The organism is Pseudomonas fluorescens (genome assembly GCF_902497855.1).
In the GTDB taxonomy this organism is placed as follows: Bacteria; Pseudomonadota; Gammaproteobacteria; order Pseudomonadales; family Pseudomonadaceae; genus Aquipseudomonas; species Aquipseudomonas fluorescens_BI.
Genome location: NZ_CABVHU010000002.1, coordinates 403,701 through 459,414 on the forward strand (window position 1 = coordinate 403,701; position 55,714 = coordinate 459,414).

A 55,714-nucleotide genomic window follows, 5' to 3' on the forward strand; every position below is an offset into this window, starting at 1 on the left:
AGACGTCAAGAGTCTGCAAGAGCTCAAGGGCAAGGCCGTGGCGGTGAACGAAGGTTCGACCTCGCAGTTCTGGTTGTCTTATCTGTTGAAAAAACACGGCATGACCATGGGCGACATCACCGTGCAGAACATGACGGCTGACGATGCCGCCACCGCTTTCATCGCCGGTCGCGTACCCGCCGCCGTGACTTGGGAGCCCCATCTGTCGATGGTGCGCAGCAAGCAACAAGGCAAAGTGCTGATCGACAGCAGCAGCACCCCGGGGGTGATCGTCGACGTGGTCGCGCTCAACTGCACGGTCATCGAAAAGCAGCCCGAAGACGTCAAGGCCTTGGTGGCCGGCCTGTACAAGGCGGTCCAGTACGCCAAGGATCATCCGCAGGAAGCCTACAAAATCATGGCCAAGGGCGTCGGCGGTTACCTGGCCGACCCGAAGGAACTGGAAGCCGCCGCACAGGGCGTGCGCTTCTACGATCAGGCCATGAGCGAAAAACTCCTCGGCTCGCCGGGCAACCCGGGTGACAGCGCAGCATTGATCAAGCTGGCCAACGAGACCGCCAGTGAATTGCAGGGCAAGCCCTACAACGTCAGCCATGACGACCTGATCGACAACCGCTTCGTCAGCCCGCTCTAGGAGGTTCGCATGTTCAAGCGTAATTCATGGCTGAGCCGCTGCATCACGCCCAAGACCGGCCTGCCGGTGCGGGTCATCTGGAGCGCGAGCGGGCTGGCCTGGGTGTTGTTGATCGGCCTGTGGGCCGGGTTGTCCTACGGTGGCGTGGTACCGGGCATGTTCCTGCCGACACCGGGTGCGGTGGTCGAGGCCGCCGTGCGCCTGAGTCGCGATGGCACCCTTGGCCAGCATGTGTGGGCCAGCCTGGAAGTGGTGATGGTCGGTTTCATCGTCTCGTCCCTGGTCGCAGTGCCGCTGGGGTTGCTGATGGGCAGCTTCCGCATCGTCCAGGCCTTTCTTGAGCCGATGGTCAATTTCATCCGCTACCTGCCGGTGACCTCGTTCGTGCCGCTGTTCATTCTGTGGATTGGCATCGGCCTGGAGCAGCGGGTCTCGGTGATCATCTTCGGCGTGTTTTTCCAACAACTGGTGATGATCGCGGATGTGTCCAAAGGCATCTCCAAAGACCTGATCAACGCCTCCTATACCTTGGGATCGAACCGCCGCGATGCGGTGCTGCATGTCATCGCCCCGGCGTCGTTGCCGGGTGTGCTCGACACCTTGCGCGTGACCATGGGCTGGGCCTGGACCTATCTGGTGGTTGCCGAGCTGGTCGCGGCGTCCAGCGGCCTGGGCTACCTGAGCCTCAAAGCCATGCGCGGCTTCCAGGTGGATGTGATTTTCCTGGCCATCGCGATCATCGGCCTGCTGGGCCTGGTCACCGATCAACTGTTCCGTTTCCTACGTCTGAGGATCACCGCATGGGCTCAGTAAGCGCCGTCACCCCACGTTTCGTCACGCCCCTGGCAACGCCGGTGCACGTCGCGCCTCGGTTGCAGGTGGACAAGGTCAGCCTGCGTTACCAGAAGCCGGACGGCGCAATCTTCACCGCGCTGGAGCAGGTGTCGTTCGAGGTCCCGGATCAACAATTCGCGGTGTTGGTAGGGCCTTCGGGCTGCGGCAAGTCGAGTCTGCTGTACCTCACCGCCGGGCTGAATGAACCCACCGAAGGCGAGATCTACGTCGGTGGCCAGCAAGTCCAGGGCCCCGGTGCGGATCGCGGCATGGTGTTCCAGAGCTACACGCTGTTTCCGTGGCTGACGGTGCGGCAGAACGTCGAGTTCGGCCTCAAGCGTCGTGGCATGGCGGCGGCCCGGCGCAAGGAAATCGTCGACTACTACGTCAATGAAGTCGGCCTGGCCGGCTTCGCCGACAACTACGCCAAGCAGCTTTCCGGCGGCATGATGCAGCGCGTTGCCATTGCTCGCGCACTGGCCAACGACCCGCAAATCCTGCTCATGGATGAACCGTTCGGCGCCCTCGACAGCCAGACTCGCCTGCAGATGCAGCAGCTGTTGTTGCGGGTCTGGGGCAACAGCAAGAAGACCGTGCTGTTCGTGACACACGATATCGACGAGGCGATCCTGCTGGGCGACCGGGTCTACGTCATGGGCGCCAGGCCGGGGCGGATCAAGCAGATCCTGGACGTGCCGATCGAGCGCCCACGGACCCTGGACATGGTCATGGAGCGCTCGTTCATCGAGATGAAGCGCAAGATTTTCGGGCTGCTGCATGATGACTTGGAGCAACATTGACTTAACCGCGACCCCTGTAGGAGCTGGCTTGCCAGCGAAGGCGGCTGCACATTCAACATTAATGTTGCCTGACACACCGCCTTCGCGAGCAGGCTCGCTCCCACAGGTTTTGCATTCAGCCCCGGTCAGGGCGCAACCGGCAGCAGAAACCGCGCAATCACCGGCAAATGATCGGAAATGCGCAACGTATCGTCCTGCCGCACCATCGCCTCGACCCGTTTGATCCGCGGGCTGTAGAACAGGTAATCGACCGTGCGGTCCGGGCCGTTCAAGCCCGGATCATTCGGATAATGGGTCAGCCAGCGCGCCCGCTCGACACCGCTGGCTTCGTTGTTGGTCGGGATCATCGGGTACTTGTCCCACAACAGATGCAGCGCGCTGTCGGCGGAGTAGGCCGTGCGTTGCGCGTCGGGCAGGCGTCGATATTGCCCCAGCGGCAACAGGTCGAAGTCGCCGCCGATCAGCCACGGCGTACCGCGGCTTTCGAGCTTGTCGAGGACTTTGGCCACGGCGCTGACCTGGACTTGCAGCGTATCGTCCAGAGGGATGGCGCGATCCAGATGGGTATTGAGCACGGCGACCTGAGCGCCGTCGCTCAACGGCAGGTATGTGACCAACAAGGCATTTTTCGGTTTGAACTGGCGGCTGACCAGGTTGGCCGGCGCCACTGGCAATTGCAGGCGTTCGGCGTGCCCGATCCGGTAGCGGCTGAGGGTCGCCAGTTGCCGGCCGACGCTGCCGAAGATGTGCGGTTCAGGCACGAAGTCGGCCTTCCAGTCGAAGGCGTGCGTGCTGCACGGATACAAATCGGTGAGCCGTTCCTGGAGCAGTTTGAGCTGGTTCTGGTACTCGGTGGCCTTGGCGCCGTCGTCGAGCTCTTGCAACAGCACGATGTCCGGCTGCTCGTCGCGGATCACACGCGCCACTTCATCCAGACTGAAGGCCATGTCTTCGGCGGTGGGGCTTTCGTCGTCGCCGGCGGCCAGGTCATTCCAGAACACATAGCGCTTGCCCGCCAGAAACTGCACGTTCCAGGTCATCACCTTCAACGCCTGGCCGGGGACCAGGGTGGGCGCCTGGGCGCTGCAACTGACCGGCAGCGCTTCCCTGGCTTCGGGGCGCCAGGTCAGGCTGTAGATCAGCACGCCCATCAGGCAGGCGATCAACAGGGCCAGCAGGGTGTAGCGCAGTAGACGGGTCATGGCTCGGCTTATCGCGTTACAAAAGTTGCCCCGAGCATAACCGAGAGCCGAGCCCAAGCCCATGGGGTAGAGCGGTCAGAGTGGCCGGTCGGTTTCCTCGGGCACGACGCTGATCAGCATGAACAAGCGGAACAGCACCACGCTGGTAAACAGTTGCAAAAAGCTGTGGGCACTGTCGATCAGCACGGCAACCACCGGGTTCTGCGGTTCCGGATACGCCTGCAGGGTCACGCCCTTGAGCAACCACAACGGGGCCATCACACACAGAATGCACACCAGGATGCGCAGGAAGTTGCCGCGGGTCAGGCGCAGGCTTTCCTTCATCGCCGCCAGCGGGGCCATGCCGCGCAATACCAGCAGGTATTCGCCGAACGCCAGCGTCACCATCAGCCAGATGCCCGGCAGGAAATACAGCGACAGGCCGATCAGTATCAGCAGGGTATTGAGCGCGGTGAGCAGGGCGAAACGCGGCCACAAGCTCGCGGACATGGCCAGCAGGTCACGGTTGCGCGGTGACTCGCCACGGCTGCGGGCATCGAGAAACAGAATCAGCGCGGCGGTGTACAGCGGATAGACCAGCAAGCCGACCATCACGCTGATGCCGGGGAAACCGTCCGGCTCGGTGGAGCGGTCGACCACTTGTTGCAGCAGCGCTTCGAAAATCACCAGCGGCAGGCACAGTCGAACGATCTGGCCCAGATTGCGCTTGAAGAAATACAGGGAGTCACGCAGTACATCTAACGGATTCATCAGTCGGTATCGCAGGTTGAAAGCAGTGCTCCACTTTAACCGATGAAGCCCTTCGGGGCGCAAACGTAAACGTTCGGTAAAGGTCATTGAAACATCCTGTATCAGCCTCCATTACGGAGGGGCACCTTTTCCGTAGTGGAAAAGGGCGACGATATTCCCGGCAATCTACGAGGTCGCCATGAACAGCGAAGAACAAACCCTGATCGATGGACTGTTTTCCCGGCTGCAACAGGCCGAATCGGACTCAGCCCCGCGCGACGCCCAGGCCGAGGCGCGGATCAAGGAACACCTGACTCGCCAGCCAGCGGCAGGCTATTTCATGACCCAGGCGATTCTGGTGCAAGAGGCAGCCATCAAGAGCCTCGACGACCAGAACAAGCAGCTCGCCCGACAAGTCCAGCAATTGCAGGCTGAACTGCAATCGGCCAATACCCGCACGGCAGCTCCGGCACCGGCCAGTGGCGGCTTTTTGTCGAGTATCTTCGGCGGCGGCCCCCGTGCTCCGCAGCCCGCACCGACTCAAAGTGCCCCAGTATCGAGCGGGGGCGGCTGGCGTGAACCGGCGCGGCCGTCGTTCAACTCGCAGCCGCCCCAGCAAAACTTCGGCGCGGCACCCCCTCAGCAGAACTACGCGCCGCAGCAACAGGCCGGCAGCGGTTTTCTCGGCGGGGCACTGAAAACGGCGGCTGGCGTGGCGGGTGGCGTGATGCTGGCTCAAGGCATCAGCAGCCTGTTCCATCACAATCAGCAGCCGGAAGTGGTTGAGGTCATCAAGGAAGAACCGGCTCAGGTCAACGATCAGGGCGACAGCGGCAATGGCTGGGGCGACGACCAGCGGGTGGCTGACAACAACGCCAACGATCAGGGCGGCTTTACCGATGCCGACTATAGCGATGACAGTTCATCGTTCTTCGGCGGCGACGACGATTCCTTCGTCTGACACGTGATCTTGTAGGAGCGAGGCTTGCCCGCGAAGGCGTCCTGACAGGCAACACTGAAGTGAAGAACAAATTTTGCTGTCAGATGTGATCGGCGCCACAGGGCCGATTATTCGCGGAACACTCCTCCAGGCTGGCATACTGGGCCACTTTTCGGGCCTGGTGCCTGATCCTGTCCGCGCGCCAGCGCTCCAACGAGGATGCACGGTGAAAAAGATCGCAGTATTCGCCGATGTCCAGAACCTCTATTACACCGTGCGTCAGGCCTATGGTTGCCACTTCAACTATGCCGCGCTGTGGGCTGACATCAGCAAGCAGGGGGAGATCGTCGAGGCCTATGCCTACGCGATCGATCGTGGCGACAGCAAACAGCAACAGTTCCAGCAGATCCTGCGCAACCTCGGTTTCACCGTGAAGCTCAAGCCCTACATCCAGCGTAGCGACGGCTCGGCCAAGGGCGACTGGGACGTGGGCATCACCCTCGATATCATGGACGCCGCCGATCATGTCGACGAAGTGGTGCTGGCCTCCGGTGACGGTGATTTCGACATGCTGCTGGAGCGCATCATCGCCAAGCACGGGGTGCAAGCGGTGGCCTACGGCGTGCCGGGCCTGACGGCCAACTCGCTGATCCGAGCCGCCAGCCGCTACGTGCCGATCGAAGGCGCGTTGTTGCTCAAGAATTGATTTTTACGGAGTAGAAACAGGTTTGGAACGCATAGCAGTCATCGACTTTGAAACCACCGGGATCTCTCCGAGCAGCAGCTGCCGGGCCACGGAAATCGCCGTGGTGATTCTTGAACAGGGGCGCATCGTCGAGCGTTACCAGAGCCTGATGAACGCCGGCGTGCGCGTACCGGCCTTCATCGAACAACTCACCGGCATCAGCAATGCCATGTTGCGCACCGCGCCCTCGGCCGAACAGGTGATGAACGAGGTCAATGAGTTCGTCGGCATCACTCCGCTGCTGGCCCACAACGCCGGGTTCGACCAGAAGTTCTGGGACTTCGAGCTGGGGCGGATCAAACGTACGCGTTTGCAGAACTTTGCCTGCTCGCTGCTCCTCGCCCGCCGCCTGATGCCCGCCGCACCGAACCACAAACTCGGCACCCTCACCACCTTCGCCAAACTGCCCCACACCGGCCAGGCTCACCGGGCCATGGCCGATGCCGAAATGGCGGCCAACCTGACGGCGCACCTGGCGCAGGAGTTGCGGCACAAGCACGGGTTGCGCGAGTTGTCCCATGATCTGCTGGTCAGTTTGCAGAAAGTGCCGGCGGCGAAGATCAACGAGCATCTCAAGCGCCATCGCGGATTTTGAATCGCACATAAATCCTGTAGGAGCCGGCTTGCTGGCGATTGCGGTTCATCATTCAACAGTGATGTCGACTGATACGCCGCTTTCGCCGGCAAGCCGGCTCCTACAGGGTCGGTGTCCGATTTTATTCTTGTGTTTAATCCCGTCTTCCGACTGACGAATGCTCCTACCGAACATTAAGTAATGTCTGTCTTGCCCGCCATCTGCGGCATCGATAACCTCTGGGACGTCACTGACAATCTCAGCGACCGGGCCTGCAAGCTCGTCGAGGTTTGGTAGATAACTACAGTCGCACCTATAATCGCGTCGCTTTACTTGGCGACCATCGATTTATGGTGGCTGTGTACGGGGTGACCTTCGGGTCTGCCGGGGTTATCTATCGACTCGGTCTTGCAGACTCGTACACAGCTGCCACCCATCACCTGCAAGTGATGCTGGCATCTCCAACTTTTCGATGGATTATTCGCCATGATCAAAGTTACCCCCAATCCCCCCGAAGACTCTGCGCAATCAGCTGCGTACGAAGCTCACTACCTTCCCAAAACATTCATCCGTCACCACATTCAGCTACGTGCGCTTTTATTGCACGCGGAACCCTGGTTCTGCGCCCGCGATATCGGCCGGTTGATGGGTGTGGATATAAACGGCAGACAAGCGCTCAAGCTCGATGCGGATCAGCGGCGGATGATGCGTCTGTCGGGAAACGATGACTTGCAAGAGACCTTGATGCTCAGTGAGTCAGGCGTGTACGCAATGTTGGTGTATCACTACTGCCCGGAAAACCGCCATTTGCGGCGTTGGCTGACCCACCATGTGGTGCCGATGTTGCGGGAGGAGGGGCCCGTTTCGACGCAAGCGCCGCATATGCGGGCGATGGAGTGGGCCGGTGGGACGCTGAGGCTGCTGCATTGGCGCAAAGAGCCTTGGGTTCGCCTGCGCGATATGCCGGGTTTGTTGTCAGTAGGTTACAGCGGCGTTTGATAGATCGCTTCGCCAGCAAGCCGGCTCCTACAGGGATTGTGGGGTTCCTGTAGGAGCCGGCTTGCTGGCGATTGCGGTTCATCATTCAACAGTGATGTCGACTGATACGCCGCTTTCGCCGGCAAGCCGGCTCCTACAGGGGCCGTGTCGTATCAAATTTTTCCATTCCCTTCCAGTTGCCCCAACGGCACCCGCTTCTCTATCGCGCTCGACAACACGATCGACGTCTTGCTGAACCCGAACTTGGCAATCTTGTTGATCAGATCCTCCAGCTCCGGCATCGAGCCCACGGCCGCCTGCATGATCACGCACGGATCGCCCGTCACCCGGTGGCACTCCGTCAGTTGCGGGATTTTGATCAGGTCGTCGTAGGCCTTCTGGTTGCCGTGCTGGTTCAGACGCAGTTCGATCACGCACTGGATCGGCAATCCCAGCTTGGCCATGTCGACTTTCGCCTGATAACCGGTGATCACCCCGCAGGCTTCGAGTTTGGCCACGCGTTCGGCCACGGCCGGGGCCGACAGGTTGACCTTGCGCGCCAGGTCGGCGTAGGACGCTCGACCGTTTTCCAACAGGGCGCCGAGGAGCATGCGGTCGTATTTATCCATCGTCTTGTACCTGAAAATTGCCCGACTTTCGAAAGCACGGTTTATAGCGCTGATCTCCGTGTTTTGAAAAGTGTACCGGCGCTATAAACAGGTTTTGTAACTTATTTTCTGCTGTTGGCCTTTCTAGAATAGCTGTTCACCTGTCTTGCCTGCGAGCCGCCCAATGCCTGGCCTACGTCGTTTTCCCTTACCGCTGATCGCCGCCTTTTTTGCGTTGTACGTGATTTGGGGCTCGACGTACCTGGTGATTCGCATCGGCGTGGAGTACTGGCCGCCGTTGCTGCTTGCCGGTATTCGCTTTGTGATCGCCGGTTCGCTGATGTACGCCTTCCTGCGTTGGCGCGGGGCGCCGGCACCGACCTGGGCGCAGTGGAAAGCGGCGGGGATCATCGGGATTTTGCTGCTGACCTGCGGCAACGGCGGGGTCAGTGTGGCGGAACACACGGGTGTGGCCTCCGGGGTGGCCGCGCTGGCGGTGGCGACGGTGCCATTGTTTACCTTGCTCTGCGGCTATTTCTGGGGCGCCCGTAATACTCGTCTCGAATGGGCCGGGATTGCGCTCGGCCTCATCGGTATTGCCATGCTCAACCTCGGCTCGAACCTGCAATCCAGCCCGCTGGGCGCCACCTTGCTGATCTTCGCGGCCGCGTCCTGGGCCTTCGGTTCGGTGTGGAGCAAACACTTGCCATTACCCCAGGGCGCAATGGCCAGTGCCGTGGAAATGCTGGTCGGCGGCGTGGCGCTGCTGATCGGCAGCGCACTGAGCGGTGAGCATCTGGAAGCCATGCCGCCGATCGAAGGTTGGGCGGCCCTGGCCTATCTGACCTTCTTCGGTTCGATCATCGCCTTCAACGCCTACATGTACCTGTTGAAAAACGTACGTCCGGCGGCGGCCACCAGTTATGCCTACGTCAACCCGGCGGTGGCGGTGTTGCTGGGGATCGTGTTCGTCGGCGAAACCATCGGTATCGAAGAAGCGTTGGCCATGTTGGTGATCATCAGTGCCGTGGTGTTGATCGGTTTGCCGCAGTGGCGCCGGGCTCCGGTAAAGCCCGCTGCCGTGGTGCAGACAGAATCGAGCGTGAATTAGGGTAAACTGCGCGCCATTGCACACTTGTTTGCACACCCGCGCTGATTTTTCCTACGGTAATCCCATGACTTTCGCCTCCCTTGGCCTGATCGAACCCTTGCTGCGCTCTCTCGAGACGCTCGGCTACCAGACTCCGACGCCGGTTCAGGCGCAAGCCATTCCGGCGGTGCTGGCCGGTCGCGACCTGATGGCCGCCGCCCAGACCGGCACTGGCAAGACCGCCGGTTTCGCGTTGCCGCTCCTGCAATTGCTGGCCATGGAAGGGCCGAAAGTCACCGCCAATTCGGTGCGTGCCCTGATCCTGGTGCCCACTCGCGAACTGGCCGAACAGGTTCACGAGGCTGTGCGTCAATACGCCGAGAACCTGCCGCTGAGCACCTATGCGGTGTACGGCGGCGTCAGCATCAACCCGCAAATGATGAAGCTGCGCAAAGGCGTCGACCTGTTGGTGGCGACTCCGGGGCGCTTGCTTGACCTGTTCCGGCAGAACGCGCTGAAGTTCAACCAGCTGCAAACCCTGGTGCTGGACGAAGCCGATCGCATGCTCGACCTGGGCTTTTCCGAGGAGCTGGGGAATATTTACCGGGTGCTGCCGAAGAAACGTCAGACGCTGTTGTTCTCCGCGACTTTCTCCGACGCCATCCGCCTGCTGGCCGGGCAAATGCTCAACGACCCGCTGAGCATCGAAGTCAGCCCGCGCAACGTGGCTGCCAACACTGTTAAACAGTGGGTGGTCACGGTGGACAAGAAGCGCAAGCCGGAGCTGTTCGTGCACTTGATGCGCAAGAACAAGTGGAAGCAGGTGCTGGTATTCGCCAAGACCCGTAACGGCGTGGACGCCTTGGTGGAAAAACTCCAGGGCCTGGGCATCAATGCCGATGGCATCCATGGCGACAAACCTCAAGCAACCCGCCAGCGCGCACTGGACCGTTTCAAACTCAGCGAAGTGCAGATTCTTGTAGCGACCGACGTCGCGGCCCGTGGCCTGGATATCGAAGACTTGCCGTTGGTGGTCAATTTCGACCTACCGATCGTGGCCGAAGACTATATCCACCGGATCGGCCGCACTGGCCGCGCGGGTGCCACCGGGGAGGCGATTTCCCTGGTGTGTGCCGATGAAGTGAACCTGCTGTCGGCCATCGAGACCTTGACCCGTCAGACGCTGACTCGCCAGATGGAACAGGATTTCGAACCCGAGCACCGGGTGCCGGATACCGATGCCAGCGGTCAGGTGGTCAAGAAGCCGAAAAAACCGAAAAAGCCGAAGACCTCGGGTGGCGGCAAGCGCAACTTGGGTAAATGGGTCGAGAGCGGTGACGCGTCGGCGCCGGAACCTTCGATCAAACCTGTGCGAAAAGTGCCGGTGTTCAATACTGGGCCGCGCAAGCGTAAGCCTTGATCGCGTAAAGATCGTTCCCACGCTCTGCGTGGGAATGCCTTTTCGGACGCTCTGCGTTCGGCTTTGGAGGGACGCGGAGCGTCCCAGGCTGCATTCCCACGCAGAGCGTGGGAACGATCAACCGGCTTGCCGGCGAAGGACGCGCCTCGGTCTTCAGCTCTTATGTTTCAACCACTCCACCATCCCCAACCCAGCCGCCCGCCCACTGGCGAAACACGCGGTCAGCAGATAGCCGCCCGTCGGCGCTTCCCAATCCAGCATTTCCCCGGCGCAGAACACGCCAGGCAGCTGCTTGAGCATCAGACGTTCATCCATCGATTCGAACATTACCCCACCGGCGCTGCTGATGGCCTCGTCCAATGGACGGGTTTTCACCAAGGTCAGTGGCAATGCCTTGATCGCTCTGGCCAGCATTGCCGGATCAGCGAAGCACTCGGCTGCCGTCACCTCTCGCAACAACGCCGCTTTCACCCCATCGAGCCCGAGTTGACTGTGCAGGTGTTTGGCCATTGAGCGCGAACCCCGTGGTTTGCTCAGCGCCGCTTCAATCTTATCCACAGGCTTGCCCGGCAGCAGGTCGAGATGAACAGTCGCCGAACCATGCAGGTTGATCGCTTCGCGGATCGGCGCTGACAGGGCATAGATCAGGCTGCCTTCAATACCCGTCGCGGTAATCACGCATTCCCCGAGCCTCGGGACGTCGTCATTAAGCCCGATAGCGATATTTTTCAGCGGCGCGCCGGCGAATTTTCCGACCATCAACTCGCTCCAGGCCTGCACTTCAAAGCCGCAATTGCTCGGTTGCAACCGCGCCAGTTCCACGCCGTGCTGTTCCAGTGGCAACATCCAGGCACCGTCCGAACCGAGGCGCGACCAGCTGCCGCCGCCCAGGGCCAGCAACGTGGCGTCTGGTTGAAGGTTTTTTTCACCGTCGGGGCAGGACACTTTCAGACTGCCATCGCTGTTCCAGCCGAGCCAGCGATGGCGGGTGTGGATAACTACTCCAGCGTCTCGCAGACGTTTGAGCCAGGCGCGTAACAGCGGCGCGGCTTTCATGTCTGTGGGAAAAACCCGGCCCGAGCTGCCGACAAAGGTTTCAATGCCCAGCTCATGAATCCATTGGCACAGCGCGTCGGCGCCAAATGAGCGCAATAGCGGTGCAATCTGCGGCGCCCGTTCGGCATAGCGTGAAAGAAATGCCGGGTAGGCTTCGGAGTGGGTAATGTTCATGCCGCCGACACCGGCCAGTAGGAATTTTCGCCCGACCGAAGGCATGCCGTCGTACAGGTCGACCTTGATCCCCGCCTGGCTCAACACTTCAGCCGCCATCAGGCCGGTGGGGCCGCCGCCGATGATGGCGACGTGAGGGGGGAGGGGAGTCGAGGGCTGAGTCATGGAATGCACTGCGGTTCGGCGGAATGAAGCCGGGCATTCTACCAGCACAGATCCCTGTGGGAGCGAGCCTGCTCGCGAAAGCGGTGGATCAGTCGACATCGGCTTTGGATCTGAAGGCCTCTTCGCGAGCAGGCTCGCTCCCACAGGGTCGGTGTGTCGATTCAAACCCTGATCAAAATACAACCACTGCTCTGAAGCCTATACCCCACCTGGCCTGCAGCCCCTTTCACTCAGGTTATCCACAGGCGGCTCCACAGCCATTGTGGGTAAAGACCCACACCTCAATGACAACCTGATGACTGCCAGACCCTTTGGGCGCTGTGATGCAGGATCCCATGACGCCGTGCCAAAGCCTTGCGGTCCTTGCTGTAGCCGCCACCAATCACCCCGACCACTGGAATATCCCGCCCAAGGCAATGCCGCATCACGCTTTCATCGCGAGCGGCGACGCCTTCGTCCGTCAGTTTCAGGTAGCCGAGTGCGTCATCCTTGTGCACATCGACGCCGGCGTCATACAGCACCAGATCAGGCCGGTAGAGCGGCAGCAAATAGTTGAGCGCATCGTCCACGACCTTCAGGTAATCCACATCGCCCATACCCATCGGCAGGGGAATGTCCCAGTCGCTTTCGGCCTTGCGTGCAGGAAAGTTCTTTTCGCAGTGCAGGGAAACAGTGATGGCCTCTGGGGTGTTGTGCAGGATTCGTGCAGTCCCGTCGCCCTGATGCACATCACAGTCGAAGATCAGCACCCGATTCACGCGGCCACTTTCCAGCAGGAAATGGCTGATCACCGCCAGGTCATTGAAGATGCAGAAGCCGGCGGGATGGTCGTAGTGCGCATGGTGGGTGCCGCCCGCCAGATGACAGGCCAAGCCATGTTCCAGCGCCTGCTCGGCCGCCAGCAGGGAGCCGCCAACCGCCCGCACCGTGCGCCGGGCCAGGGCTTCGCTCCAGGGCAGGCCGAGACGCCGCTGGTCTTCGCGGGACAACTCGCCGCCCATGTAGCGTTCGATATACGCAGGGTCATGAGCGAGGGCGAGAATCTCTGGCGGGCAAAGCTGCGGGCGCAGCAGGTCGGTGTCCCGGGTCAGTCCGCTGTCCACCAGGTGATCGCGCAGCAGGCGAAACTTGTCCATGGGGAAGCGGTGATCCGCCGGGAACTCGGGGCTGTAGTCTTCGTGGTAGATCAACGGCAGGGGCATGACTGAGTTATCTGGGAAGGCATGTAGGAATGAATGAAGGATCCTACCAGCGATGTAGACTTGCGGCATGGGAAAGGGAGATGCGATGGAGTCGATACTGCAACTCGAGAGCGCGCGACTGTTGTTGCGGCAATGGCGTGACGAAGATTTGCCAGCGTTTGCGGCGTTGTGCGCCGATCCGCAGGTGATGCGCTATTTTCCGGCGCCCTTGAGTCGACTGCAAAGTGCTGCGCTGATCGGACGGATTCGGGGGCACTTTGCCGAGCATGGTTTCGGTCTCTGGGCGCTGGAGCGCAAGGACACAGGCGCCTTTATCGGGTTTACCGGCTTGGGGGTGGTCGGCTTCGACGCGCCATTTACCCCGTCCACCGAAATCGGCTGGCGCCTGGCCCGGGAGCATTGGGGCCTGGGCTACGCCAGTGAAGCGGCGTGGACCGCTCTGCGCTGCGGCTTTGACCGATTGGCGCTGGATGAAGTCGTGTCCTTCACCACTGATACCAATATGCCTTCGCAAAAGGTCATGCAGGCTATCGGCATGCACCATGATTCAGCCGATGATTTCGAGCATCCGAAACTCGCATGCGATCATCCCCTGCGTCACCATGTTCTTTATCGCATCAGCCGTGAGCAATGGCTGCAAACCTTGCATGGATAAGCTGGCACGGACGTTTACAATGGCCTGATAGGCCCTGGCCGGAAATTGAATCGACCGCCGCAGCCAAGACTGCGCGGCATTGCGTTATGTGAGGAGCGTCTGAATGAGCCAAGTGTTGGATGATCTGGTCGACTTGCTGACCCTGGAGCCGATCGAAGAAAACCTGTTTCGTGGTCGCAGCCAGGACCTGGGTTTTCGCCAGCTGTTCGGTGGCCAGGTGCTCGGCCAGTCCCTGTCGGCGGCCAGCCAGACCGTCGAAGAAGCGCGCCATGTGCATTCGATGCACGGTTATTTCCTGCGCCCGGGCGATGCCGGGTTGCCGGTGGTCTATCAGGTTGACCGGGTGCGTGACGGCGGCAGCTTCAGCACGCGGCGGGTGACGGCGATCCAGAAGGGCAACCCGATTTTCACCTGCAGCGCTTCGTTTCAGTACGACGAAGAAGGTTTCCAGCACCAGAGCGAGATGCCGACAGTGGTCGGTCCGGAAAACCTGCCGTCGGAACTGGAACTCACCCAGCAGCGCGCGCACCTGATCCCTGAACACATGCGCGAAAAATTGCTGTGCCCGAAACCGATCGAGTTCCGGCCGGTGACCGAGGAAGATCCCTACAACCCGCATCCGTCCGATCCGGTCAAGTACGTCTGGTTTCGCGCCGACGGTGCCTTGGCCGATTCCCCGGCGCTGCACAAATACCTGCTGGCCTACGCCTCGGACTTCGGGCTGTTGACCACCTCGATGCTGCCCCATGGCAAGTCGGTCTGGCACAAGGACATGCAGGTGGCCAGCCTCGATCACGCCCTGTGGTTCCATGCCGATCTGCGCGCCGATGACTGGTTGCTGTACGCGATGGACAGCCCGTGGGCCGGCAATTCCCGTGGCTTCTCCCGCGGCAGCGTGTTCAATCGCGCCGGGCAACTGGTGGCCTCGGTCACCCAGGAAGGCCTGATCCGTCACCGCAAGGATTGGGCATGAGCCTGGCCGACGTACGACACTGGGTGTTCGACATGGACGGCACCCTGACGGTGGCTGTGCATGACTTTGCGGCGATCCGCGTGGCGTTGGCGATCCCCGCAGAGGACGACATCCTGACTCACCTCGCCGCGCTGCCAGCCGATGAAGCCGCGGTCAAGCATGCCTGGTTGCTGGAACACGAGCGCGACCTGGCGCTGGGTTCGACAGCGGCGCCGGGTGCGGTGGCGCTGGTGCGGGAGCTGGCCGGACGGGGTTATCGCCTGGGCATTCTCACGCGCAATGCCCGTGAGCTGGCGCACGTCACGCTGGAGGCGATCGGCCTGGCCGACTGCTTCGCGGTGGAGGATGTGCTGGGCCGCGATGAAGCGCCGCCCAAACCTCATCCGGGCGGATTGCTGAAACTGGCCGAGGCCTGGAACGTACCGGCGAGCGAGATGGTGATGGTCGGTGATTACCGCTTCGATCTGGATTGCGGTCGCGCGGCCGGGGCGCGGACGGTGCTGGTGAATCTGCCGGATAATCCGTGGCCGGAGTTGACTGATTGGCATGCGGCGGATTGCGTGGTGTTGCGGGAAATGTTGTTCGCATGAGGGACCCTTCGCGAGCAGGCTCGCTCCCACAGGGGAATTGCGTCGTGCACAAATCAACTGTGGGAGCGAGCCTGCTCGCGAAGGCGTAGGTTCAGGCCCCATAAAAACTCACTGACCGAACAACGCTTTTTGCCCCTCCGGCGAATTGAACATCCCATCCCCATCATGCCCGACCCCAGGCACTTCGATCAGCTGCTGACTCATCCCCTGAGGATACAGCCGCTTCAGATAATCAAAATAATTGCGCCCTCGGGCCAATCGATTCGCCCCCTGGGCTTTTGCCTCACACCGTTTATCCAGCGCCGGCTGATTCGGGTCGGTGTCCTGCTGCCCCAGTAGATAAACGATGTCACGCTTGGCGTAGTTTTCCTTCAGCTGCGCGGGTGTTTGGCCCTCGGCATAGGCGGGTAGATCCGCCAGCCCGTACTTCCAACGATTGAAATCCGGACAGCCGGCGTGACTGAATGCCACGGGTCGACGCTCATCGAAGTACGCATAAGAAGACGGATTGGCGACCACGTAACGCACCTGCACGCCGGCCGCCTTGAGCTCGGGCTGATCGTGACCCAGCAACGCATAGCGCTGCACCACCTGGGCGCCACCGGAGTGACCGGCGATGATGACCTGCTTCACATCGGGAAACTGTCGGCGATCGCCGATTCGGGCTAGGACTTCGTCGAGTGCAGCGTAAGAACTCAGGGTAAACGGCGCGGTGGATAAGCCGCCAGCCATCCAGTCATTGCCTTGCCAGCGCAATACGCTGTCAGCCACCGGGTGGAGCGCAATGTCGGACTCATTGAGAAACTGCGGAGCAATCACCAGGGTAGTCGCGCTTTGTCCTGCCCGTTCAACCGCGCGTTCTGCACTCTGGCGATAGGTTTCGGCATTGCGCAGGCGGCCATGGATGATGATCAGCACCCGTTCGATTTTCGTCGGCGCCGGGCCGATGCCCACTGCGATCTCACCCGAGGTCAACAGCAGGCGACCGGGACTGAGTTCCTTGACCGCTTGCTCGGCAGCCTGGGTGCTTGCGCAGGTGAACAGCAGAGCCAGCAGCCACGTTTTCATCACAGGTTTTTCGCCGCAAAGGTATCGCACTGGCCGACCTGGCCCTGTGCGAATCCGGTTTTGAACCAGCGCACCCTTTGCGCCGACGTGCCATGGGTAAACGAATCCGGCACCACGCGCCCCTGGCCTTGCTGTTGCAGACGGTCGTCGCCAATGGCGTTGGCGGCGTTCAAGGCTTCTTCGATGTCCCCAGGTTCCAGCCAGTTCAGGCGTTGTTGGGCATTATGGGCCCAGACCCCGGCCAGGCAATCGGCCTGGAGTTCCTGGCGCACCAGCAAGCCACCGTCGCCTTCCATTTGCCGACCTTGTTGGCGAGCGGTCTGAATTTTCGCCGATACGCCAAGCAAGGTCTGCACGTGGTGTCCGACTTCGTGAGCGATCACGTAGGCCTGCGCGAAATCCCCCGCCGCGGAAAAGCGTTGCGACATCTCCTGGAAGAAACCCATGTCCAGGTACACCTTCTGATCCGCCGGGCAATAAAACGGACCGGTCGCCGAAGTCGCCAGGCCGCATGCCGAGTTGACGCGGTTGCTGAACAGCACCAGTGTCGGGTCCTGGTATTGACGGTCGGCCTGCTGGAAAATCTGCCGCCAGGTGTCTTCGGTATCGCCCAGGATCGAGCGCACGAATTCGGCCCCTTCATCATTGGCCGGCGGCGCCTTGCGGGTTTGCGTCGGCGCCGGCGCCGATTGCTCGCTCATCTGCCCGGTGAGCTGCCCGAGGATCTGCATGGGGTCCTGGCCAGTGAGCCAGCCGATCCCGACGATCAGCACGATCGCCGTCAGGCTCAGGCCCTTGCCGCCACCGAAGCGCATCCCGCCACCGCCACCGCCGGCATCATCGCCCCGGGCATCGACCACGTTGTCGCTGCGTCGGCCTTTTTTCCATAGCATGGGGGATCCCTCTGTACTTGCCTGATGAAGAAGCGTGGTGGTGAGTGTTGCTGCTGAGTGAAAGCGGCGCCAGTCCGGTCGTCAGACAGCCTTGAGCGGCGCCGGTTCGATGCATGCGGTGACATTGACCGCTGCGGTGACGGATGGGTTAAAGGTCCTTGGCGGCGAAGGTGTCGCAAGCGTCGGTCCGGCCTGTGGCGAAACCGGCTCTGAACCAGTTCGCGCGCTGCTGCGAAGTGCCGTGACTGAATGTCTCTGGCCGGACTGTATCGTTTTGGGAGCGTTGCAGGCTGTCGTCACCGAAGGCGGCCGCGGCCTGCAAGGCGGCCTCGATATCGCCCGGTTCCAGCCAATCCAGGCGTTGTTGCGCATGGTACGCCCAGACGCCTGCCAGGCAATCGGCCTGCAACTCCGCACGCACCTCCAGGCCGCCATCGCCGGTGACGGGCTGCTGGTCCCGCAAGGCGTTCTCGAAGGGTTCGGAAAGTCCCAGCTCGAGTTGCACGTGATGGCTGACCTCGTGAGCGATGATGTAAGCCCGCGCGAAGTTACCGACCACTGAAAACTGCTGCTCCAGCATGGCGAAAAACGCCAGATCGAGGTACAGCTGCCGGTTGCCCGGGCAGTAGAACGGGCCACTGGCGGAGCTGGCGTAGCCGCATCCCGAGACCACCCCGTTGTCGAACAGCGTCATCGTCGGTTCCGGGTACTGCCGCCCGGTTTGCGCAAAAAGTTGTTTCCAGGTGTCTTCGGTGTCGCCCAGTATTGACTGAACAAACTTCAGTTGCAGGTCTTCGCTGTCGACCGAAAGGGCAGCGTCGGGCGGGTTCAGGGTGGTCGAGGAGGTGAGGGGAGCCTCGTCCGGTGTCGTACCCAGTGCCGAATACAATCCTGCGCTTGCCAGTGCGACGACGGCCAGTCCGGCGCCGAGCGTTTTCCCTGTGAGTGTGCGGGCATCCTTGCCCTTGCGAGTGTCGTTCACGTTGTCGCTGCATCTTGCCTTGTTCCATAACATGGTTGCGGTCTCTCATGGGTGGTGGGGCGTGTATCGCCGAATCCATGAATAACCGCACTGGCAAAGATATGCGGGTGAAAAGTGTAAGGGTTGGTAAGACCGTAGTCGTCGCGACGGTGTCACGGGTCGAAAGTGGCCATTTCGCGGTTACCGGTCGAAGGCATCCCACGCTGGCGCAAAGTCCGGGCTGACCTGGCGTTCGCGCTTGGACAGGCCGGCGATCAACGCTAGATCCTGATCATCCAGATTGACTTCGAGCGCTGCCAGGTTGGCCAATTGATTGGCCTTGCTGCTGGCTTTTGGAATAGCGGCCACGTTCGATTGATCAAGCAGCCATTTGAGCGCCACCTGAGTCGGCAGCACCCCGTGCTTGGCGGCGATCTGCTGGATCTGCGCAATCTGCGACACCTTGTTGCGTGCCAGTGGGCTGTAGGCCGTCAGCGCCAGGTCATGTTGGCGGGCGTAGTCCAGCAGAGCGTTTTGGCCGAGCAGTACGTGATATTCGACCTGGATGGCTGACAGCGGTGCGCCCAGTTCTTCGACAACTTTGCGCAGCAGCGGCAGCGGAAAATTCGCCACGCCGATGTTACGCGCCAGCCCTTGCTCCTTGAACGACACCAGGGTCTCGATCGTACGTGGCAGGTCCCAGTGGGTGGTCGGCCAGTGGATCATGAACAGGTCGACGTAATCGCTGCGCAAGGCCTTGAGACTTCGGTCCATGGAATGGCGCATGGCGTCCGGATGCAGCTGGTCCCACCAGACTTTGGTGGTGACGTGGATCTGATCGCGAGGCGTAGGACCGTTCACCAACGCTTGACCGACAGCGTCTTCATTGTTGTAGGCCGCAGCTGTGTCGATATGCCGATAACCCAAGGCAAGGGCCTGTTCCACGGCGTTGGTACATTCCTGGCCAAGCATCGGCCAGGTCCCCAGGCCGAGTTTTGGCATGTTCAAACCCTGGGCGTTAACGATGTGCTGCATGGTCGATCTCCTGTTCGTCAGCTGTAATGCCTGCGATATGTCGTGCGGCGATGTAGCCGAACGTCAGCGCCGGGCCGAGATTGATGCCGCCGGCGGGGTAGTGCCCGCCCATGATGCTGGCCATATCGCCGCCCGCGGCGTATAGCCCGGTGATGGGCCGTCCGGATGAATCGAGGACCTGGGCGTGTGCGTTGACCTTCAGGCCGGCGAAGGTGCCGAAGCAGCCGGGCTGGACCTTCACGGCATAGAACGGGCCTTGTTCGATCGGTGCGAGGCAGGGGTTGGGTCGCTGCAACACATCCCCCTGTTTGCGGTTGTAGGGTGTCGAACCGCGACCGAACGAGGGATCCTCACCGTTGCGCGCGTGGTGGTTGTATTGCGCCACGGTGCTGCACAGGCCGTTCGAGTCGATGCCGCAGGCCCGCGCCAATTCCTCCACGGTCTTGCCGGTTTTCAGATAGCCGCTGCGGATAAAGGGTGACAGAGGCACTGGAAATGGCCGGGAAATTCCGAGGCCATAGCGCCGCTGAAAACCATGGCTGCAGATCAACCAGGAGGCGACTTCCTCGCCCTGCGGTGCGGCGGCGACCATGGCCGTCACGTAGTCGTAGTAGCCGTTGGCTTCGTTGACGAAGCGCTGGCCGTTGCTCAATACCCCGATGATCCCCGGTTTACTGCGCTCGATGATGTGCGGGAAGTGGCCGATGCTGCCGTCTTTGTGCGGTACTTGCGAAACCGGTGCCCAGGCCACGGGCGATGCCATGTCGGTGTTGACCCGGGCGCCGGCGCTTTCGCCCAGGCGCAGACCATCGCCACTGACGCTCAAGGGCGGCAATGCCCAATGTTCATGACCTGTGGGTGTGCGAGGGAACAATGCCTTGCGCCGCTCGATGTCATTGGCGAAACCGCCGGCGGCGAGCACCACCGCCTTGCGCGCATGGATACGGATCTCGCCCCTGGCGGTGCTGATCATCGCGCCCCGCACCTGGTCGCCCTCTTGAAGCAACTCGGTGACCGGCGCCGACTCCCAGAGCAATACGCCGAGGTCTTCGGCGGACTTTGCCAGCCGCGCCACCAGCGCCACGCCGTTGACCAGTTGCATCGCCCGGCCATGAACGGCGAGGTCGAGCAGGTGACGGGTAAAGCGCCGGGTCACATGCCAGGCTGCCGACAGCGAGCGGGTGAGGTTGAGAAACGCGCCAAGGTCCGCGCCCGCCATGATCGGCATGCCCATGAACGAAGTTTCGCGCATGGTTTTGCGCAGACGCTTGAGCAGCTTGCCGACTTTTCGTCCGTCATAAGGCGCGGCGATCACCGAGCGCCCACCGGTGCCCGCTCCCGGGGTGTCGCCATGGATGTCGGCAATCGCGTTGCCGTCGGCAAATTGCAGTGAGGTGTGCTGTTCGAAGAACGCGACCATGCGCGGGCCGGCCTCGAGGAACGCATTTATCATCGCCGGTTCGTAACGCTCGCCCAGTTCATGTTTGAGGTATGTGCGCGGTTGCTCGACGTCTTCGACGATACCCGCGCGACGGGCCAGGGGGTTGCATGGCACCCACGCCCAACCACCGGACCAGGCCGTGGCGCCGCCGAACACCGGGTCCTTCTCGACCACGATCACCTTGAGGCCATGCCACGCGGCTGTGACTGCCGCCGATAACCCGGCCGCCCCGGAGCCGACGATCAACACGTCACAGTCGATGTCAGGAGCGTTGTGTGGTTCGACAGGCATTGTCTGAAACTCCAGCGGTGTATATTTTTTAGAATTTGATTCCAGAAAATATAGGAGCATGAACGAACTCTGCAACGGTTCATGGGGTAATGTGGGCGGTTATCGGACAGTCGGTTCCAGATTTCGCGTTAGGCCGTTTGTCTTCTAGAATCGGGCAAATTTTGCGTGGAACCTCCCATGGCCGGCAGTCAGATCGAACGTGTCTTCAGCGTGCTGGAAAGCTTGACCAGTGACCCTCGCGGCCTGCCCATGCAGGCGCTGGCGGAACAACTGGATATCCCCAAAAGTGCGACCCATCGCCTGCTCGCCGAACTGATTCGGCTGGGCTACGTGCGGCAGAACCCGGAAAACCTGCGCTATCACCTGTCTACCAAGCTGGTGGCCATGGGGTTTCGCTATCTGTCGAGCAGCGGCGCCGATATCGTGCAGCCGGTGCTTGATCGCCTGGCTCAGGAAACCGGTGAGCTAGTGCGCCTTGGGGTCATCGAAGGTGATCGACAGACCTGGATTGCAAAATCCCAGGGCGCCCGTTCCGGTCTGCGCTACGACCCGGATATGGGCCGTGATGCGCCTTTGTTCTATACCGCGTCGGGGCATGCATGGCTGGCGTGCATGAGCGATGCCGAAGCCTTGTCGCTGGTGGAGCGCCAGGGCAGTGAGCGTCCGAAAGACCCTGGGCCGAATGCGCCGCGTTCCAACATCGAGTTGCTGGAACGCCTGCGGCTGGCGCGGGAGCAGGGCTATGCCTGGGTCGAGGAGAGTTCGGCGGTGGGTACTTCGGCGATTGCGGCCGTGGTGCGCCACCCGGGGGATGCCCGGGTAATCGGGGTCCTCAGTATCGCCGGCCCGAGCGCGCGGATGCCGGGGGCGCGGTTGCATGAGTTGGCGCCGTTGTTGTTGAAATACACTGAGGAGTTGTCGGCGGCGAGTCAGGCTTCGGAGTTGTTCAATTAATCCAGGCGCCAAAAATCCCTTGTGGGAGCGACGGTGATCTTTGCTCGCCCGGAAAGATGTGCGTTGTTCGCACACTTTTGGGGTTCATCTGTGTAAGAATCTGGAACCAGGTTCTAAATTGTTGAAAGTCATTCCTTCCAACAATAAGCACAAGAGGACCCTCCCTTGAACTCCCCCCTTCGCATTGCCCTGATCGGCGCTGGCAATATGGGCCAGCAGCATTACCATCATCTGAAAACCCTGACGCAAGCGATCTTGTGTGCGGTGGCCGATCCCGGGCCGCAGGCAGCGGCTATTGCCACGCAATGGGGCGTGGCGCATTTCGCCGAGCACTGTCAAATGCTCAAGCAAGTGAAGCCGGACGCAGTGATCGTCGCCAACCCGAATGCCCTGCACGTCAGCACCGCTCTGGATTGCCTCGCGGCTGGCGTGCCGGTGCTGCTGGAAAAACCGGTGGGCGTGCACATGGACGAAGTTCGCCAGCTGGTGAACGCTTCGAAAGCCACGGGCGTGCCGGTCCTGGTGGGGCATCATCGCCGTCACAATCCACTGATCGTCCGTGCTCATGAACTGATCCAGAGTGGCGCCTTGGGTCGATTGACCACGGTCACGGCGCTCTGGCAGTTGCGCAAGCCCGACAGTTATTTCGAGACGGCCTGGCGCCGCGAGCCCGGTGCGGGCATGTTGCTGACCAACCTGATTCACGATCTCGATTTGCTCCGGCACCTGTGCGGCGAAGTGCGGCAAGTGCAGGCGATCACCAGCAATGCGGTGCGCGGCTTTGCCAATGAAGATTGCGCGGCGGTACTGCTGCAATTCGACAGTGGCGCACTGGGCAGCCTGACCGGTTCCGATGCGGTGGCGGCACCCTGGAGTTGGGAGCTGGGTTCCGGGGAGAACCCGGTGTATCCGCGTCAGGCCGATCAGCCGTGTTATCTGCTGGCCGGGACGGCCGGGGCGTTGAGCATTCCGCAGCTCAAGCGCTGGCACTACGCTGATGCTGACGGGGGGTGGCATCAACCGTTGTTGCCGGAGCAGGAAAGTTTCAGTGCCGATGAGGCGTTGCGTTTGCAGTTGCAACATTTCGTGCGCGTGGTTCGTCGGGAAGTCGAGCCATTGGTGAGCGTCGCCGATGCTGCCCGTACGCTGGCACTGATTGACGCCATTCGCGAAGCCGCCGAAACCGGTCGCGCCTGCACCCCTTCGTTGATCGAGGATTGAACATGAGTGAACGGATCCTTTCCCTGGCGAGTCTGACGGTACTGGAGTTGTCACCGCCAGAAATGGTCGAGGTCGCGGCGCGAGCAGGCTACAGTCATGTGGGACTACGGCTGGTACCGGCGACACCTGAAGAGCATCACTTTGCGCTGGTCGCCGATAATGATTTACGGCGCAGGACTATGGAACGTTTGCGCGATACCGGCATTCGTGTGCTGGATGTGGAAATCCTGCGGCTCAAGCCGGACACGGTCGTCGCTGGTTTCGAGAAGATTCTGGCCGTAGGCGCCGAATTCGGTGCGACTGAATTACTGGTGGCGGGTAACGATTCTGACGAGCAGCGGCTCACCGAAAATTTCGCAAGACTCTGTGACCTGGCGGCACCTTACGGCCTTCATCCGCACCTGGAATTCATGCCATGGACCGATGCACGCAATCTCGAACAAGCGGTGCGTATCGTTGAAAAGGCCGATCGAGGAAACGGAGGGGTGTTGGTGGACGCGTTTCATTTCGACCGTTCGCAGTCGCGGCTGGAAGATCTGGCCAGGGTTGCCCCGTCACGGTTACGGTATGCCCAGTTGTGCGACGTCGCGGGGCCGCGGCCGACGGACATGGCGGAGATTCTGCGCCAGGCACGTAATGAGCGGCGTTTTCCGGGGGACGGTGATTGTGATCTGGCGGGGTTGTTGCAGTGTCTTCCAGCCAATATTGCATTGAGCCTGGAGATCCCCACCGTGCAGTTGCTGGAGCAGGGCGTGAGTGGGTTACAACGGGCGCAGATGGCGCTGGATAAAACCCGTGAACTGTTGGCGCGGCTGTAAGCGGTGCTGCGGCGGGCAAGCCCTTGTAGGAGCGAGCTTGCTCGCGATGGACATCAGTGCGACGCGTTTGTCCAGAAGTACGCGTTATCGTTAACGTCCATCGTCGGAACGCCGCCCGGAGCAAGCTCGCTCCTACAATCGGCATTATGGCTTGCCCGCGAAGCTTTTGACTTTAAGTAAGGACACCCAATGACCCTCAGCACCCCGCTTTCCGGCGTCAATCAGCCCTTCAAGGGGATCATGCTGATCGTTGTCGCGACCTTTCTGTTTTCCAGCCATGACGCGTTGTCGAAATTTCTTTCAGGGTTCTACCCGATCATCATGGTGGTCTGGGCCCGATACCTGGTTCACACCTTGTTGATGGCCGGGATTTTTCTGCCGCAATCCGGGTTGAGTGTCCTGCGGACCAGGCGGCCGTTACTGCAGTTGCTCAGGGCATTGTGCCTGCTGGGCACCAGTTTGTTTTTCACCACCGGTTTGCAGTACATCCCGCTGGCCGAAGCCACGGCAGTCAACTTTCTGGCCCCGGTCCTGGTGACCGCACTGTCGGTGCCGTTGCTGGGCGAGCACGTCACCCGTGGCCAATGGATCGCGGTGATATGCGGATTTATCGGCGTAGTGATCATTGTCCACCCCGGCGGCGACCTGTTCACGCCAGCCGTGTTGCTGCCGCTCTGCTCGGCGCTGTTTTTCTGCTTCTATCAATTGCTCACCCGCAAGCTCAGTAATATCGACAGCCCCACCACCAGCAACTTCTTCGCCGGTCTATGCAACACCCTGGTGATGAGCGCGCTGGTGCCGTTCTTCTGGCAGATGCCGAGCCTTGGGCATGGTTTCATGATGGTGGCACTGGGGGCTTGCGGGATGACGGCGCATCTGTTCCTGACCCAGGCTTTCCGCTACGCCGCGCCCGCCCTGCTGGCGCCGTTCGGCTATTGTCAGATTGTCTTTGCCGGGTTGCTGGGCTGGTTGCTGTTTGCCCACACGCCGACCCTGACCACCGTGATCGGGATCGCGGTAATTTGCTGCAGCGGGTTGGCGGCGGCTTGGCAACAGAGTCGTCGGTAAAACGGCGAACGACCTGTGTAGGAGCAAGCTTGCTCGCGATGGTCGTCAACGATAACGCTGCGAGCCTGACACCCCGCAACGTTCTCAAGTCCATCGCGAGCAAGCTCGCTCCTACACAGGCAGGTTCCAGGGTATCAATCGGTCACGGTAGGAATCTTGCGCGGTGCCATGAAATACATCCAGATCAGCGCGATGAAGTACATCGCCGGAATCATGGTGAACAGCACGGTGTAATTGTTGTTGGTGATGGTCAGGATGTGCCCGACCAACTGGGTCATGAACATCCCGCCGATGGCGGCGCACATGCCGCCGAAACCGAACACCGTACTCATCATGTGCTTGGGTGTGTAGTCCATGACCAGGCTCCAGATGTTCGCCGTCCAGGCCTGGTGCGCACCGATGGCCAGGGAAATGGCGGCCACGGCAACCCACAGATTGCTTGAACCGGCTGCCATGATCACGCCGATGATGCAGCAGGCGAACAGGAACATGGACAGCAGTCGCGCCTTGATCGGGTTCATTCCGCGGCCAATCAGGAACGAGGAGAGTACTCCGCCGCCGACGCTGCCGAAGTCGGCGGTCAGGTAGATGATGATCAGCGGGATACCCATCTGGGTCACGTTGATCCCCAGGTTGTATTGCTGATTCAGGAACGGCGGCAGCCAGTAGAGGTAGAACCAGAACACCGGCGCGGTGATCGAGTAGGCGAGGGCGAAGGCCCAGGTGCCACGCATGCGCAGGATTTTCGAGAACGGCACGCGGGTCTGTTCCGGTTCTACTTCGTTCTGGATGTAGTCCAGTTCCGACTGTTTAACGCTTGGGTGATCTTCCGGGTTGAAGTACTTCAAGCCCCAGAACAGCAACCAGATCCCGCCCAGTGCCGACATGCACAGGAACGCTGCCTGCCAGCCCCACACATGGAGGATCAGCGGCAGCAGCATCGGCGTGAACATCGCGCCGACGTTGGTACCGGCATTGAAGATACCGGTGGCCACGGCACGTTCACCGGCCGGGAACCACAACCGCGTGGTTTTCACGCAGGCCGGGTAGTTGGCAGCTTCGGTCAGGCCCAGGATGAAGCGGCAGACCATGAAACCGACCGCCGATGTGGCCAGGCCATGGGCACCTGTGGCCAGGCTCCAGAGCAGTACCGCGCAGAAGAACACGCGTTTCACGCCGACCCGGTCGATCAGCCGGCCTTGCAGCACAAAACCGATGGCGTAACCGACCTGGAACCAGAAGTTGATGTTGGCGTAGTCCATCGCCGTCCAGCTCATTTCCTTGGCCAGGATCGGCTGCATCACGCCCAGTGCGGCGCGGTCGATGTAGTTCAGGGTGGTGGCGAAAAACACCAGCGCCAGCATGCCCCAACGGGTTTTGCCGACCGCCATGGCGCCGCGGATCTTGTCGCCGATGCCGCCGGCGGTGCCGATGGCCGGAGCCATGCGTGAACTCTGAGAAGGAATCATCTGTGCCATCCGTTCAATGAGTGACAAGCGAAGCTCGTCGGGACTTCAAGGGCGCGTGATCAATCGGGGGCGATAGACGCGGGGCGATTGATCGGCTGAGGTGCTTTGGTCGGCTGACGAAAGCGCGTTATTCAGCGAGCGGCACGGTAGGCCTGAGACGCGAGAGGTTCGGATGAATGCCAGGCAGGGCGTATGGGAGATTGAGCGAGGGATCAAGGCGTTTGAATGAGCGCATGAGCGTGTACCCGTTTTTTTGAAATTTTTATGTGGTGTTCAGGGTCTTCTGGTGACTGAGACCGGGTTCATGACCGGACTCAATGTGATGTCGATGTTGCGCATTGGACAAAAAATCGTCAATTCGCTAACAGCCATTGTGTTCGATAATCGCACGCAAAACTAACTGGGTAGTACACTTTAAATTGCTGTGTGGGATCACGCAGCCAATAATTCACTGTAGGAGCCCGGCTTGCCGGCGATGGCGGCCGAACGATCGCCATCGCCGGCAAGCCGGGCTCCTACAGAAAGCGAGTGATGCCTCTAACAAAACTGTCTCCACCACCGGGAGTCGAAACATGCAGCGTTCCATCGCCACCGTGTCCTTGAGCGGTACCCTGCCGGAAAAACTCGAAGCCATTGCCGCCGCCGGTTTTGATGGCGTGGAGATTTTCGAGAACGACCTTCTCTATTACGATGGCAGCCCGCGGGAGATCAGGCAGATGTGCGCCGATCTCGGGATCGCCATCACCCTGTTTCAACCGTTCAGGGATTTCGAAGGCTGCCGCCGCGACCGGCTGCCGCGCAATCTGGAACGGGCCGAGCGCAAGTTCGACTTGATGCAGGAACTGGGTACCGACCTGGTGCTGGTGTGCAGCAACGCTTCGGCCGAGTCCATCGGTGATGAACAGATTCTCGTCGACGACTTGCGCCTGCTGGCGGAACACGCCGGCGCCCGTGGCCTGCGGATCGGCTACGAAGCGCTGGCCTGGGGCCGGCATGTGAACACTTGGCAACAGGTGTGGAACATCGTCCGTCAGGCGGATCACCCGAATCTGGGCGTGTTGCTGGACAGTTTCCATACGCTCTCGCTCAAGGGCGATCCGAGCGCGATCGCCGAGATTCCCGGCGACAAGATTTTCTTTGTGCAAATGGCCGACGCACCGATCCTGGCCATGGACGTGCTGGAGTGGAGCCGGCACTTCCGTTGTTTCCCGGGCCAGGGCGAATTCGATTTGCCAGGTTTCCTCGCTCCGATCATCAAGAGTGGCTACACCGGGCCGTTGTCGCTGGAGATCTTCAACGATGGTTTTCGCGCGGCACCGCCCCGGGCCAACGCCGCCGACGGCCTGCGGTCCTTGCTGTACCTGGAGGAGAAAACCCGCGAGCGTCTGGCGCAGGAAGCCACAACCCCGGCCAACGTCGATATCCTGTTCGAGACGCCTGAGGCCTGCGAATACAACGGCATCGAATTTCTCGAGTTCGCGGTGGACGAAAGCCTGGGGGCCAAGCTATCCCATTGGCTGGAGCGGCTCGGTTTCGTCAAGGCCGGGCAGCACCGCTCCAAGAGTGTGAGTCTGTTGCGCCAGGGCGATATCAACCTGATCCTCAACTCCGAGCCTTATTCGTTCGCCCACAGCTTTTTCGAAGCCCATGGGCCCTCGCTGTGCGCCACCGCGGTGCGCGTCAAGGACAGCGCCAGCGCACTGGCCCGGGCCGTGGCTTACAAAGGTCAGCCGTATCGCGGACTGGTCGGCCCCAACGAACTGGAACTGGCCGCCGTACGCGCACCGGATGGGAGTCTGATTTATCTGGTCGACCAGCACGCCGACGTCTATGGCACCGACTTCAATCTGCAGCCAACCGCCGCGACTAGCGGCGGTCTCAAGCGCATCGACCACATGGCGATGGCGTTGCCGGCCGACAGCCTGGACAGCTGGGTGCTGTTTTATAAGAGCCTGCTGGATTTCGAAGCGGACGATGAAGTGGTGCTGCCCGACCCCTATGGCCTGGTGAAGAGCCGGGCGTTGCGCAGCCGCTGCAGCTCGATCCGCTTGCCGCTGAATATTTCCGAGAACCGCAACACCGCGATTTCACACGCGCTGTCGAGCTATCGCGGCTCGGGCGTGCACCATATCGCGTTTGATTGCGACAATATCTTTGCCGAGGTCAGTCGTGCGAAAGAGGCAGGCGTTCCGTTGCTGGATATCCCCCTCAATTATTACGATGACCTGGCCGCGCGCTTCGATTTCGACGACGAGTTCCTCAGCGAGCTGGCGTATTACAACGTGCTTTACGATCGCGATGCCCAGGGCGGTGAGCTGTTCCATGTGTACACCGAACCGTTTGAAGGACGGTTCTTCTTTGAAATCATCCAGCGCAAGAATGGCTACGCCGGTTACGGTGCGGCCAACGTGGCGGTGCGGCTGGCAGCCATGGCCAAATCCCGCAGCGGTGCCATCCGTCAGGCAAAGTTGTAGGAAATTCGTAAACGCGGAGTTAATCCGCTGCCGCACGGCTTCCTTCACTGTGCGGCGCGGCCCATAATCGCCAGCCTGTGCAGTGATGGCCGTGAGCCCGCAATGACAATAACTTCAGAACTCTCAGCAGCGCCCGACGAACCAATTGCAGAGCCTCGCAAGAGTCGCAAGAACAATCCGGAAAAAACCCGCGAGAACATTCTGCAAGAAGCCATTGTAGAGTTCGTCCAGCAGGGGCTTTCCGGCGCTCGCGTCGATGCGATCGCCGAGCGTATCCACACCTCCAAGCGCATGATCTATTACTACTTCGGCAGTAAGGAACAGCTCTACGTCGAGGTGCTGGAGAAACTCTACGGCGATATTCGCAGCACCGAAAACCGTCTGCACCTGGCTGAGCTGGCGCCGGTGGAGGCGATTCGGCGGCTGGTCGAGTTCACCTTCGATCACCATGACCGCAACGTCGATTTCGTGCGTATCGTCTGCATCGAGAACATTCACAACGCCGACTATGTGAAGCGCTCCGATGCGATCAAGGCGATGAACAACACCATCCTCGATTCACTGGGCGATATTTTGCGGCGCGGGGCCGAGGAGGGCGTGTTCCGTGCAGGGCTCGAGCCGTTGGATGTGCACCTGCTGATCAGTTCGTTCTGCTTCTATCGCGTGTCGAACCGCCATACGTTCGGTGAGATTTTCCAGATCGACTTGCCGGACGAAAGCATCAAGCAGCGTCATCGGGAGATGATCTGCGAGTCGGTTTTGAGATATCTGCAGGCCTGACGCCTTCGCGGGCAAGCCTCGCTCCTGTAGGAGCGAGGCTTGCCCTTGTAGGAGCGAGGCTTGCCCGCGAAGCTTTTCAGCCATTCATGCTCTGAAAATGCGCCAGCATCCGCTGTGCATCCGGCACGATGCCGCTGAACAATTCAAACGCTTTCACCGCCTGAAACACCGCCATGTTGCCGCCATCCAGCGTCCGGCAACCCAAGGCGCGGGCGTTGCGCAGCAGTTCGGTTTCCAGCGGAAAATAGACGATCTCCGCTACCCACAGCTCTCCTCGCAACATCTCCACAGGCACCGGCGTGCCCGGCAGTTTTTGCATGCCCATGGGCGTGGTGTTCACCAGACCGTCGGCCTCGGCCAGGGTGCCCTGCAGATCATGCCCGGCGACCGCGCGGCCAGCACCGAAGTGTTGATTGAGGTTGTTTGCCAGCGACTGCGCGCGCCGGGTATCCACATCAAAAATGCTGAGCAGCTGCACACCTTCGCTCAATAACGCATGGGCCACCGCTGCGCCTGCGCCACCTGCGCCCATTTGCACCACGCGCTCTAGGGCCACGCCCTGCAAACCACGGCGGAAACCTTCGGCAAAGCCCAGGCAATCGGTGTTATGGCCGACGCGTTTGCCGTCCTTGAGTACCACGGTGTTGACGGCGCCGATGCCGCGGGCTTCCGGCGACAGTTCGTCGAGCAGCGGGATGATGGTCTGTTTGCACGGAAACGTGATGTTCAGACCGGTGAAGTTCATGCGCTCGGCTGCCAACAACAGGTCGGGCAGGGCACTGCTGTCGAGTTTCAACGGGTCAAGGTCGATCAGGCGATAGAGGTAGCGCAGACCCTGGGCATCCCCTTCATGCTCGTGCAGCGCCGGGGTACGGGAAGCCTGGATGCCGGCTCCGATCAGTCCGGCCAGTACGGTAGTGTTCTTGATCATGACGTTCACCCCTTCAACCGCAGGCTGAAATGTTCCAGCGCCAGGCGATAACCGTGGCTGCCGAAACCGGCCATTACGGCGGTGGCAATGGCTGAAACGAAACTGTGGTGCCGGAACGGCTCGCGGGCATGGACGTTGGAGAGGTGGACTTCGATCACCGGCAGTTCGCTGGCGACCAGGGCATCGCGGATCGCCACCGAGGTGTGGGTCCAGGCCGCCGGGTTGATGACGATTCCAGCGCAACGGCCGCGGGCGGCGTGAATCCAGTCGAGCAGTTCGCCTTCATGATTGGTCTGGCGAAACTCCACCGCCAGTCCGAACTCTTCGGCGGCACGTGCGCACAATGCCGAAACGTCGGCCAGGGTTTCGTGACCGTATGTTGCCGGTTCACGGGTGCCGAGCATATTCAGATTGGGGCCGTTGAGCACCAGGACGATAGGGGGCATCGCTTATCTCCACTTATTATTTTTGGAATCGGCCGAGCGTTTCGGCCTGTGGAGATAAAATGTACTGAATGGTTAATTTGGTCAATTGCAGAGACAGCGCCTGCGGTTTTTGTGTGCGGTGATCGAACATTGGAAAGATCGTGGGGTGTGCGGGATTGAAGTCTGGCGCAAAACCTGTAGGAGCTGGCTTGCCAGCGAAAGCGGTGGGTCAGTCAACATATTTATCGCTGAACGGACGCCTTCGCTGCGGTGCGGCGATCCGACAAGCCAGCTCCTACAGGAGAACGCATTCCAAATGTGGAGCTGCCGCAGGCTGCGATATTTTCAGCGCGGAAGATGCTCGACCAGAAAATCGATGAAAGCCCTCAATCGCAGGGGCATATGGCGACTTTGCGGGTAGAGCAGAGTGAATGGCCGCGAACGCCCGCCGTAAGGCTTCAGCACTTCCACCAGCGAACCATCGGCCAGTTCGTTTTCGACGATGAAGCGATACGTCTGAAACAGCCCCGCCCCATGTTTGGCCAGGGTCACGCCACCGAGCACGTCGTCGGAACAACTGAGGCTGCCCTCGGCAAGAATCTCTCGCTGCACACCGTTTTCGTTGAACAACCAGGCAATGCGCCGGCCGCTGCTGGGCAGTTCGTACTGAATGCATTCATGCTGCGCCAGGTCGTCCAGGGTTTGCGGGGTACCGACGCGTTTCAGGTAGTCGGGACTGGCGATCATCACCAGCGTTGCGTCTTCCAGGTGACGGGCGATGAGGCCGGAATCCGGAATCGCGCGCACGCGGATGGCCATGTCATAGCCTTCGCCAACGAAATCAATGTTGCGATTGCTGATGTGCGACTCGACTTTCACCGCCGGGAAGCGTTGCCGAAACGCCGGCAGCAACGGCAGGATGCGGTGATGGGCATAGGTGGTGGGGATACTGATGCGCAAGGTGCCGGAAGGCTCCTGCTGCTGGCCCATGACCTCGCGCTGGGCCTCGACCAGTTGCGCCAGCGCCTGACGACACTCCTCGTAATACCGTCGGCCGCTGTCGGTCATTTTTACGCTGCGAGTGGTGCGCGCAAACAGCCGGACGCCCAGGCGTTCCTCCATGCGCGACACCGATCGGCTCACGGCTGCCGGCGTCACGCCCGCCACCAGCGCGGCAGCGGTGAAGCTACCCGCTTCGGCGGCCAGGCAAAACAGCTCGATGCTGCCCAGTTGAAGATCGTCGAATTGACGCTGCATGATTGATTACACCAGGGATCAAATGGAGTGGTTGATACTGTGTTTATCAAATTCCGCCACACAAATACAGGGCATCTGGACTGGCTGCCCGGTTCGGACAAATCGGCATTTTGAGCGCCCACAAAAAAGCCGTCGTGATGACGGCTGATTCGTATGGGGCAATGGCAATCAACGACGAGTCAACAACACTCCGGATTCCATATGATGGGTCCACGGGAACTGGTCGAACATCGCGCAACGGGTGATGCGATGGGTGTCGTGCAGTTGGGCGATGTTGGCCGCGAGGGTTTGCGGGTTGCAGGAAATATAGAGGATGTTATCGAAGCGCCGGGTGAGCTCGCAGGTGTCCGGGTCCATGCCGGCACGCGGCGGGTCGACGAAGACGCTACCGAACTCGTAGCTTTTCAGATCGATGCCGTGCAAACGACGGAACGGGCGCACTTCGTTCAACGCCTCGGTCAGTTCCTCGGCGGACAGACGCACCAGGGTGACGTTATCCACCGCGTTATCGCTGAGATTGCTCAGTGCCGCATTGACCGAGGACTTGCTGATTTCGGTGGCCAGCACCTTACGCACGCGGGTCGCGAGCGGCAGGGTGAAGTTGCCGTTGCCGCAGTACAGTTCCAGCAAATCGTCAGATCGATCACCCAGCGCGTCATAGGCCCAGTTGAGCATCTTCTGGTTCACGGTGCCGTTGGGCTGGGTAAACGCGCCTTCCGGCTGGCGGTAGCTGAACGTGCGGCCACCGACCTCCAGTTTCTCGATCACGTAATCATGACCGATGACTTCGCGCTTGCCCTTGGAGCGGCCGATGACGCTGACATTCAGCTCGGCTGCCAGTGTCGAGGCGGCTGCGTGCCAGTGCTCGTCCAGCGGACGGTGATAGCACAGCGTGATCATTGCATCGCCGGCCAGGGTGGTCAGGAACTCCACCTGGAACAACTTGTGACTCAAGGCTGAGCTGGCCTGCCAGGCTGCCTTGAGCTGCGGCATCAACTGATTGATGCGCACGCTGGCGATCGGAAATTCTTCGATCAGAATCGGCGTGCGTTTGTCTTCCAGGGAAAACATCGCGTAGTGACGCTCGCCGGCTTCGCGCCACAAGCGAAACTCTGCGCGCAGGCGGAAGTTCTGCAGCGGCGAGTCGAACACGGCAGGTTCTGGCGCATCGAACGGGGCCAGCAGATCACGCAGGCGCGTGACCTTTTCTTCGAGCTGAACGGCGTAAGCCTGGGTATCAAAAGTCATGCGTTGAACCAACCCAATTTGATCACGAACAGAATCGACAGGATCACCAGCGCCGAATTCAACTCACGGCCGCGACCGGACAGCAGTTTGATCGCGGTCCAGGAAATGAAACCGAAGGCGATGCCGTTGGCGATGGAATAAGTGAATGGCATGGCCAGGGCAGTGACCACGACCGGTGCAGCAACGGTGATGTCGTCCCAGTCTATTTCGGCCAGGCCGGATGTCATCAGTACCGCGACGAACAGCAGGGCAGGTGCCGTGGCAAACGCCGGAACACTGGCGGCCAATGGCGAGAAAAACAACGCCAGCAGGAACAGGACCGCAACCACGACAGCGGTCAGGCCGGTGCGGCCACCGGCGCTCACGCCAGCAGCCGATTCGATGTAGCTGGTGGTCGTTGAAGTCCCCAGCAGGGAACCGGCCATGGCCGCCGTACTGTCGGCAATCAGGGCGCGCCCCATTTTTGGCATGTGGCCATCTTTGCTCATCAGGCCGGCGCGCTTGGCCACACCAATCAGGGTGCCAGAGTTATCGAACAGGTCGACGAACAGAAACGCGAAAATCACGCTGACCAGACCGATGTCCAATGCGCCCTTGATGTCCAGTTGCAGGAAGGTCGGCGCCAGCGACGGTGGCATCGACATGACACCGCCGAACGGGGTAAAGCCCATTGCAATGGAGGTGATAGTCACCGCCAGAATGCCGATCAGCACGGCGCCGCGCACCTTCAGGGCTTCGAGGGCGACGATCAGGGCAAAGCCCAGGGTGGCGAGGATCGGTGCCGGTTGCTTGAGGTCGCCGAGGCCGAGCATGGTCGCCGGGTTGCTGACGACGATGCCGGCGTTGTGCAGGGCGATCAGCGCCAGGAACAGGCCGATACCGGCGGCAATGGCCGAACGCAGGGGCAACGGGATGCTGTTGACGATCCATTCACGGATACGGAAGATCGAGAGCAGGAAGAACATCACCGCCGAGATGAACACCGCGCCCAGCGCTACTTGCCAGGTGTGACCCATGTTCAGGACCACGGTATAGGTGAAGAAGGCGTTCAAGCCCATGCCCGGCGCGAGAGCGATCGGGTAGTTGGCGATCAGGCCCATCACGGTGGAACCGATGGCGGCTGCCAGGCAGGTCGCGACGAACACCGCACCCTTGTCCATGCCAGTTTCGCCAAGAATGCTCGGGTTGACGAACAGAATGTAGGCCATGGCCAAAAAGGTCGTGACGCCCGCCAGAATCTCGGTCCGCACGTTGGTGTTATGTGCCTTGAGTTGAAACAGCCTTTCCAGCATGTCTGCTCCCCGTGGCGCGCCAGGCGCCGTGAATGTATCGACTTCAACAGCAAAGCACAGACCACCGCAGGCGCCCGGTAATTTGCTGCAGGTCGGAAAAAGCCGCGCATCATACCAGCAGCGTGGGGTTATGGCTGCTTATGGCTGCGATCGTCGTCGATGTTTTGCGTTAAAGCCCAATGAGCCATACTGCGCGCTGCTTTGGGGGGACTTATGTATTGCATGGAAAAAGGGCTGGTGACCGGATTCTTGATGGTCCTGTTCGCGGGGGCGCCAATCGCCTCGGCTGCATCGGCGCCGCCGTTGAGTCAGGTGCAGGTGCTCAAGGTCGAGTCGCCGGGCTGTGGTTTTGAAAGCATTGCACAGGGGCAGGAACAGACTCGCTGTGATCACAGCGGTGCGAACATCAGGGTCTACGTGCTGGAAGTCGGCTACGGTCGTGGGGCGCACGTCGGGCTGGACGGTTTTGAGGTGAACGGCACCCGAACCCCGATATGTGCTTTTGATAATGGCAACCTGACCGAATGCACCGTAGGGAAAAAAACGGTCGGTTATTTGTATGTCTTCGATCTGGCGGGCAAGCAGGAGGGAACCTTCACCTTCAGCAATACCTCGATCAACGCCCCGGGCAACACCTTATCGACGCAGCTTTACATCAAGTAGCGGCAGGCTCGAACGAGCGCGGGGAAAGCTGGACTACGCTTTAAGGATCATTCAGCGGACTGTGCCCATGACTTCAAGAGCTCTGATTACCCTCGCCGAGGGCATCGATGACCTGCAAGCAGTGACCCTGATCGATGTGCTGCGCCGTGCCAACGTCGAGGTGGTGGTGGCCAGCATCGAGGGGCGGCGCATGCTTACCTGTGCCCGTGGCACCCGAGTGACGTCCGACGCGATGCTGGTGGACTTGCTGGCCCAGCCGTTCGATCTGATCGTACTCCCCGGTGGGGCCGTGGGTGCGCAACATCTGGCGGCGCATCAACCCTTGCAACAATTGGTCAAGGATCAGGCGGCGGCCGGGCGCCTGTTCGCGGGCATCGCCGAGTCCCCGGCACTGGCGCTGCAAGCCTTTGGCGTCCTGCGCCAACGACGCATGACCTGCCTGCCATCGGCCAGCCATCAACTATCGGGTTGCAACTTCATCGACCAGCCGGTGGTCGTCGATGGCAACTGCATCACCGCCCAGGGCTCGGGTGCCGCACTGGCGTTTGCCCTGACGCTGGTGGAGCAACTTTGCGGCAAGGCCACGCGGACTGTGGTGGCAGGGGAATTGGTGGTATAGAGGATCAGGCGTGGAGGGTTCGATGACCGGTTGCCCACGGTGCTTCGCTTGCCAGAGGTCGTAGTCGGTTTGCACCCCCAGCCAGAACCGCGCCTTGCCGATACCCTCGCGTGGGATTCAGCTGTTTCCTGCGCTCATCAATTCCCTTGAACACTCTCACCTTTCCCGAAGTCGTACCCCATATGACGGCGGTTTGCGAAAACGCCGCGAACGTACGACCAAATCGTGAGGTGTTTATGAGCGCGACCACTCCCGACGCTGCGCAGCCGTCATTCGCCCGTCTCCCGCTGAATCTGAGCCTCAATGGTCAGCACCGTCAGCTCGAAGTCCTGCCCTGGACCACATTGCTGGACTTGCTGCGTGAGCAACTGGACCTGGTGGGCACGAAAAAAGGCTGCGACCACGGGCAATGTGGCGCTTGCACGGTGTTGCTCAATGGCAAGCGAGTGAACGCCTGCCTGACGCTGGCGGTGATGTGCGGCGGTGCCGAACTGGTCACGGTCGAAGGCCTGGCCAACGGTGATGAACTGCACCCGATGCAGCGTGCCTTCATCAAGCATGACGCCTTTCAATGCGGCTATTGCACGCCAGGGCAGATTTGCTCGGCGGTGGGACTGGCTAATGAAGGCCGAGCGCGGACCTGCGAGCAGATTCGGGAAGGGATGAGCGGTAACCTCTGCCGCTGCGGTGCCTACAACAACATTCGCGATGCCGTCGAGGAGGCGCTTCCCGCTTGCCGGCAAGGTGTCGGGCAAGGAGGTGGCCTATGAATCCTTTCCACTACAGCAAGCCGGATTCGGTGCAGGATGCCGTACATCTCGCAGGTCCCTCCTCGCGTTTCATCGCGGGCGGTACGAATCTGCTGGATCTGATGAAGGAAAACGTCACCCGACCCGAGCACCTGATCGATATCACCGGCCTGCCCCTGCGTGAAGTCAGCGAAACGGAGAAGGGAGGATTGATGATCGGCGCCCTGGTCAGCAACGCCGACCTGGCCTGGCACCCCTTGATCGAGCAACGTTACCCGCTGTTGTCCCAGGCCATCCTGGCGGGCGCATCGCCGCAATTGCGTAATATGGCGAGCACGGGCGGCAATCTGCTGCAACGTACCCGTTGCTATTACTTCTACGACGCCAGCGTGCCGTGCAATAAACGCGAGCCCGGCAGCGGTTGCCCGGCTCGGGATGGTCTGAATCGAATCCACGCCATCTTTGGCGCCAGTGCGCAGTGTGTCGCCACCCATCCATCAGACATGTGCGTGGCCCTGGCGGCGCTGGAGGCGGTGGTCCATGTGCAGGGTCGTGGTGGTGCGCGCAGCATCGAGTTTGCCGATTTTCACCGTCTGCCCGGGGAGGCTCCGGAGCGTGATAACCAATTGGCCGACGATGAGCTGATTACGGCCATTGAACTGCCCGCTGCCGGTTTCGCCGAGTACAGTCATTACCTGAAGATTCGCGATCGCGCGTCCTATGCCTTTGCGCTGGTTTCGGTGGCCGCGGCGTTCGAGATGACCGGGCCCGTCATTCGTGAAGCGCGGCTGGTCCTCGGTGGCGTGGCGCACAAACCCTGGCGCGACAAGGCCGTCGAAAGCTGGCTGGCGGGCAAGGCGCCCAGCCGTGAAACCTTCACTGCCGCCGCCGATACCCTGCTGCAAAACGCCGAACCGCTGGAGCACAACGCGTTTAAAGTCAAACTGGCGCGGCGGGCCATCGTCCGCGCCCTGAGCGATGCCGCGCGGGGAGGGCACTCCGATGAATAAATTCACGCAACCCATGGGCCAGCCGCTGGATCGAGTCGATGGCCAGCTGAAAGTGACCGGGCAGGCACGGTACGCGGGCGAGTTTCCCGAGGAAGGCCTGCTTCACGGCAGCGTTGTTTCCAGCACCATCGCCAGGGGGCGGGTGGTCCGGATTGATGCGTCGAAGGCATTGGCGCTGCCTGGTGTGATCGCGGTCATCGATCACACGAACCGGCCGAAAATCGCCAGCTACGACGAGCCCTACGAGGACGCCGACGCGGCAGAAGGTTCGCCGTTCCGCCCCTTGTACAACGACCGGGTTCTATACAGCGGCCAACCTCTGGCGCTGGTGATCGCCGATAACCTTGAACTGGCGCGGTATGCCGGTTCACTGGTGGTGATCGAATACGAATCTGAAGAGCATCAGACCGATCTGCTGACGCTGCAAGGTGAAGCCCGCGAGGCCCCCGCCGAACTGCCCAAACCCCGTGGGAATTTTCAGGAGGAATTTGCCGGCGCGGCCATCAGCCTGGACCTGAACTACAGCACGCCGATCGAACATCACAACCCGATGGAGCCGCATGCCAGCACTGTCCTGTATCAGGCCGATGGCAGCCTGCACATCCACGACAAGACCCAAGGTACGCAGAACTGTCAGTCCTATGTGCAAAAGGTCTTTGGACTCGAGAAACAGCAAGTCAGAATTTTCGCGGCTTATGTCGGCGGCGCGTTCGGCTCGGGATTGCGCCCGCAATATCAACTTGTACTGGCGGTGATGGCGGCGCTGTCGCTCAAGCGCTCGGTGCGTGTGACGCTGACCCGGCAGCAGTTGTTCACGTTCGGCTACCGACCCCGCACGTTGCAGCGTCTGCAAATAGGAGCGGCAGCCAATGGTCGTCTGCTGGCGATCGCCCATACCGCCATTGGCCAGACCTCCAGATTCGAAGATTTCACCGAGCATGTGGTGGAGTGGAGCGGCATGCTCTATCACTGCGACAACGTGCAGTTGACCTACAAATTGCTGCCGCTGGATGTGTTCACGCCATTGGACATGCGCGCGCCGGGTGCGGCGCTGGGGCTGATCGGCCTGGAGTGCGCCATGGATGAACTGGCCTGCGCCCTGGCGATCGACCCTCTGCAGTTGCGCCTGACCAATTATGCCGAACGCAATCAGAACGAAGACAAACCGTATTCCAGTAAGGCGCTGCGCGAGTGTTATGCCCAAGGCGCCAAGCGCTTCGGCTGGGAACAGCGCAATGCCGAACCCCGCAGCATGCGCCAGGGCCGGCAGCTGGTTGGCTGGGGCATGGCCGGTGGTGTCTGGGAGGCCATGCAGCAGAAGGCCAGTGCCAAAGCCAGTCTCGATCACCACGGCAAACTGACGGTCAGCAGTGCAACGACAGACATCGGCACCGGCACTTACACGGTGATGACGCAAATCGCCGCGCAGGCCTCGGGCGTTCCGGTGAAGGATGTTACCTTTATCCTCGGCGACTCCTCATTGCCGACAGCGCCGTTACAGGGAGGATCGTTCACTGTCTCGTCAGTGGGCACCGCGGTGCAGCAGGCCTGCGAAGCATTAAAGGAAAAGCTGCTGGCAATCGCCCGGCAGACATCTGCGGCGTTCGCTGGCGTGACCTCGGAGCAGGCGGTTTTCGAAGAAGGGCATGTGTCCTTCGGCGAGGCACGGGTGGCATTGGCCGAGCTGGCACGGGACAGCGGGGAAGAGGTGATTGAGGTCCAGGTGGATGCCGAGCCCGACAAGAAACGCGAAGCCTATGCCACCGCGACTCACTCGGCGGTGTTCGTCGAGGTATTGGTCGACGAGGACCTGGGCATCGTCAAGGTCAACCGGGTGGTCAGTGCGATTGCCGCAGGCCGGGTGGTCAACCCGAAAATGGCCCGCAGCCAGATCCTTGGTGGGGTCGTCTGGGGCATTGGCATGGCCTTGCACGAAGAGACTCAAACCGACCACGCGCTGGGCCGTCACATGAACCACAGCCTGGCCGAATACCACATCCCGGTAAACGCCGACATCGGCGACATTGACGTACTGTTTGTCGAAGAACACGACGAGATCGTCAACGCCCTGGGTTCCAAGGGGGTGGGCGAAATCGGCATCGTCGGGGTGGCGGCAGCCGTGGCCAATGCCATCTACCACGCCACCGGCACACGGGTGCGGGATTTCCCGATCACCTTGGACAAACTGCTTTAGGCCCGGGCTTCTTCCGCCGGCACATGCATGCGGTCGCGGTTGGCCAAGGTCGGAAACAGCTTGATCCAGACCCCGGTCACCACCAGCGTGCCGATGCCGCCCATGACCACCGCCGGCACCGTGCCGAACCAATGGGCGGTCAGGCCGGATTCAAACTCGCCCAACTGGTTCGAGGCGCCGATGAACAGGCCGTTCACGGCGCTGACCCGGCCGCGCATTTCGTCCGGGGTTTCCAGTTGCACGAACGAGGCGCGGATCACCATGCTGATCATGTCCGCGGCGCCCAGTACCACCAGGACCGCGAGGGAAAACCAGAAGGACGTCGACAGGCCGAACGCAATAGTCGCCACGCCAAACACGCCCACCGCGGTGAACATCACTCGTCCGACCTTGCGATCCACGGAAAACCGCGCCAGCCAAAGCGACATCAGCAGCGCCCCCACCGCCGGGGCTGAACGCAACAGGCCCAGGCCCCAGGGGCCCGTCAACAGAATGTCCTTGGCGAACACGGGCAGCAGCGCAGTCGCGCCACCGAGCAGCACTGCAAACAGATCCAGGGAAATCGCCCCGAGGATATCCGGACGGCTACGAATGAAGCGGATGCCTGCCAGCAACGAATCCAGGGTGGCCTTGCCCTTGTTCAGCGGTGTCTGCCGGCCGGGCAGGTTGAGCATCAGTCCACAGGCGATGACGTAGAGGATCACGGTCGGCCCATACACCCAGACACTGCCGAAGGCGTAGAGCAAGCCGCCGAGGGCCGGGGCGACGATGGTCGCCGATTGTTGGGCGGACTGGGCGGCCGCGACGGCACGGGGAAACAACGCGCTGGGCACGATGCTTGGCAACAGGGCCTGGGTGGTCGGCATTTCGAAGGAACGTGCGGCACCGAGCAGGAACGCGAGGATGAAGATCATTTCCCGGGTGACATGATCGGTCGCACTGCCGATGGCCAGGGACAGGGCGATCAGGGCTTGCAGGGACTGGCAGATTGCCGCGACCTTGCGCCGGTCATAACGGTCCGCGACATGCCCGGTATGCAGCATGAACAGCACCCGCGGGGCAAATTCCACCAGGCCGACCAGGCCCAGGTCGAGCACATTGCCAGTCAGCTGATACAGGTTCCAGCCGATGGCCACGGTGAGCATCTGAAAGCCGCTGGCGGTAAACACCCGGGCCAGCCAGAACGCGATGAAAGGGCGGTGATGACGTAACAGCAAGGGCGCTTGGCTGGGCATCGGAGGGCAAATCCGGGCAAAGGGAAGGGCGAGATTATCACCAACCTGTAACCAGAAGTTGCAAGGCTGGAAGATTTAGTTAGCTAGACACCGATATGTCTGGCCCGGGTCAGTGAGGCAACCTGTCACGCGGCAAAAGACCACAGCGTCCATCGCCAAAAAGCGGACTACTCTTTCAACGTTGCTTGATCCAGATCAAGACCCTTGGTGGAAATGATCCGGTGGCCAGATGGCCAGACTCCCTACGTTGTGATGTTTGCAAAAAAAGAACGAATTCGAATTCGCCACACTCCATATCCGTGGGGGCAGTGGGTGCAGGCCGCAGGCCTTCAGCCGGTATTACCTGACAGAGGAAGACTTATGTTCGGTTTGGAGGCTCTTGATCTCGCCCGAATCCAATTCGCGTTCACCATCTCGTTCCACATTCTGTTCCCGGCCATCACCATCGGCCTGGCGAGTTACCTGGCGGTGCTCGAAGGGCTGTGGCTGAAAACCAACAACAACACGTATCGCGACCTTTACCACTTCTGGTCGAAGATCTTTGCCGTCAACTTCGGCATGGGCGTGGTCTCGGGGCTGGTCATGGCCTATCAGTTCGGCACCAACTGGAGCCGTTTCTCGGACTTCGCCGGTGCCGTGACCGGGCCGTTGCTGACGTACGAGGTGTTGACGGCGTTCTTCCTCGAAGCCGGTTTCCTGGGGGTGATGCTGTTCGGCTGGAACAAGGTCGGGCGCAACCTGCACTTCTTCTCGACGGTCATGGTCGCCATTGGCACCCTGATCTCGACCTTCTGGATTCTTGCCTCCAATAGCTGGATGCAGACGCCGCAGGGCTACGAAATCGTCAATGGCCAGGTGATTCCGGTGGACTGGCTGGCGGTGATCTTCAACCCGTCGTTCCCCTACCGCCTGATGCATATGGCGACGGCAGCATTCGTCGCGACCGCATTTTTCGTCGGCTCCTCGGCGGCCTGGCATTTGCTGCGCGGCAAGGACAACCCGGCGATCCGCACCATGCTCTCGATGGCCATGTGGATGGCCCTGATCGTGGCGCCCATCCAGGCGGTCATCGGTGACTTCCACGGGCTCAACACGCTCAAGCATCAGCCGGCGAAAATTGCCGCGATCGAAGGTCACTGGGAAAACCATGGCGATGAGCCGACCCCGCTGATTCTGTTCGGCTGGCCGGACATGAAAGAAGAGCGGACCAAATTCGCGGTAGAAATTCCGTACCTGGGCAGCCTGATCCTGACTCACTCACTGGACAAGCAGGTGCCGGCGCTCAAGGAGTTCCCGCCTGAGGATCGGCCGAATTCGACCATCGTGTTCTGGTCGTTCCGGGTCATGGTGGGGCTGGGCATGCTGATGATCTTTACCGGTCTGTGGAGCCTGTGGCTGCGCAAAAGCGACAAGCTGTATACCTCGCGACCGTTCCTGTACCTGGCGTTGTGGATGGGGCCGTCTGGCCTGATCGCGATCCTCGCCGGTTGGTTCACCACTGAAATCGGCCGTCAGCCGTGGGTGGTCTACGGCCTGATGCGCACGGCGGATGCCTCCTCCAATCACAGCTTCATGCAGATGAGCATCACGCTGGTCCTGTTCGTGGTGGTGTATTTCGCGCTGTTCGGTGCCGGTCTGGGCTACATGATGCGCCTGGTGCGCAAAGGGCCGAAGATCGACGAAGGCAAGGAAACCAACGAAGGGGGCCCTGGCCAGAAACGCACACCGGCTCGTCCGCTGTCCGCTGCCGACGAAGACAACGACGACGCTGACAACCGCTCCAGCCTGACCAAGGAGATTTGAATCATGGGTATCGATCTTCCGCTGATCTGGGCCGTGATCATCATCTTCGGCATCATGATGTACGTGGTCATGGACGGCTTCGATCTGGGCATTGGCATTCTCTTCCCGTTCATCAAGGGCAAGACCGACCGTGACGTCATGATGAACACTGTCGCGCCGGTCTGGGACGGCAACGAAACCTGGCTGGTTCTGGGGGGGGCGGCGTTGTTTGGCGCGTTCCCGCTGGCCTATTCGGTGGTGCTCTCGGCCTTGTACCTGCCGCTGATTTTCATGCTGATCGGCCTGATTTTCCGGGGCGTGGCCTTCGAGTTCCGCTTCAAGGCCAAGGACCACAAGCGCCACCTCTGGGACAAGGCGTTCATTGGCGGCTCGATTGCCGCCACGTTCTTCCAGGGCGTGGCGCTCGGTGCGTTCATTGATGGGTTTCCGGTGGAAAATCGTCAGTTCGCCGGTGGCTCGCTGGATTGGCTGACGCCGTTCACGATGTTCTGCGGTGCGGCGCTGGTGGTGGCTTATGCGCTGCTCGGATGCACCTGGCTGATCATGAAAACCGAAGGCAAACTGCAAGAACAGATGCATGACCTGGCGCGGCCACTGGCGTTCGTGCTGCTGGCAGTGATCGGTATCGTCAGCATCTGGACGCCATTGGCTCACGCCGACATCGCCGCTCGCTGGTTCAGCCTGCCAAACCTGTTCTGGTTCCTGCCGGTGCCGATCCTGGTGCTGGTGACCCTGTACGGATTGATTCGCGCCGTGGCCCGCAATGCGCATTACACGCCGTTCCTGCTGACACTGGTGCTGATTTTCCTCGGCTACAGCGGTCTGGGTATCAGCTTGTGGCCGAACATCGTGCCGCCCTCGATCTCGATCTGGGACGCCGCAGCCCCGCCACAAAGCCAGGGCTTCATGCTGGTGGGAACGTTGTTCATCATCCCGTTCATCCTGGGGTACACCTTCTGGAGCTACTACGTGTTCCGGGGCAAGGTCACCCACGAAGATGGCTACCACTAGAGGTAATGGCGCAGGCCTGATACCTGCGCCGTTTCAGAGGAGATCACGATGATGGCAGGCAAACATTCCTTGCAGGAAATCGAAGCAGCAGAGAAAAAGCCGCTGTGGCAACGACTGGGCTGGCTGGCGATGATCTGGACCGGCAGCGTCGTGGCGCTATTTATCGTCGCCAGCCTGATGCGCATGTTCATGAACGCCGCGGGCTTGTCGACTCACTGATTGCGCAACATCCCGTCCCGTTGCCTTGCGGCGCGGATTTTCAACCCTCCACCAGCGGAGGGTTTTTCTTCGGGATTATTTTCGGGCCTTGAGGATCACGAACTTGGGCGTGGCGGCCACTTGTTCGACTCCGCGAAACAGGCGCGCGAGCTTGCTGTGATAACCCAGGTGACGGTTGCCGACGATGTACAACGCGCCGCCCACCACCAAGGCTTCACGTGCCTGTTGGAACATCCGCCAGGCCAGGAAGTCGCCGACCACTTGTTGCTGGTGAAACGGCGGGTTGCACAGCACCACGTCCAGAGACTGGGGTTCCTGCCCGGCCAAACCATCGCCGGCACGCACGATGACTGGCCGATCACCCAGCGCCTTGTGCCAGTTCTCGGTCGCCGATTGCACGGCCATGAACGACTCGTCCACCAGCGTGTAAAGGGCTTCAGGGTTTTGCAGGGCGCTGGCAATGGCCAGAACACCGTTACCGCAACCGAGGTCGGCGACCCGTGCCGCGCCGAGGTTCCTGGGCAAGTGCGGCAGAAAGGCCCGCGTGCCGATATCCAGCCCTTCACGGCAGAACACGTTGGCATGGTTGAGCAGTTCGATCGCAGGTTCGTCGAGTCGATAGCGAGTCGGGTAGGGCGAGACAGCGGGCACTTTGGCCTCAGCGTCAGCGATCAACAGCCGGGCTTTCTTCACCGCCAGCGAGGCGTGCACCGGCCCGATGTAACGCTCCAGCAGATCGCCCGCCGCGCGGGGCAGATGCTTGATCATGGCGCCGGCAATCACTTGGGCGCCCGGTGCCAACTGGCCCTGCAGGCGGATCAGTTGCTCCTCCAGCAAGGCCAGGGTTTTCGGCACCCGGATCAATACCCGGTCAAACGGACCCGTGAGCGCTTCGCTGGCAGGGACGCTCGGCACCGCATCAAATGCCTCGCCATTTCGGATCAGATTCTTTTCCAGCCCTTGAAAGGCCAGGAATGAATCGCCGCTGCTGATCACCCGGACCTTGCCCTGCAGACTGGCGGCCAATGCGCCGAAGCTGTCGTTGAGCACCAGCACTCGAGAGTCTGCGCCCGGTTGCTGTTCGGCCAGATAAGTGAGCAGGTATTCATCCGCGGCATCAAACGCCTGCAGCGGTTCGTTCTGCTGTTCGGGCTGGCGGATCAGGTCAAGTCGGGCGAAGGGTGTTTCGAGCAAGGGCATGGTGCGGGGACTCTGGGAAATCAACAGGGGCAATCAACAGGTCTCCCGCGACCCGGGGGGCTTTTGTAGCGCGCGAGACCATCCGAGCGTACTTCGTCGTGAGCTTCGCACGTCATCACTCAGGAAGGACCGCAAATGGTACGTTTTTTTCTTTTGGATTACTCGCAAGTTTTATCAATCATCGCATCGTATTGCTACTGAGATAGCCTTCCTTGGTTGCGGTGATGACTGCCGCAATCTTGTTGTTGACGCGGAGTTTCACAATCGCGCTCTGCACATGAAAATTGATGGTGCGTGGGCTGAGGTTGAGAATTCTGGCGCTCTCATAAGCAGTCTTGCCATCGGCTGCCAGTTTCAACACGTCGATTTCCCTGTCGGACAAATGTGAAGCGGGCGGTGCCGTGGCTTTTTTTGGCAAGGTCTGCGAGATCAAGGCATGCAGATGGCGGCCCATGAAGACTGAAAAGCCGAGATGTTCATATAGCTCGAACGCAGTGATCGGGCAATGGCTTCTAGCCAGGCTCAGAATGCTGCAAAACTCGCGGTCCTCGTCATGAATGGCGTGTGACCAGCCGTGCTGCAGGCCCTGGGTTTCAAGCGCTTCCCACAGTGTTGGAACGGTAGCGAAGAGCTCTTCACTCCAAAGAACCGGCAATGTGGAATGATTGCAATGAGCCACTACTGGATCGATTGCTCTCATTTGTTTCTGTTCGTATTCCTTGTTCCAGGCCGCAGGGTAGTTATTGATCTTGATAGTGTCGTATTGGTCGAGGCTGGTTTTATAAGTTGTTGAAAATGCGAAAAATTTGAATCCTATATTTTTCGCGAAACCAAGTGCGATGCGGTAGGCGGTATCAATCTCCGTTGTGCACGACAGTTGGTTTAATTGTGACTCCATCCACCTTTCCATCATGGGTCTCCATTATTATCGGGGTTGGCGCCAAATTGGATCCGAGATCCGGCACGCACCGAGTGTAGGACGAATCCTACTGCGCGGTGAGAATTTTTAGATTGCTGGTACATTAAAAACTAAATATCCAGTTCTAATACAACACGGAGGTAAATGACGCGTTTAATATGATTTGACTGTTACTGCGTGGACGCAGGGAGTTGTGAAAAAATTGTGAAAACGTGTAATCAATTCTCGTTAATAAAAGGCACTACAAATCGTCGGTGTTTAATGGTCTTGTTTTGCGGGACACTGGACGCTATCAGTTGTAGGGAGCGATCCATGACCGCCAGTGTAGAAAAATTCACGCGCCAGACCTTGCTCGACGTTCAGCCGTTGACCCCCAACCTGTTTACCCTGCGGACCACCAGGGATCCGGGGTTTCGCTTTCGAGCGGGGCAATTCGCCCGGTTAGGCGTGACCAAGGCTGACGGCAGCACGGTATGGCGCGCTTACTCCATGGTTTCGTCACCCTATGACGAATTCCTTGAGTTCTTCTCGATCGTGGTGCCGGGGGGTGAATTCACCAGTGAACTGAGCCGGCTGGAAGTCGGCGATACGCTGTTGGTCGACCGTCAGGCCTTTGGCTACCTGACACTGGATCGCTTTATCGACGGGCGTGACCTCTGGTTGTTGTCCACAGGCACCGGCCTGGCACCGTTCCTGTCGATTCTGCAGGACTTCGAGGTCTGGGAGAAATTCGAGCGAATCATCCTGGTCTACAGCGTGCGCGAAGCCCGGGAACTGGCTTATCAGGCGCTGATTGCAGGCTTGGCGCAGCGTGACTATTTAGCTGAGCACGCGCACAAGTTGCGGTTCATCGCCACTGTTACTCGCGAACAGCACCCTGGCGCCTTGAGTGGCCGGATCACCACGCTGATTGAAAATGGAGAGCTGGAGCAAGCGGCCGATGTGACGCTGACGGCCGAGCATTCGCGGGTCATGCTCTGCGGCAACCCGCAGATGATCGATGACACGCGAACATTGCTTAAACAGCGTCACATGCACTTGAGTCTCAGCCGGCGACCTGGACAGGTTGCGGTGGAAAACTACTGGTAAAAAACGGCGCCTGCAAGAGCGAGCTTGCTCGCGATGGACTAAAGAGCGCCGCGTTTAACCAATAAGCACGCGTTATCGTTAACGTCCATCGCGAGCAAGCTCGCTCCTACAGTGGGCCGCATTACGCCAGAAGGCGCCATTTTTCAATGCCCACATCACGAAGGTCGATTGTTCTGGGACTTCAGCAGGTCGCGGATCTCGCCCAGCAGCTCTTCTTCCTTGGTCGGGACCGGCGGCAGGGTTGGCGCAACGGCTTCTTCGCGCTTCAGGCGGTTGATGGCTTTGACGCCGAGGAAGATCGCGAAGGCGATGATGATGAAGTCGATCAAGCTCTGGATGAATTTGCCATACGCCAGCACCACCGCCGGGGCATCCCCGTTGGCGGCCTTGAGTGTGATGGCCAGGTCGCTGAAATCCACCCCGCCGATCAACAGGCCGATGGGTGGCATGATCACGTCACCGACGGCCGACGAAACGATCTTGCCGAAGGCGGCACCGATGATGATACCGACAGCCATGTCGACCACATTGCCTTTGACCGCGAAGGCCTTGAACTCACTGATCACGCCCATGGGTTATTTCCTTGTTCCGGATGAGGTAGGTGCCAGCAGTGTAATTCAGCCAAATGCTTCTTGTCCGAAACACCTGCTTACAATGCTGGTCTGTTATCGACCGGGTTGTTGGTGAAAAGTTTACAAAGTGCCATCATTTGTAAGCCGGCGGAACCCGTGGAACGGATTATCCCGGGGTGGTTTTCGCTACCCCATTCGGTCATTTTTTCCGTCGTTCAATGGCTTCTACGGAGCGCAGTGGAGTGCTAGATAAATCCAGACAAACAGACCGCACCTGATTGTGTGAGGGTAAATGCAAGTTAAGTTTTTCCGATCGGTTTGCAAGGTTTGGATAAAGGTTTTATTGATTCGACTTGTTGTGGCGAAATTGTACGTTCAGAAGTCAATCCGAAAGGATTGGTATAAGTTAGATGGGTGTTTTATGGGTAATATCTGCTGTTTGTATGAGTGTAGGTGCAAGTTGTATAGCTTTTGCCGAGTTGCAACAAGGTGCCTGTATCCTAATATCTGCAACTTGGTGTAGCAGACCCGCTGGGCAACTGCATCGCGCTGATCCAGTCCAGCTGAGCTATCATCGCGGTTTTTGCCGGGAGTTCAAATGGCCAAGGCCAAGCGCATGTACGGCTGCACCGAGTGCGGCTCAACCTTTCCCAAGTGGGCCGGCCAGTGCGCAGAGTGCGGGGCCTGGAACACCCTGACGGAAACCATGGTCGAGAGCGGCGGCGCCGCAGCTCCCAGCGGTCGCACCGGCTGGACGGGTCAGCAGGCGCAGATCAGGACCCTGGCCGAAGTCAGTGTCGAGGAAATCCCACGTTTCTCCACCGCGTCCGGCGAACTTGATCGCGTCCTGGGCGGGGGCCTGGTGGACGGTTCGGTGGTATTGATCGGCGGCGACCCCGGTATCGGCAAATCGACCATTCTGTTGCAGACCTTGTGCAATCTCGCCAAGAGCATGCCCGCCCTGTACGTCACGGGCGAAGAATCCCAGCAACAAGTGGCCATGCGTGCCCGACGTCTGGGCTTGCCTCAGGATCAATTGCGGGTCATGACCGAAACCTGCATCGAAACCATCATCGCCACGGCCCGGCAGGAAAAGCCCAAGGTCATGGTGATCGATTCGATCCAGACGATTTTCACTGAACAACTGCAATCGGCACCGGGTGGTGTCTCCCAGGTTCGCGAAAGCGCAGCGTTGCTTGTGCGCTATGCCAAGCAGAGCGGTACGGCGATTTTCCTGGTCGGCCACGTGACCAAGGAAGGCGCATTGGCCGGGCCGCGGGTGCTGGAGCACATGGTCGACACGGTGTTGTATTTCGAAGGCGAGTCCGATGGGCGCTTGCGTCTGTTGCGGGCAGTGAAGAACCGGTTCGGCGCGGTCAACGAGCTGGGGGTGTTCGGCATGACCGACAAGGGTTTGAAGGAAGTCTCCAACCCGTCGGCGATTTTCCTGACCCGTGCCCAGGAAGAAGTGCCTGGCAGTGTGGTCATGGCGACTTGGGAAGGGACCCGGCCGATGCTGGTTGAAGTCCAGGCCCTGGTGGATGACAGCCACCTGGCCAACCCGCGTCGGGTCACGCTGGGACTGGATCAGAACCGCCTGGCGATGTTGCTCGCGGTGCTGCACCGTCACGGCGGCATTCCAACCCACGATCAGGACGTATTCCTCAATGTGGTCGGTGGGGTGAAGGTGCTGGAAACGGCCTCCGACCTGGCGCTGATGGCAGCGGTCATGTCCAGTTTGCGCAATCGGCCACTGCCGCATGATTTGCTGGTATTCGGAGAGGTGGGTCTGTCGGGCGAAGTGCGTCCGGTGCCGAGCGGCCAGGAGCGCTTGAAAGAAGCCGCCAAGCACGGCTTTAAACGTGCCATCGTGCCCAAGGGCAATGCGCCGAAGGAGGCACCGCCCGGGTTGCAGATTATTGCCGTGACACGTCTGGAACAAGCCCTCGACGCGTTGTTCGAATAAATATTCTGGCAAGACACGGTCATGTGGGAGGGGCAGGGCCGTCAGATTTCGATCAGCGCGCCCAATTCCCGCTCCAGCTCCTGCGGGTCCCCCAGATTGAACTCGATCAACCGCCGCAGACGCTCAATGGATTCCAGGCTGATGTGCCGGCAGACGAAGCCGAGCTGGCCGTGATCGTCGTGGGTCAGGCGCACGTCCATGGTGATGTCGATTTCATCGGTCAGGTGAATGTCGACGAAAAAATCCTGTTGCCGATTGCCCAGCCACGGTTCGGGCTTTTCGATCAACAGCCCCTTGAGTGACAAGTCGATCAGCTTCACCGGCCAGATGAATGCCCCCTGGCCCAATTCGGTTCGGGCATCGAACGCAATACGTTTGAAGCGGCGGTGATCGGCTGGGTGCTCGCTCATGACGCAATCCTCGAAATATTCGCTGACTATAGACCCGTAACGGCAACGCCTGCGAGCCAGGCAGGCGTCCAGGCCACTATCGGAGTATGGCCTTTGTTGTCAGGCGAGCTAAACTCGGGATGGCTGTCTTTCTTGTCCACCCTGGCTGGAATCATAAAATGAAAAATAATAATGGCCTGCTACGCCACATACCCTGGCTGTTGCTGGCAATCGTGGGGGCGTGCGCGCTTGGCGTCGTGGCATTGCGCCGAGGGGAGGCGATCAACGCCTTGTGGATCGTGGTCGCCGCCGTGGCCATCTACCTCGTTGCGTACCGTTACTACAGTCTGTTCATCGCTAACAATGTGATGCAACTCGACCCGCGACGGGCCACCCCCGCCGTGATCAACAATGACGGTCTGGATTATGTGCCGACCAACAAACACATCCTTTTCGGTCACCACTTCGCCGCCATCGCCGGTGCAGGACCGCTGGTGGGGCCGGTCCTGGCGGCACAGATGGGCTACCTGCCCGGTACGCTGTGGCTGATTGCCGGGGTGGTGCTGGCTGGCGCGGTGCAGGACTTCATGGTCCTGTTCCTGTCCACCCGCCGCAACGGCCGTTCCCTGGGCGACATGGTCCGTGAAGAAATGGGCCGCATTCCCGGTACCATCGCGCTGTTCGGCTGCTTCCTGATCATGATCATCATCCTCGCGGTGCTGGCGCTGATCGTGGTCAAGGCCCTGGCCGAAAGCCCGTGGGGCATGTTCACGGTGATGGCGACCATCCCGATCGCGATGTTCATGGGCATCTACATGCGCTACATCCGCCCGGGCCGCATCGGGGAAATCTCGGTGATCGGCGTGGCGCTGCTGCTCGGTTCGATCTGGCTCGGTGGGCAGATTGCCGCCGACCCGGTGTGGGCCAAGGCGTTCAGCTTCACCGGCGTGCAGATCACCTGGATGCTGATCGGCTACGGTTTCGTCGCGGCGGTGTTGCCGGTGTGGCTGATCCTGGCGCCGCGTGACTACCTGTCGACCTTCTTGAAAATCGGCACTATCGTCGCCCTGGCGATCGGCATCCTGGTCACCATGCCCGAGCTGAAAATGCCGGCATTGACCCAGTTCATCGACGGCACCGGGCCGGTGTGGAAGGGCGGTCTGTTCCCGTTCCTGTTCATCACCATCGCCTGCGGCGCGGTCTCGGGTTTCCACGCGCTGATCGCTTCGGGCACAACGCCGAAACTGTTGGCCAATGAAAGTCATGCCCGTTACATCGGGTACGGCGGCATGTTGATGGAGTCCTTCGTGGCGATCATGGCAATGGTGGCCGCTTCGGTGATTGAACCGGGTGTGTACTTCGCCATGAACAGCCCGGCGGCGATCGTCGGTAGTGACGTGGTGTCTGTGGCACAGACCGTCAGCAGCTGGGGTTTTGCGATTACCCCGGAAGCCCTGCAAGCGGTGGCCAAGGACATTGGCGAGACCACCGTCCTGGCCCGTGCCGGCGGTGCGCCGACCCTGGCGGTCGGTATCGCGCAGATCCTGCACAGTGTCCTGCCGGGTGAAAACACCATGGCGTTCTGGTACCACTTTGCGATCCTGTTCGAGGCGCTGTTCATCCTCACCGCGGTAGACGCCGGTACCCGTGCCGGACGCTTCATGCTCCAGGATTTGCTCGGCTCCTTCGTGCCGGCGCTGAAACGCACCGAGTCCTGGACCGCCAACCTGATCGCCACTGGCGGTTGCGTGGCCATGTGGGGCTGGTTGCTGTATCAGGGCGTGATCGATCCGCTGGGCGGCATCAACACCTTGTGGCCGCTGTTCGGTATCTCCAACCAGATGCTGGCGGGAATCGCACTGATGCTGGCGACGGTGGTGCTGATCAAGATGAAGCGCCAGCGCTACGTCTGGGTCACCATGGTGCCCGCGGTCTGGCTGCTGATTTGCACCACCACTGCCGGCTTCATCAAGCTGTTCGACGCCAACCCGGCGATCGGCTTCCTGTCGCTGGCGAAGAAATACAGCGATGCCCTGGCCAACGGCCAGATCCTCGCCCCGGCCAAGGACATCACCCAAATGCAGCACGTGATCTTCAATGCCTACACCAACGCCACGCTGACGGCGCTGTTCCTGTTCGTGGTGTTCAGCATCCTGTTCTATGCGCTCAAGGTCGGCATCGCCGCCTGGGGCACCAAGGAACGTACGGATAAAGAAGCTCCGTTCCAGGCCCAGCCCGATGCTTGATCGAGGATTGCAAACATGTTCAATGACCTGAGTCGCCTCGGTAAATACCTCGGTCAGGCCGCGCGCCTGATGGTCGGCATGCCCGACTACGACAACTACGTCGAGCATATGCAAAACAAACACCCGGACAAACCGGTGATGAGCTACGAAATGTTCTTCCGCGAACGTCAGGAAGCGCGTTACGGTGGCAAGGGTGGGCCCAAGTGCTGCTAATGCAGCACTAGGCAACACAAACCTGTAGGAGCCGGCTTGCTGGCGATAGCGATCTCAAGGACGCCATCGCCGGCAAGCCGGCTCCTACAGTTTTTTTAGCGCATGGGAGATTTTTGTTTTGCTCACACCTATCCCGGTCACGATCCTCAGCGGCTTCCTCGGTGCCGGCAAAACCACGCTGCTGCGCCACCTGCTGAAAACCGAACACGGCCTGAAAATCGCCGTGATCGAAAATGAATTCAGCGACGCCGGCATCGACACCCAACTATTGGGCGATGAACCGGTGCAAGTCATGACGCTGTCCAACGGCTGCGTCTGCTGCACCATCCACACCGACCTGACCAAAGCGCTGTACCTGCTGCTGGAACGCCTGGACAACGGTGAAATCGCCTTCGACCGCCTGGTGATCGAATGCACTGGCCTGGCCGATCCGGCACCGGTGGCGCAAACCTTTTTCATCGACGAAGAACTTCGTGAGCGTTACATACTCGATGGCATTATCACCCTGGTGGACGCGGCGCACGCCGACACACACCTGGCCCAGACCATCGCCCAGGCCCAGATCGGTTTCGCCGACCGCCTGCTGGTGAGCAAGCGCGATCTGGTGGACGAAGCGACCTTCACCGCATTGAGTGAGCGCCTGACCCGGATCAACCGTCGCGCGCCGATCCACGTGGTCGACCACGGCAAGATCGACCTGGCGCAATTGCTCGATGTGCGCGGTTTCAATCTCAATGCCGACCTCGGAGGCGGCGTGAGTTTGCGGCCCGTCAGCAAGGCGCCTTCCATCGACCGCATTTCCAGTCTGGTGCTGCGTACTGACAAGCCGCTGGATATCGACAGGCTCAGCGAGTTCATGAACGAACTGCTGGAAGAGCATGGCAAGCAGTTGCTGCGCTACAAAGGCGTGTTGAATATCCTTGGTGAGCCGCGGCGTATGGTGTTTCAGGGGGTCTTGAAGTTGTACGGCTTCGATTGGGACACGGAGTGGGCTGACGATGAGGCGCGTGAAAGCGTGATCGTGTTTATTGCCGATGATTTGCCGGAAGAGAAGATTCGTGAAGGGTTTGCGCGGGTTGCAGCCGATTAAGGGATCGGAACGCCCTTGTAGGAGCGAGCTCGCTCGCGATGGACGTCAACGATTACGCGTTTCTTCTGAGTGAACGCGTTATTCTTACGTCCATCGCGAGCGAGCTCCTACAGTGGGCGTTCTGACTATGGCGATCTATCCGGCAGCACGGGTTCGAATGGTCGACGAACCAGCGTTCAGCAATCTTTCTTCAAGATGATCCAGACGCCGGCTCATCAACATTTCGGCCATTACTGCATCCTCACGCTCCACTGCATCGACAATCTCGGCGTGCTCCTGCCACACGCAATCACCGCCTGCCTGCGCATCAAACTGCGCAATCGCCAGCGAAGTCAGCGGCACCAGACTGCCAAGAAAATGCGCCAACGGTGCATTCCCCGCCATATCGGCCAACGCCAGGTGAAATTCCCCCGCCAACCGAATCGCCGGGCCACGCTGGTCGCGCTCCAGGCACTGGCGTTGGCGCTTGACCAGTTCACGCAGGCGTTGCACATCCCTCGCTTGAGGCTGCTGGCAGGCTAGCTGTACCAAGGTGATTTCTGTCAGCCGTCGGGCATGCAGCGTCTGCCGAGTCTGCTCGGCATCGGGCGCGGCGACTCGGGGACGATGATTGGTCCGAAGGATAATGATCTGCTGATGGGACAGCTGCGTCAGCGCGCTACGAATCTCACTGCGTCGAGCGCTGAACATCTGCGCCAGGCTGTCTTCAGTAAAGCGACTGGCTGCATGGATGCGCTGTTCGAGAATGGCATCGAATATCTGTGAATAGAGATCATCCGGTGACGGTTTCCCGGTGTCCGCTCGCGGGAAGGGCAGGGCAGTGAGGATTTGCGGTGAGGCGAAGCTGTTCATGGCTTGTCTCCAGTTCGAAGCGGACTCAAGTGACGAGGTTGTCGTCCGGAATATTCAATTCGATGCCCATCCGCTGGCCTTCCCGAAGGATGTGCCGACGCATCTCGGCGCTGGCCTGGGCGCTGTTTTTGCTGCGAATGGCCCGCACCACGGCTTCGTTTTCTTCGAGCCGTTCCGCCAGATGCTCCGGAGAATTGCGCAGCACCTCGGCGCTTTGCTTGAGGGCGTTACTGGTCTGCTGCACCACACTCTGGAAAATCGGGTTCGAGGTCAGGGTGAACAGTTCTTCGTGGAACGCGATGTAGGCGTTCACTCCGGCTTCGCTGTCGTTGGCCTCCAGGGCTTCGCGCATATCCATGAGGGTCAGGCGCAGTTGCCCGATTTCCTTGCTGCTGATGGACTGTGCCACCAGGCCGACAATGAATGGCTCGAGGGTATAACGCAGTTGCAGCACGTCTTCCAGGCTCGCCCCGGCCACCGCGCTGTCGTGAGTCTGGCTGTCACTCAGATTGGCTTCCAGCACAACCACGCCTTTGCCAGGCATGGAGCGCACCAGTCCGAGGGTCTCCAGCACGGTCACTGCTTCACGCAGGCTCGGGCGGCTGATGCCCAGTTGTTCGGCCAGTTCCCGTTGCCCCGGCAGCATTTCACCGGAGCGCCACTGACCACGGGCCAGAGCG

The 55,714-nt window shown here is 60.4% G+C and carries 54 protein-coding genes and 1 pseudogene (2 of these 55 only partly in view); 31 read left to right on the forward strand and 24 right to left on the reverse strand.

Annotated features, from left to right (window positions below):
• The 3 genes in view from F8N96_RS06700 to F8N96_RS06710 are tightly spaced (at most 9 nt apart) and all read left to right on the forward strand, a layout consistent with a single transcriptional unit that may run on beyond the window.
• On the forward strand, positions 1-634 hold the 3' portion of the coding sequence (locus tag F8N96_RS06700; protein WP_150797143.1) for an ABC transporter substrate-binding protein. 353 nt of this gene lie to the left of the window's left edge; the window shows 634 of its 987 coding nt (coding positions 354-987); its start codon lies beyond the left edge, outside the window; it ends in the stop codon at positions 632-634.
• 9 nt (positions 635-643) lie between these two features.
• Positions 644-1,447 (forward strand): ABC transporter permease, encoded by an 804-nt coding sequence (locus F8N96_RS06705; protein WP_150797144.1) that lies wholly within the window; start codon positions 644-646, stop codon positions 1,445-1,447.
• Positions 1,435-2,268: an ABC transporter ATP-binding protein gene (locus F8N96_RS06710; RefSeq protein ID WP_150797145.1), complete on the forward strand. Its 834-nt coding sequence runs from the start codon at positions 1,435-1,437 to the stop codon at positions 2,266-2,268. Before F8N96_RS06705 ends, F8N96_RS06710 begins: the two co-directional genes overlap by 13 nt.
• Before the next feature lie 125 nt (positions 2,269-2,393).
• Here the strand turns inward: F8N96_RS06710 and F8N96_RS06715 are convergent, their stop codons facing one another.
• A complete protein-coding gene (locus tag F8N96_RS06715) occupies positions 2,394-3,470 on the reverse strand; it encodes an endonuclease/exonuclease/phosphatase family protein (RefSeq protein ID WP_150797146.1) in 1,077 nt (358 codons plus the stop codon).
• 75 nt (positions 3,471-3,545) lie between these two features.
• Positions 3,546-4,220 (reverse strand): YciC family protein, encoded by a 675-nt coding sequence (locus F8N96_RS06720; protein WP_224789501.1) that lies wholly within the window; start codon positions 4,218-4,220, stop codon positions 3,546-3,548.
• Between the two features lie 178 nt (positions 4,221-4,398).
• Here F8N96_RS06720 and F8N96_RS06725 point away from each other — a divergent pair, with 178 nt between their 5' ends.
• From F8N96_RS06725 to F8N96_RS06745, 4 genes are all read left to right on the forward strand, one after another.
• Positions 4,399-5,160 carry a DUF2076 domain-containing protein gene (locus tag F8N96_RS06725; RefSeq protein ID WP_150797148.1) on the forward strand — a complete coding sequence of 254 codons (762 nt, stop codon included), beginning with the start codon at positions 4,399-4,401 and terminating at the stop codon, positions 5,158-5,160.
• Between the two features lie 205 nt (positions 5,161-5,365).
• On the forward strand, positions 5,366-5,845 hold the full coding sequence (locus F8N96_RS06730; RefSeq protein ID WP_064675757.1) for an NYN domain-containing protein: 480 nt from the start codon (positions 5,366-5,368) through the stop codon (positions 5,843-5,845).
• A 22-nt stretch (positions 5,846-5,867) separates the two neighbouring features.
• The gene (locus F8N96_RS06735; RefSeq protein ID WP_150797149.1) at positions 5,868-6,479 is read left to right on the forward strand and encodes a PolC-type DNA polymerase III; all 612 of its coding nucleotides are present in this window, start codon (positions 5,868-5,870) and stop codon (positions 6,477-6,479) included.
• Positions 6,480-6,944: 465 nt separating this feature from the next.
• The gene (locus F8N96_RS06745; protein ID WP_150797150.1) at positions 6,945-7,457 is read left to right on the forward strand and encodes a Bro-N domain-containing protein; all 513 of its coding nucleotides are present in this window, start codon (positions 6,945-6,947) and stop codon (positions 7,455-7,457) included.
• A gap of 152 nt (positions 7,458-7,609) precedes the next feature.
• Here the strand turns inward: F8N96_RS06745 and F8N96_RS06750 are convergent, their stop codons facing one another.
• Positions 7,610-8,065, reverse strand: a complete 456-nt coding sequence (locus F8N96_RS06750) for an Lrp/AsnC family transcriptional regulator (protein WP_150797151.1) — start codon at positions 8,063-8,065, stop codon at positions 7,610-7,612.
• A gap of 163 nt (positions 8,066-8,228) precedes the next feature.
• On the opposite strand from F8N96_RS06750, the gene yedA reads away from it, so the two are divergent.
• Both yedA and F8N96_RS06760 read left to right on the forward strand, forming a co-directional pair.
• The gene (yedA, locus tag F8N96_RS06755) at positions 8,229-9,155 is read left to right on the forward strand and encodes a drug/metabolite exporter YedA (protein ID WP_150797152.1); all 927 of its coding nucleotides are present in this window, start codon (positions 8,229-8,231) and stop codon (positions 9,153-9,155) included.
• A gap of 64 nt (positions 9,156-9,219) precedes the next feature.
• Positions 9,220-10,554: a DEAD/DEAH box helicase gene (locus F8N96_RS06760; RefSeq protein WP_150797153.1), complete on the forward strand. Its 1,335-nt coding sequence runs from the start codon at positions 9,220-9,222 to the stop codon at positions 10,552-10,554.
• A 153-nt stretch (positions 10,555-10,707) separates the two neighbouring features.
• Here F8N96_RS06760 and F8N96_RS06765 read toward each other — a convergent pair whose 3' ends face one another.
• The gene (locus F8N96_RS06765; protein WP_150797154.1) at positions 10,708-11,949 is read right to left on the reverse strand and encodes a TIGR03862 family flavoprotein; all 1,242 of its coding nucleotides are present in this window, start codon (positions 11,947-11,949) and stop codon (positions 10,708-10,710) included.
• A gap of 281 nt (positions 11,950-12,230) precedes the next feature.
• Positions 12,231-13,151: a histone deacetylase gene (locus F8N96_RS06775; protein ID WP_150764959.1), complete on the reverse strand. Its 921-nt coding sequence runs from the start codon at positions 13,149-13,151 to the stop codon at positions 12,231-12,233.
• A gap of 85 nt (positions 13,152-13,236) precedes the next feature.
• Here F8N96_RS06775 and F8N96_RS06780 point away from each other — a divergent pair, with 85 nt between their 5' ends.
• The 3 genes from F8N96_RS06780 to F8N96_RS06790 all read left to right on the forward strand — a co-directional run bounded on the left by F8N96_RS06780 (position 13,237) and on the right by F8N96_RS06790 (position 15,369).
• Entirely contained in the window at positions 13,237-13,806 is a 570-nt protein-coding gene (locus tag F8N96_RS06780) for a GNAT family N-acetyltransferase (RefSeq protein WP_150797156.1), read from the forward strand.
• A gap of 103 nt (positions 13,807-13,909) precedes the next feature.
• A complete protein-coding gene (tesB, locus tag F8N96_RS06785) occupies positions 13,910-14,779 on the forward strand; it encodes an acyl-CoA thioesterase II (RefSeq protein WP_150797157.1) in 870 nt (289 codons plus the stop codon).
• Positions 14,776-15,369 (forward strand): HAD family hydrolase, encoded by a 594-nt coding sequence (locus F8N96_RS06790; RefSeq protein ID WP_150797158.1) that lies wholly within the window; start codon positions 14,776-14,778, stop codon positions 15,367-15,369. The genes tesB and F8N96_RS06790 overlap by 4 nt, the downstream gene beginning before the upstream one ends.
• A gap of 108 nt (positions 15,370-15,477) precedes the next feature.
• Here the strand turns inward: F8N96_RS06790 and F8N96_RS06795 are convergent, their stop codons facing one another.
• The 5 genes from F8N96_RS06795 to F8N96_RS06815 form a co-directional block, all read right to left on the reverse strand.
• Positions 15,478-16,437: an alpha/beta hydrolase gene (locus F8N96_RS06795; RefSeq protein ID WP_150797159.1), complete on the reverse strand. Its 960-nt coding sequence runs from the start codon at positions 16,435-16,437 to the stop codon at positions 15,478-15,480.
• Entirely contained in the window at positions 16,437-17,330 is an 894-nt protein-coding gene (locus tag F8N96_RS06800) for a neutral zinc metallopeptidase (RefSeq protein WP_150797160.1), read from the reverse strand. The genes F8N96_RS06795 and F8N96_RS06800 overlap by 1 nt, the downstream gene beginning before the upstream one ends.
• Before the next feature lie 148 nt (positions 17,331-17,478).
• A complete protein-coding gene (locus tag F8N96_RS06805; protein ID WP_150797161.1) occupies positions 17,479-18,345 on the reverse strand; it encodes a neutral zinc metallopeptidase in 867 nt (288 codons plus the stop codon).
• A 147-nt stretch (positions 18,346-18,492) separates the two neighbouring features.
• Positions 18,493-19,326, reverse strand: a complete 834-nt coding sequence (locus tag F8N96_RS06810) for an aldo/keto reductase (protein ID WP_150797162.1) — start codon at positions 19,324-19,326, stop codon at positions 18,493-18,495.
• Positions 19,310-21,058 carry an FAD-dependent oxidoreductase gene (locus F8N96_RS06815; protein ID WP_150797163.1) on the reverse strand — a complete coding sequence of 583 codons (1,749 nt, stop codon included), beginning with the start codon at positions 21,056-21,058 and terminating at the stop codon, positions 19,310-19,312. The genes F8N96_RS06810 and F8N96_RS06815 overlap by 17 nt, the downstream gene beginning before the upstream one ends.
• Positions 21,059-21,235: 177 nt before the next feature.
• On the opposite strand from F8N96_RS06815, the gene F8N96_RS06820 reads away from it, so the two are divergent.
• The 4 genes from F8N96_RS06820 to F8N96_RS06835 all read left to right on the forward strand — a co-directional run bounded on the left by F8N96_RS06820 (position 21,236) and on the right by F8N96_RS06835 (position 25,119).
• Complete coding sequence (locus F8N96_RS06820; RefSeq protein ID WP_150797164.1) at positions 21,236-22,012, forward strand: IclR family transcriptional regulator; 777 nt, start codon at positions 21,236-21,238, stop codon at positions 22,010-22,012.
• Positions 22,013-22,177: 165 nt separating this feature from the next.
• Positions 22,178-23,233, forward strand: coding sequence for a Gfo/Idh/MocA family protein (locus F8N96_RS06825; protein WP_150797165.1), 1,056 nt, complete (start codon positions 22,178-22,180; stop codon positions 23,231-23,233).
• Positions 23,234-23,235: 2 nt separating this feature from the next.
• Positions 23,236-24,051, forward strand: a complete 816-nt coding sequence (locus tag F8N96_RS06830) for a sugar phosphate isomerase/epimerase family protein (RefSeq protein WP_150797166.1) — start codon at positions 23,236-23,238, stop codon at positions 24,049-24,051.
• 189 nt (positions 24,052-24,240) lie between these two features.
• On the forward strand, positions 24,241-25,119 hold the full coding sequence (locus tag F8N96_RS06835; protein WP_150797167.1) for a DMT family transporter: 879 nt from the start codon (positions 24,241-24,243) through the stop codon (positions 25,117-25,119).
• A gap of 134 nt (positions 25,120-25,253) precedes the next feature.
• On the opposite strand, the gene F8N96_RS06845 is transcribed toward F8N96_RS06835, so the two are convergent.
• Positions 25,254-26,588 (reverse strand): MFS transporter, encoded by a 1,335-nt coding sequence (locus F8N96_RS06845; protein WP_150797168.1) that lies wholly within the window; start codon positions 26,586-26,588, stop codon positions 25,254-25,256.
• A gap of 572 nt (positions 26,589-27,160) precedes the next feature.
• Here F8N96_RS06845 and quiC point away from each other — a divergent pair.
• The gene (gene quiC / locus F8N96_RS06850) at positions 27,161-29,062 is read left to right on the forward strand and encodes a 3-dehydroshikimate dehydratase QuiC (RefSeq protein WP_150797169.1); all 1,902 of its coding nucleotides are present in this window, start codon (positions 27,161-27,163) and stop codon (positions 29,060-29,062) included.
• Between the two features lie 102 nt (positions 29,063-29,164).
• Positions 29,165-29,842, forward strand: coding sequence for a TetR family transcriptional regulator (locus tag F8N96_RS06855; protein WP_150797170.1), 678 nt, complete (start codon positions 29,165-29,167; stop codon positions 29,840-29,842).
• 76 nt (positions 29,843-29,918) lie between these two features.
• Here the strand turns inward: F8N96_RS06855 and F8N96_RS06860 are convergent, their stop codons facing one another.
• The 5 genes from F8N96_RS06860 to F8N96_RS06880 form a co-directional block, all read right to left on the reverse strand.
• Complete coding sequence (locus tag F8N96_RS06860) at positions 29,919-30,773, reverse strand: shikimate dehydrogenase (protein ID WP_150797171.1); 855 nt, start codon at positions 30,771-30,773, stop codon at positions 29,919-29,921.
• Positions 30,774-30,778: 5 nt separating this feature from the next.
• Positions 30,779-31,219 carry a type II 3-dehydroquinate dehydratase gene (gene aroQ, locus F8N96_RS06865; RefSeq protein WP_150797172.1) on the reverse strand — a complete coding sequence of 147 codons (441 nt, stop codon included), beginning with the start codon at positions 31,217-31,219 and terminating at the stop codon, positions 30,779-30,781.
• 324 nt (positions 31,220-31,543) lie between these two features.
• A complete protein-coding gene (locus F8N96_RS06870; RefSeq protein ID WP_150797173.1) occupies positions 31,544-32,455 on the reverse strand; it encodes a LysR family transcriptional regulator in 912 nt (303 codons plus the stop codon).
• Positions 32,456-32,623: 168 nt separating this feature from the next.
• Positions 32,624-33,703: a tRNA (uridine(54)-C5)-methyltransferase TrmA gene (gene trmA / locus F8N96_RS06875; RefSeq protein WP_150797174.1), complete on the reverse strand. Its 1,080-nt coding sequence runs from the start codon at positions 33,701-33,703 to the stop codon at positions 32,624-32,626.
• On the reverse strand, positions 33,700-34,995 hold the full coding sequence (locus F8N96_RS06880; RefSeq protein ID WP_150797175.1) for an NCS2 family permease: 1,296 nt from the start codon (positions 34,993-34,995) through the stop codon (positions 33,700-33,702). Before F8N96_RS06880 ends, trmA begins: the two co-directional genes overlap by 4 nt.
• Before the next feature lie 222 nt (positions 34,996-35,217).
• Between F8N96_RS06880 and F8N96_RS06885 the strand changes: the two genes are divergently transcribed.
• Positions 35,218-35,658 (forward strand): DUF4879 domain-containing protein, encoded by a 441-nt coding sequence (locus F8N96_RS06885; protein ID WP_150797176.1) that lies wholly within the window; start codon positions 35,218-35,220, stop codon positions 35,656-35,658.
• Between the two features lie 67 nt (positions 35,659-35,725).
• On the forward strand, positions 35,726-36,277 hold the full coding sequence (locus F8N96_RS06890; RefSeq protein ID WP_150797177.1) for a DJ-1 family glyoxalase III: 552 nt from the start codon (positions 35,726-35,728) through the stop codon (positions 36,275-36,277).
• A 15-nt stretch (positions 36,278-36,292) separates the two neighbouring features.
• Here F8N96_RS06890 and F8N96_RS35310 read toward each other — a convergent pair.
• Positions 36,293-36,394 (reverse strand): annotated as a pseudogene (locus tag F8N96_RS35310) (addiction module antidote protein, HigA family); the annotation flags it as partial.
• Positions 36,395-36,513: 119 nt separating this feature from the next.
• Here F8N96_RS35310 and F8N96_RS06900 point away from each other — a divergent pair.
• The 3 genes from F8N96_RS06900 to F8N96_RS06910 are packed head-to-tail and all read left to right on the forward strand — an operon-like array spanning position 36,514 to position 40,230.
• Positions 36,514-37,047: a (2Fe-2S)-binding protein gene (locus tag F8N96_RS06900; protein WP_150797178.1), complete on the forward strand. Its 534-nt coding sequence runs from the start codon at positions 36,514-36,516 to the stop codon at positions 37,045-37,047.
• Positions 37,044-38,036, forward strand: a complete 993-nt coding sequence (locus F8N96_RS06905) for an FAD binding domain-containing protein (RefSeq protein WP_150797179.1) — start codon at positions 37,044-37,046, stop codon at positions 38,034-38,036. The genes F8N96_RS06900 and F8N96_RS06905 overlap by 4 nt, the downstream gene beginning before the upstream one ends.
• The gene (locus F8N96_RS06910) at positions 38,029-40,230 is read left to right on the forward strand and encodes a xanthine dehydrogenase family protein molybdopterin-binding subunit (RefSeq protein WP_150797180.1); all 2,202 of its coding nucleotides are present in this window, start codon (positions 38,029-38,031) and stop codon (positions 40,228-40,230) included. The genes F8N96_RS06905 and F8N96_RS06910 overlap by 8 nt, the downstream gene beginning before the upstream one ends.
• Here the strand turns inward: F8N96_RS06910 and F8N96_RS06915 are convergent.
• Positions 40,227-41,465 (reverse strand): MFS transporter, encoded by a 1,239-nt coding sequence (locus tag F8N96_RS06915; protein WP_150797181.1) that lies wholly within the window; start codon positions 41,463-41,465, stop codon positions 40,227-40,229. The two genes, F8N96_RS06910 and F8N96_RS06915, sit on opposite strands and share 4 nt — an antisense overlap.
• 360 nt (positions 41,466-41,825) lie before the next feature.
• Between F8N96_RS06915 and F8N96_RS06920 the strand changes: the two genes are divergently transcribed.
• Genes F8N96_RS06920 through F8N96_RS06930 form a run of 3 tightly spaced genes read left to right on the forward strand, consistent with a single transcriptional unit; the run spans position 41,826 to position 44,498 of the window.
• On the forward strand, positions 41,826-43,268 hold the full coding sequence (locus F8N96_RS06920; protein WP_150797182.1) for a cytochrome ubiquinol oxidase subunit I: 1,443 nt from the start codon (positions 41,826-41,828) through the stop codon (positions 43,266-43,268).
• Between the two features lie 3 nt (positions 43,269-43,271).
• On the forward strand, positions 43,272-44,279 hold the full coding sequence (cydB, locus tag F8N96_RS06925) for a cytochrome d ubiquinol oxidase subunit II (RefSeq protein WP_150797183.1): 1,008 nt from the start codon (positions 43,272-43,274) through the stop codon (positions 44,277-44,279).
• Between the two features lie 51 nt (positions 44,280-44,330).
• Positions 44,331-44,498, forward strand: a complete 168-nt coding sequence (locus F8N96_RS06930) for a DUF2474 domain-containing protein (RefSeq protein WP_064680606.1) — start codon at positions 44,331-44,333, stop codon at positions 44,496-44,498.
• Between the two features lie 75 nt (positions 44,499-44,573).
• Here F8N96_RS06930 and F8N96_RS06935 read toward each other — a convergent pair whose 3' ends face one another.
• Together F8N96_RS06935 and F8N96_RS06940 are read right to left on the reverse strand one after the other, a co-directional pair.
• Positions 44,574-45,698, reverse strand: a complete 1,125-nt coding sequence (locus F8N96_RS06935) for a methyltransferase (protein WP_150797184.1) — start codon at positions 45,696-45,698, stop codon at positions 44,574-44,576.
• Positions 45,699-45,876: 178 nt separating this feature from the next.
• Complete coding sequence (locus tag F8N96_RS06940) at positions 45,877-46,608, reverse strand: helix-turn-helix transcriptional regulator (protein WP_150797185.1); 732 nt, start codon at positions 46,606-46,608, stop codon at positions 45,877-45,879.
• Positions 46,609-46,929: 321 nt separating this feature from the next.
• On the opposite strand from F8N96_RS06940, the gene F8N96_RS06945 reads away from it, so the two are divergent.
• Positions 46,930-47,706 (forward strand): ferredoxin--NADP reductase, encoded by a 777-nt coding sequence (locus F8N96_RS06945; protein ID WP_150797186.1) that lies wholly within the window; start codon positions 46,930-46,932, stop codon positions 47,704-47,706.
• Between the two features lie 155 nt (positions 47,707-47,861).
• Here F8N96_RS06945 and mscL read toward each other — a convergent pair whose 3' ends face one another.
• On the reverse strand, positions 47,862-48,278 hold the full coding sequence (mscL, locus tag F8N96_RS06950) for a large-conductance mechanosensitive channel protein MscL (RefSeq protein WP_150797187.1): 417 nt from the start codon (positions 48,276-48,278) through the stop codon (positions 47,862-47,864).
• Positions 48,279-48,876: 598 nt separating this feature from the next.
• Here mscL and radA point away from each other — a divergent pair.
• On the forward strand, positions 48,877-50,244 hold the full coding sequence (radA, locus tag F8N96_RS06955; RefSeq protein WP_150764930.1) for a DNA repair protein RadA: 1,368 nt from the start codon (positions 48,877-48,879) through the stop codon (positions 50,242-50,244).
• A gap of 41 nt (positions 50,245-50,285) precedes the next feature.
• Here the strand turns inward: radA and F8N96_RS06960 are convergent, their stop codons facing one another.
• Positions 50,286-50,654 (reverse strand): PilZ domain-containing protein, encoded by a 369-nt coding sequence (locus F8N96_RS06960; RefSeq protein WP_150797188.1) that lies wholly within the window; start codon positions 50,652-50,654, stop codon positions 50,286-50,288.
• 158 nt (positions 50,655-50,812) lie between these two features.
• Here F8N96_RS06960 and F8N96_RS06965 point away from each other — a divergent pair, with 158 nt between their 5' ends.
• The 3 genes from F8N96_RS06965 (at position 50,813) to yjiA (ending at position 54,182) form a co-directional block, all read left to right on the forward strand.
• Positions 50,813-52,879 carry a carbon starvation CstA family protein gene (locus F8N96_RS06965; protein ID WP_150797189.1) on the forward strand — a complete coding sequence of 689 codons (2,067 nt, stop codon included), beginning with the start codon at positions 50,813-50,815 and terminating at the stop codon, positions 52,877-52,879.
• Positions 52,880-52,894: 15 nt separating this feature from the next.
• Positions 52,895-53,092, forward strand: a complete 198-nt coding sequence (locus tag F8N96_RS06970; protein ID WP_054616680.1) for a YbdD/YjiX family protein — start codon at positions 52,895-52,897, stop codon at positions 53,090-53,092.
• A gap of 118 nt (positions 53,093-53,210) precedes the next feature.
• Positions 53,211-54,182, forward strand: a complete 972-nt coding sequence (yjiA, locus tag F8N96_RS06975) for a GTPase (protein WP_150797190.1) — start codon at positions 53,211-53,213, stop codon at positions 54,180-54,182.
• 135 nt (positions 54,183-54,317) lie between these two features.
• Here the strand turns inward: yjiA and F8N96_RS06980 are convergent, their stop codons facing one another.
• Complete coding sequence (locus F8N96_RS06980) at positions 54,318-55,034, reverse strand: GntR family transcriptional regulator (RefSeq protein WP_150797191.1); 717 nt, start codon at positions 55,032-55,034, stop codon at positions 54,318-54,320.
• A gap of 25 nt (positions 55,035-55,059) precedes the next feature.
• Positions 55,060-55,714: the 3' portion of a FadR/GntR family transcriptional regulator gene (locus F8N96_RS06985; protein WP_064675797.1), read on the reverse strand. The gene runs 50 nt beyond the window's last position; the window shows 655 of its 705 coding nt (coding positions 51-705); its start codon lies off the right edge, out of view; it ends in the stop codon at positions 55,060-55,062.

Excerpts from the sequence above, each read along its gene's own strand:
- F8N96_RS06705 (WP_150797144.1), top strand. The coding sequence starts at position 644 with ATGTTCAAGCGTAATTCATGGCTGAGCCGCTGCATCACGCCCAAGACC.
- F8N96_RS06710 (WP_150797145.1), top strand. The coding sequence starts at position 1,435 with ATGGGCTCAGTAAGCGCCGTCACCCCACGTTTCGTCACGCCCCTGGCA.
- F8N96_RS06715 (WP_150797146.1), bottom strand. The coding sequence starts at position 3,470 with ATGACCCGTCTACTGCGCTACACCCTGCTGGCCCTGTTGATCGCCTGC.
- F8N96_RS06720 (WP_224789501.1), bottom strand. The coding sequence starts at position 4,220 with ATGAATCCGTTAGATGTACTGCGTGACTCCCTGTATTTCTTCAAGCGC.
- F8N96_RS06725 (WP_150797148.1), top strand. The coding sequence starts at position 4,399 with ATGAACAGCGAAGAACAAACCCTGATCGATGGACTGTTTTCCCGGCTG.
- F8N96_RS06745 (WP_150797150.1), top strand. The coding sequence starts at position 6,945 with ATGATCAAAGTTACCCCCAATCCCCCCGAAGACTCTGCGCAATCAGCT.
- F8N96_RS06750 (WP_150797151.1), bottom strand. The coding sequence starts at position 8,065 with ATGGATAAATACGACCGCATGCTCCTCGGCGCCCTGTTGGAAAACGGT.
- yedA (WP_150797152.1), top strand. The coding sequence starts at position 8,229 with ATGCCTGGCCTACGTCGTTTTCCCTTACCGCTGATCGCCGCCTTTTTT.
- F8N96_RS06760 (WP_150797153.1), top strand. The coding sequence starts at position 9,220 with ATGACTTTCGCCTCCCTTGGCCTGATCGAACCCTTGCTGCGCTCTCTC.
- F8N96_RS06765 (WP_150797154.1), bottom strand. The coding sequence starts at position 11,949 with ATGACTCAGCCCTCGACTCCCCTCCCCCCTCACGTCGCCATCATCGGC.
- F8N96_RS06775 (WP_150764959.1), bottom strand. The coding sequence starts at position 13,151 with ATGCCCCTGCCGTTGATCTACCACGAAGACTACAGCCCCGAGTTCCCG.
- F8N96_RS06780 (WP_150797156.1), top strand. The coding sequence starts at position 13,237 with ATGGAGTCGATACTGCAACTCGAGAGCGCGCGACTGTTGTTGCGGCAA.
- tesB (WP_150797157.1), top strand. The coding sequence starts at position 13,910 with ATGAGCCAAGTGTTGGATGATCTGGTCGACTTGCTGACCCTGGAGCCG.
- F8N96_RS06790 (WP_150797158.1), top strand. The coding sequence starts at position 14,776 with ATGAGCCTGGCCGACGTACGACACTGGGTGTTCGACATGGACGGCACC.
- F8N96_RS06795 (WP_150797159.1), bottom strand. The coding sequence starts at position 16,437 with ATGAAAACGTGGCTGCTGGCTCTGCTGTTCACCTGCGCAAGCACCCAG.
- F8N96_RS06800 (WP_150797160.1), bottom strand. The coding sequence starts at position 17,330 with ATGCTATGGAAAAAAGGCCGACGCAGCGACAACGTGGTCGATGCCCGG.
- F8N96_RS06805 (WP_150797161.1), bottom strand. The coding sequence starts at position 18,345 with ATGTTATGGAACAAGGCAAGATGCAGCGACAACGTGAACGACACTCGC.
- F8N96_RS06810 (WP_150797162.1), bottom strand. The coding sequence starts at position 19,326 with ATGCAGCACATCGTTAACGCCCAGGGTTTGAACATGCCAAAACTCGGC.
- F8N96_RS06815 (WP_150797163.1), bottom strand. The coding sequence starts at position 21,058 with ATGCCTGTCGAACCACACAACGCTCCTGACATCGACTGTGACGTGTTG.
- F8N96_RS06820 (WP_150797164.1), top strand. The coding sequence starts at position 21,236 with ATGGCCGGCAGTCAGATCGAACGTGTCTTCAGCGTGCTGGAAAGCTTG.
- F8N96_RS06830 (WP_150797166.1), top strand. The coding sequence starts at position 23,236 with ATGAGTGAACGGATCCTTTCCCTGGCGAGTCTGACGGTACTGGAGTTG.
- F8N96_RS06835 (WP_150797167.1), top strand. The coding sequence starts at position 24,241 with ATGACCCTCAGCACCCCGCTTTCCGGCGTCAATCAGCCCTTCAAGGGG.
- F8N96_RS06845 (WP_150797168.1), bottom strand. The coding sequence starts at position 26,588 with ATGATTCCTTCTCAGAGTTCACGCATGGCTCCGGCCATCGGCACCGCC.
- quiC (WP_150797169.1), top strand. The coding sequence starts at position 27,161 with ATGCAGCGTTCCATCGCCACCGTGTCCTTGAGCGGTACCCTGCCGGAA.
- F8N96_RS06855 (WP_150797170.1), top strand. The coding sequence starts at position 29,165 with ATGACAATAACTTCAGAACTCTCAGCAGCGCCCGACGAACCAATTGCA.
- F8N96_RS06860 (WP_150797171.1), bottom strand. The coding sequence starts at position 30,773 with ATGATCAAGAACACTACCGTACTGGCCGGACTGATCGGAGCCGGCATC.
- aroQ (WP_150797172.1), bottom strand. The coding sequence starts at position 31,219 with ATGCCCCCTATCGTCCTGGTGCTCAACGGCCCCAATCTGAATATGCTC.
- F8N96_RS06870 (WP_150797173.1), bottom strand. The coding sequence starts at position 32,455 with ATGCAGCGTCAATTCGACGATCTTCAACTGGGCAGCATCGAGCTGTTT.
- trmA (WP_150797174.1), bottom strand. The coding sequence starts at position 33,703 with ATGACTTTTGATACCCAGGCTTACGCCGTTCAGCTCGAAGAAAAGGTC.
- F8N96_RS06880 (WP_150797175.1), bottom strand. The coding sequence starts at position 34,995 with ATGCTGGAAAGGCTGTTTCAACTCAAGGCACATAACACCAACGTGCGG.
- F8N96_RS06885 (WP_150797176.1), top strand. The coding sequence starts at position 35,218 with ATGGAAAAAGGGCTGGTGACCGGATTCTTGATGGTCCTGTTCGCGGGG.
- F8N96_RS06890 (WP_150797177.1), top strand. The coding sequence starts at position 35,726 with ATGACTTCAAGAGCTCTGATTACCCTCGCCGAGGGCATCGATGACCTG.
- F8N96_RS06900 (WP_150797178.1), top strand. The coding sequence starts at position 36,514 with ATGAGCGCGACCACTCCCGACGCTGCGCAGCCGTCATTCGCCCGTCTC.
- F8N96_RS06905 (WP_150797179.1), top strand. The coding sequence starts at position 37,044 with ATGAATCCTTTCCACTACAGCAAGCCGGATTCGGTGCAGGATGCCGTA.
- F8N96_RS06910 (WP_150797180.1), top strand. The coding sequence starts at position 38,029 with ATGAATAAATTCACGCAACCCATGGGCCAGCCGCTGGATCGAGTCGAT.
- F8N96_RS06915 (WP_150797181.1), bottom strand. The coding sequence starts at position 41,465 with ATGCCCAGCCAAGCGCCCTTGCTGTTACGTCATCACCGCCCTTTCATC.
- F8N96_RS06920 (WP_150797182.1), top strand. The coding sequence starts at position 41,826 with ATGTTCGGTTTGGAGGCTCTTGATCTCGCCCGAATCCAATTCGCGTTC.
- cydB (WP_150797183.1), top strand. The coding sequence starts at position 43,272 with ATGGGTATCGATCTTCCGCTGATCTGGGCCGTGATCATCATCTTCGGC.
- F8N96_RS06930 (WP_064680606.1), top strand. The coding sequence starts at position 44,331 with ATGGCAGGCAAACATTCCTTGCAGGAAATCGAAGCAGCAGAGAAAAAG.
- F8N96_RS06935 (WP_150797184.1), bottom strand. The coding sequence starts at position 45,698 with ATGCCCTTGCTCGAAACACCCTTCGCCCGACTTGACCTGATCCGCCAG.
- F8N96_RS06940 (WP_150797185.1), bottom strand. The coding sequence starts at position 46,608 with ATGGAAAGGTGGATGGAGTCACAATTAAACCAACTGTCGTGCACAACG.
- F8N96_RS06945 (WP_150797186.1), top strand. The coding sequence starts at position 46,930 with ATGACCGCCAGTGTAGAAAAATTCACGCGCCAGACCTTGCTCGACGTT.
- mscL (WP_150797187.1), bottom strand. The coding sequence starts at position 48,278 with ATGGGCGTGATCAGTGAGTTCAAGGCCTTCGCGGTCAAAGGCAATGTG.
- radA (WP_150764930.1), top strand. The coding sequence starts at position 48,877 with ATGGCCAAGGCCAAGCGCATGTACGGCTGCACCGAGTGCGGCTCAACC.
- F8N96_RS06960 (WP_150797188.1), bottom strand. The coding sequence starts at position 50,654 with ATGAGCGAGCACCCAGCCGATCACCGCCGCTTCAAACGTATTGCGTTC.
- F8N96_RS06965 (WP_150797189.1), top strand. The coding sequence starts at position 50,813 with ATGAAAAATAATAATGGCCTGCTACGCCACATACCCTGGCTGTTGCTG.
- F8N96_RS06970 (WP_054616680.1), top strand. The coding sequence starts at position 52,895 with ATGTTCAATGACCTGAGTCGCCTCGGTAAATACCTCGGTCAGGCCGCG.
- F8N96_RS06980 (WP_150797191.1), bottom strand. The coding sequence starts at position 55,034 with ATGAACAGCTTCGCCTCACCGCAAATCCTCACTGCCCTGCCCTTCCCG.